A 57,671-nucleotide genomic window follows, 5' to 3' on the forward strand; every position below is an offset into this window, starting at 1 on the left:
ATGCGGAAGGTCCCTTGGGGCTCCCCCTTGAGACGAAGATTCAATAGTAAATAATAATCATTTATTAAAAGATAAAGTTACGAAGAATAATATTAAATAATAATTTTATCTTGGATAAAAAAACCTAATAACTAGTATATAAATTACTGTAATTAATAAAACCCCCCATTTATATGAATAATATCCCCAGTTATATAAGAAGCCTCATCAGAGATCAAGTACCTTACTAGGCCTGCGATTTCTTCTGGTTTTGCTAGTCTTTTTATGCCTACTTCTTCTTTTAACTGATCGATTTCTTCTGGGCTAAAGTCTCTTTTCATCATGTCTGTATCTACCATGCCTGGGGCTATGGCGTTTACTCTTATATTTGATGGGGCTAATTCTTTGGCCATGGCCTTGGTGAAGGTATTTATGGCGCCCTTGCTTGTGGAATATGATGATTCCATGCTTGCTCCGAAGTCTCCCCAGATTGAGCTGATATTTATGATTACTCCTTCTTTTTTCTCAATCATTTTTGGTATTGCTCTTTTGGAGTTTAGGAAGACCGAATTAAGGTTGGTATTTATTACATCTAGCCACTTATCAAAGGGGGTGTCTTGGATTAGGCCAAAGTAGGATATGCCTGCGTTATTTATTAGGATGTCGACACTTTTGAAATTGTCTTCAATTATTTTAAACATCTCTTCTACCTGGTCTTCATCTGATACATCTGCCCCTATGGCTATTACCATGGGATTTATTTCTCTTAACTCTTTTAAAAGGTCCATGGCTTCATCTTTGCTCTTATTATAATTTATTACGATTTGATAATCTTTTGCAAGGTTTTTGGCAATTGCAGCACCTATTCCCCTGGAAGATCCTGTTATTAATACTGTTTTCATATTTTTATTATAACATATTTACTAAATAGGGTATAAATTTATTGATGATATGATGATAAGAATTCTAAGGAGTAGATATGAAATATTTCAAATTAAATGATGGAACTAAGCTTCCTGCAATTGGTTTTGGGACTTTTAAAATTACTGAAGAAGCTGATATGGAAAGGTCTATTGGCTCTGCAATAGAAGCTGGCTATAGGTATTTTGATACTGCAAAATACTATGAAAATGAAGATTTAGTTGGTAAATACCTTAAAGGTTCTGGTCTTAAAAGGGAAGAAATACAAGTGGCTACCAAGGTTTGGCCTGTAGATTTTGATCCAGATGCTTGCAAAAGATCAATTGACAATTCTTTAAAAAAGCTTGACCTTGATTACATTGATGTTTTATTACTTCATTGGTATGGAGAAGATTTTGATAAGGCTTGGGAGGTTTTTCAGGATTATAGGGACCAAGGCCTTGTTAAATCTATAGGTGTGTGTAATTTTACAATTCCGCAGCTTACAGAACTTATAAGTCTTGGCGAAAAGCCGGTCCTTGACCAGTTAGAAAGTCATTTGTATTTGCAAGATACTGATAATAAAAATTTCCTAATGGAAAATGACATCCTCCACCAGGCTTGGGGACCACTTTCTCAAGGAAAGTCCAATCTTTTGGATGAGAACATCCTAAAAGAAATAGGGGATAAGTATGGAAAAACTCCTGCCCAAATTGCCCTTAAGTGGAATATTGAAAGGGATACCATGGTCCTTGTAAAATCTTCAAATGAGGGAAGGATTAAGGAAAATATTTCTATTTTTGACTTTGACCTTAGCGAAGAGGACATGAATGCCCTTGCCAGCCTTGATAGGAAAGAAAGATTTTCAAATGACCCAGAAAATCAGGAGTGGCTTGATAAGATAAGAAGAGGATAAATAAAAGGTGATGGAGAAAATATTTAAATTTTCCATCACCTTTTTTCTTAGTCTATAAATTTTTTAGCAAAGTCTACGAAAGCATCGCAGGCGCTTTTTACAAATGGTCTTGTCTCTTCGATGAGTTTGCCGTCCTTGTCAAATAATTCGTTTATCTTAGCTAGGTATACTTCTGGTTTGCTCATGGCTATGAGGTCTACACAGGTAAAGGATTGCTTTAGGGCAAGGTTACTTGATACACCGCCCATTGTACCGATTGTTGAGCTAAATACTGTAGCTGGTTTTCCTGCCCAAAGGTTGCCTTCTGGTCCACGAGATCCTATATCGATTGCATTTTTTAAGACTGGGGCAAGGGACCTGTTGTATTCTGGTGTGATAAAGATAAAGGCATCACATTTTTTTACATCTTCTCTAAGTTTGATGTAGGCTGGGTGAATGTCGCCCATGTCTAGGTCTTGGTTATAAAAAGGTGTATCGCTTAGGTCGATGTTATAGGTTTCAACATCTAGAAGTTCTGCTACTTCTTTGGCAAGCTTTTTATTCCATGAATTCTTTCTAAGTGATCCTACTAATAATCCTATTTTCATTTTTTCTCCTTAATCTTCAAATTTTAAATCATCTCTGATGAAGTTGCCATTTCTAAGGTCTAGAAAGGCTTCTTCTAGTTCATCTTGACTATTCATTACAATTGGCCCTGCCCAGGCTACCGGCTCATTTAAGGCCTTGGTGCTTATAAAAAGAACTTGGGCAAAATCACTCATATTTTTGATGGTGACCTTTGTACCATTTGTAAGTTTTGCAGCGGTCTTTTCTTGTATTACTTCACCTTCTATTGATATCTGGCCTAGAAGGGTAAATACCATAATTGAGGCATCATCCTCAGTTTCTACGGTGATTTCTCCATTTCTTTCTAGGTGGATATCATAATAATCAAGGGGAAGGTGGTCGCCCTTAAAGCGTTGGTAATCCTTATAAGATCCTGCTAAAAGCCTGATTTTACCAGAATCAAATTCTATTTCTTGGATATCATTTTTTCTAATAGCATGGTAATAAGGCTTTGAAAATTTATCTGCTTTTGGTAAGTTTAGCCAAAGCTGGACTCCCAAGAGCCTTTCTGATGCAGGAACTTGCTCTTCGTGCAGGATTCCGCTGCCTGCATTCATCCATTGGACCTCTCCATCTGTTATGGTATCCTCGTTTCCAAGGGTATCCTTGTGGACCATTTTCCCCCTGGCAAGGTAGGAAATTGTCTCAATTCCCCTGTGTGGATGTAGGGGAAAGCCTGCTGTGTAATCATCTGGATTTGTGCTATCAAAGGAATCAAGCATTAGGATTGGGTCAAATTCATATACGGTTTGGTTGCCAAGGACTCTTACCAAGCTTACGCCAGCCCCGTCTTTTGTCCTAAAACCGGTTAGCTTGCTTTTTACTTTTCTACTGGTCAATCTTACTTCCTAACTTCTTTAGCAAGGCAAGTAGAGATTTTCTCTCATTTTCTTCAAGCCTTGCCATGTAGGTATTTATCATCTTTTCATTTTCAGGGACTATTTTTTTAATAAGGTCATAGCCATCATTAGTGAGGGAGAGGATACAAATTCTCTTGTCATTTTGATCGGCCTCTCTTTTTATATAGCCCATCTTTTCAAGATTTGATACTACAAGAGAAATGGTGCCGACACTAGATAAAATAGCATCCCTAACCTCGCTTATAGATAATTTGCCCTTTGAAAAAAGCACCTCAAGAACCATAAATTGGCTAAAGGAAAGCCCATATGTTCCTGCGATAGCCAGGGTCCTAGAATCAAGTTCTTTTACATTCTTATGAAGACCTATAAGGATTTTTAAATTATCATTTTCCATATTCACTCCTTAGCTATATCTATATAGATATATCTAACTAGATACATTATACTATAAATTTTTATTTGTAAAATGATTCTCCCTAATAAAATAAAAAAAATATTATTTTCTATTGTAAAAAGGCATGGAGAAAATATTTCTATCCATGCCTTGTATTTTACTTGTCGTTTTTATTTCTTATATATTTATCAATATTTGCTGCAGCTTTTTTGCCTGCTCCCATGGCAAGGATTACTGTAGCTGCGCCGCTTACAGCATCACCACCTGCAAAGACCCCATCTTTTGTGGTCATGGTTGTATCATCTATTATGATTCCGCCCCAGGATTCTGTTTCTATGTCTGGGTTGGTGTGTTTGATGAGTGGGTTTGGAGATTGGCCAATTGAAATTATTACTGATTCAAATGGGACTTCTTCATATTCTCCAGTTGGAAGTGGTCTACGTCTGCCTGATGCATCTGGCTCTCCTAGGACCATTTTTTCAACCTTAACTGCTTTTACCCAACCATTTTCGCCGATGATTTCTACTGGATTGTGGAGGTTCATGAAGTTGATGCCTTCTTCTATGGCGTGGTGGCTTTCTTCAGCCCTTGCTGGCATTTCTTCAAAGCTTCTACGATATACTACTGTTACATCTGCCCCAAGTCTTTTGGCTGATCTTGCAGCATCCATTGCTACGTTTCCACCACCTACTACACATACTTTTTTGCCTACGTGGACTGGTGTGTCATATTCTGGGAACTTGTAGGCCTTCATGAGATTCATACGGGTTAGAAATTCATTTGCTGAGTAGACTCCATTGTAGTTTTCTCCAGGAATTCCTAAAAATGAAGGAAGACCTGCACCTGTCGAGATGTAGATTGCTTCATAGCCCTTTTCCTTTAGGTCATCAAGGGATAGGGTCCTGCCAACTATGACATTTGTTCTAAGCTTAACACCTAGGCCAATTACGTTTTTAAGTTCTGTATTTACAAGCTTTTTAGGAAGTCTAAATTCTGGTATACCATACATCAATACTCCTCCAGCTGTGTGGAAGGCATCAAAGAGGGTTACCTTGTAGCCAAGTTTGGCAAGATCTGCTGCTGCAGTTAGGCCTGATGGACCAGCACCTACAACAGCTACCTTTTCCTTGTTAGCATAAACTTCTACTGGTTTTTTATATTTTAAATTATTGTGATAGTCTGCGACAAATCTTTCAAGCCTACCGATTGCAACTGGTTCACCCTTTCTGCCCCTGGTACATACACCCTCGCATTGGTTTTCTTGAGGGCAGACCCTGCCGCAGATAGCTGGGAGGTTGTTGGTTTCAGAAATTTTTTGGTAGGCTGCTTCTATATCACCTTCTGTGATGAGGTGGATAAATTCTGGAATCTTTACAGAAACAGGACAACCATCCATACAAGGTTTATTCTTGCACTGAACGCAGCGCATAGCCTCTTCTTGAGCCATTTCAAGAGTGTAACCTTGGGCTACTTCTTCAAAGTTTTTGTTACGAACATTTGGGTCTTGTTCTGGCATTTTGACTTTTTCTTGACTCATATTAAATTTGGCCATTTCTTACCTCCCCAGTTAGGTTGCAGATGTGTTCTCTTTCTTCTGTAGCATAGTTTCTAGCTCTATTCATAGCTTCATCAAAATCTACAAGGAAGCCGTCAAAGTCAGGTCCATCTACGCAAGCAAATTTCATTTCTCCGCCTACAGTTAGCCTGCAACATCCGCACATACCAGTTCCATCTACCATTATAGAGTTCATTGACACAGTTGTAGGAATGTCATGTGGCCTTGTGACAGCCACTACATTTTTCATCATGATAGCAGGTCCTATTGTTAGGACGTGGTCGTATTTTTTGCCTTCATTAATTAAATCTTCGAGCACTTGGGTTACAAAACCTTGTCTGCCATAAGATCCATCGTCTGTTGTTATGTATAAATTATCAGAACAAGCCTTTAGCTCGTCTTCAAGTATGATTATGTCCTTATTTTTAAAACCCATTATTACATCGACATTTGCTCCGACCTCATGAAGGTATTTTGCTTGTGGATAGGCTATAGCAGTACCAAGGCCTCCGCCTACAACACAGACGTTTTTGCCCTTAAGTGAATCTAGGTCTGTTGGCACTCCAAGTGGACCTACAAAGTCTAAAAATCCATCACCAGCCTTAAGGCCATCCATCCTCATAGTTGTACCACCGACAATTTGTACAATGATAGTTACGTTTTCTTCGTCAGTTGATGATATAGTAAAAGGCACTCTTTCGCCCTTTTCATCAAGCCTTAGGATAATAAATTGGCCTGGGAGAGCTTTTCTTGCAATCTCTGGGGCTTTAACAACAAATTTGATAGTGTTAGCATTCAAATTTGTCTTTTCAATAATTCTTGCCATTATTCCTCCTCAAATTGAATTTAAAAGCTAGTGGATATAAGCTTTTCTTTACTGATAATATACTATTTTGACAAGGATTAAGCAATGAGCCTGTAAAAAGCAATTTGAGGTGATATATTTATAAAATATAGTATTATAAAGCTATTATTAATAATAAAAGAAGGGAGTTTTATGGAAAAGCAAAAGAGAAAATACACAACCAAATACCTTTTGAAACGCTTCATACCATATTATAAGCCATACAAAAAGGTATTAATACAAGATTTAATAGCAGCAAGTCTTACAACCCTATCAGAGCTAATCCTTCCAATTTTATTATCCTATCTTACAGATTGGGCACAAATTGGAATCCTCGATGGGCCAAGGATAATAAAGGTTGCTATAATATATGCCATAACTAAGTCAATATCAGTAATAGCCAAATACTTCATGCAATCAAGGGGCCACATTATGGGAGCCTTCATTGAAAAGGACATGAGAAGGGATATCTTTAACCACCTCCTAGAGATGGATACAGAATTTTTCAACGAATCAAAGGTCGGTCAGCTAATGACAAGACTTACCTCAGATTTGTTTGAAATAACAGAATTTTCCCACCACGTCCCAGAAGAATTCTTAGTCGGGGCAATCAAACTAATTATATCCTTTATAGTATTGATAAATATTGATATCAAACTATCTTTAATAATATATTTAATGATTCCAATCATGTATATCATGTCAAGAAGGTCTAGGGAGAAATTTAGACAGGCTACATTTGAGACCAAACGTCAAATAGGGGCGATCAATGCAGGGGTAGAGGATACTTTACTTGGCATAAGCGTAGTAAAGTCCTTTGCTAATGAAGGAGTTGAAAAGGGTAAATTTGCCAAGGAAAATTCCAAATTTGCCGATATAAAATCTGACAGGTACTATGCCATGGCTAGATTTTTCATGGTCAAGGATTCTTTTTCAGGTATTATGTATCTACTTTTGATAACTTTTGGTGGCTACTTTGTCGTAAGCGGCGAGATAAGCCCTGGAGATCTTATTGCCTTTACAATGTATCTAAATATGTTAATTGCAACAATTGAAAGGCTAATCAACTTCACCGACACCTTTGAAGCAGGAACTACAGGTATAGAAAGATTTGTAGAAGTAATGAGTCTTGATAAGGATATATTTGATAAAGACAATCCAGAAAATCTCGATGATGTCAAGGGTAAGATTGAATTTGAAAATGTCTACTTCAAATATCCAAACACACCTGATGAAGATCCATATGTATTAGAAGATATGTCATTTAAAATAAATGTTGGCGAAAATATAGCCCTAGTTGGTCCATCAGGAGCTGGAAAGACAACTATTTCTAAGCTAATCCCAAGATTTTATGATGTTGATAAGGGTACTATAAAAATCGACAATACTGACATCAAAGATCTATCAATAGAATCTTTAAGAAATAATATAGGAATAGTCCAACAAGATGTCTACCTTTTTTCAGGTACAGTTAGGGAAAATATCGCCTATGGTAAGGATGATGCAACTGAAGCTGAAATAAAGGAAGCTGCAAGACTTGCAGGGGCAGATGAATTTATAAAAGATTTGCCAGATGGTCTTGATACCTATATAGGAGAACGTGGAGTAAAATTATCCGGCGGTCAAAAACAAAGAATATCAATAGCCAGGGTATTTTTGAAAAATCCACCAATCCTAATCCTAGATGAGGCTACAAGTGCCCTAGATAATAAGAGCGAGGCAATTGTCCAAGCGTCTCTTGAAAAATTATCTAAGGGTAGGACAACCCTAACCATAGCCCACAGGCTATCAACCATAATAAATGCCGATGAAATCCTAGTTTTAACCTATGATGGCATAGTTGAAAGAGGAAATCATAAGGACCTTTTAGATAAGAAAGGTGTTTATTACAATCTATATAATTCCAATAACACAGACTTATTTGGATAAAATTGGCGGAAGGAAGCTTCCGTCTTTTTATTGGTAAAAATCCTTTAAGATGTATAATAAAGGGAGAAAGGGTGACTTATGAAGAAATTTTTTGGAAAGTTCCTTCACGGACTTGCAACAGTAATCGGGACTATTTTTACAGTCCTTATAAATTTTATGAATATTTTAGTAATGACCTTTGAGGGCATCAGATCCCTCCTTGCAGTCGTATTTATGCTGGGTTGTTCTACTTTTATATTTTTGCCAACCTTGCTCCTATTTTTACCATCAAAGGTATGGATGGCAATCTTTGTAATCATGATAATACCAGTTCTAGGACCAAGTTTTATATCATTTTTAAGATATGGAAACTACGTCCTAACCGAATGGATGTATGACAGGGCCAACTCCTTAATTACAGGTAAAAAGCAAGGCTTTGACTCCCTTGGTGATTATTCAGAAAAATATATAAATGATAGGCAAAAGGAAAGACAAAGAGCTGCCGAAGAAGAGGCTAGGGCTCGCCAAGAGAGGATGAATGATTACTTTGAAGATATATTCGGTAACTTCACCTACTATGAAACAAGAGATTTTGGCCAAGGAGATTTTTCTGGCTTTGGTAACTATCAAAACCAAGGTGGATATCAGAATTATGGAGTAAATGACCTAGGTTTTAAGGAAAAATACGAAAAATCTTGTCAAACTTTAGACCTACCTTTAAATACAGACATTTACCAGGTTAAGCTTAATTATAGAAAGCTTGCCAAAAAATACCATCCTGACCTAAATAAAGAGCCAGGTGCTAAGGAGAAATTCCAAGAGGTAAATGCAGCCTATGAGTTTTTAAACGAAGATAATATCAAAAAGTATAAGAATACTTACCTATAGGAAAAATTATGCACGATCAGATAAGAAATGAAGAATCAGCTGTCCTATTATCAGAAATAGCCAGCGATGCTGGTGCCATCATGCTTGAAAATGGTGCTGAGGTTTATAGGGTAGAAGATACAATTGAAAGAATTATAAGAAGTAAGAAAAACACCAAGGATGTGGATGTTTACTCGACTTCCAACGTCATAATCCTTAGTTTTTCCTACAAGAACGAAGTCCACACCAATGTTAGAAGGGTTAAGTCCAGATCAAATAACCTCTATTATATTGATAAGGTCAATAGCTTTTCTAGGTCCTTTTGCAGGGGAGAGATGAGCCTTGAAAATGCTTTAAGGGAGCTTAAAAATATCAAGGAATCTGAAGATAAACCCCTAATTTTTAAGATAGTGGGTGCAGGTATAGCAGCAGGCGCTTATTCACTCCTTTTAAAGGGTGGTATAAATGAGATGTTAATTTCCTTTCTTGTAGGAAGTCTATCCTACTATTTTGCTCACTTTCTTGAAGATAATGGCCTGGGATATTTTGTCGTTAATTACCTTTATGGAGTAATGGTTTCACTGGTAACTATCCTTGCCCTTAATTTTATTGGGGGGATCGAGTCATCTAAGGTTATAATTTCCTCAATGATGGCCTTTGTTCCTGGAATTATGCTTACAAATTCAATGAGAGACTTGATGAGTGGGGATTCAACCTCAGGCTTAACGGGAGCTGTTATTGCAATTTTAATTTCAACAGCCCTTGCTATGGGAGTTGGTACACCAATTACTATTATGAAGCTATGGAGTTAAGATGTTATATATAAAAGAATTTATAATTTCAACTATATCTGCCTTTGGCTTTTCATATGTATTTAATTCTCCTAAAAAGTCAGTCTTAGTTTCAGGACTTAACGCTGGCTTTGGCTGGGTGATATTTAGACTTGTGGAGCAATTTAGCGAATCTGTCTATATAGCTTCTTTTATGTCAGCCTTATTTATAGCCATAAGTTCAGAAGTTTTGGCAAGGGTTTTTCATTATCCAGCAAGCATATTTATCTTCCCTGGTATAATAAATCTTTGCCCAGGAGAAGCGATTTACAACACGATGAGATATTTTATAGCAAATGAGACACCTATGGCCATAATTTCGCTTTATAAGGCCCTTGGTATAGCAGCAGCTATAGCCTTTGGAGTCTTATTGTCATCATCATTTTCCTTATCTTTAAGGACATATAAGGAAAGAAGCCACAGGAGAACAGATTTTTTAAGCATATTATTAGGGAGAAAAAAATGATAGAAGTATATTTAGCAGGTGGATGCTTTTGGGGAGTTGAGGCCTACTTTTCAAATCTTGATGGAGTTATTAAGACAGAAGTAGGCTATGCCAATGGCAAAACTGCCACAACCACCTATGAAGAATTAAAAGTTACAGGCTTTGCAGAAACAGTGAAAGTCAGCTTTGATGAAGAAATCATAAGTTTAAATGAGATATTTGAACATTTTTACTATATAATTGACCCAACAAGCCTTAACAAACAGGGCAATGATGTGGGAAGCCAATATAGGACTGGAATATATTCTAGGTCTGAAGCAATTTTAAAAGCAGCAAGAAACTTTTTAAATATAAAGCAAGAAAATGAAAAAGAGAAAATTATGGTGGAAGTCAAGGTCCTAAATAATTATATTAGGGCTGAAGAATACCACCAAGATTATTTAAAGAAAAATCCAGCTGGCTATTGCCACATAAATCTGGATGATATATTGGAGATATAAGATGAAAATTAGAAAAATATTAGGCCTAGGCCTTGCTCTTTTTTTAGCTGGACCAAGCCTAGCCTTTGCTGACGAAATAGTTTATTATGATAATAGCAATTTGGACAAGATCCTAGTAGAAAATGGGATAAAGGTTGATACAAATAAGATTTCGGAAAGACGTCAGGCAGAAATTGCCAAAAATAACAAGGCTCAAAATCTAACCCAAGAAACTAAAGAGGCCATAAAAGAAGCCAAGGAAGAAAAGAAAGCCCCAGTTCTTTATCCAAAGACAGCTGTCTATTCAAATGTAGTAGATATTTCAGAGCACCAAAAGCCAAGTTCTATCAACTATGATAAGTTTGCCAAAGACATAGAAGGAGCCATCCTTCGTTCATCAATAACAACTTTCAAGGAAGATGAAAAAACTAAGGAAAAGACCTACTATCTTAGAAAAGATTTCACCGTAGATGCCCACTATGAAAATTTAAACAAAAGGGGAGTCCCAATTGGATTTTACCACTATTCAAGGGCTACAAACGAGGCAGAAGCTAGGAAAGAAGCAAACTTTGTCCTAGATTTTGTTAAAGGTAAAAATGTATCCCTTCCAATCTATATAGATATAGAAGATAATCTAAGACAAGCTAAGGCAGGTAGAGAAAATCTATCAAGAGCAGCAGATGCCTTCATAAAAACCATGAAATCCAAGGGCTACTTAGCAGGAATTTATTCCTACCCACATTTTGCCAAAAACCACCTTACTAAAGAAGTAAGAAATAAAAACGAATTCTGGATAGCAGATTATAAGGCTAAAAATTATTCGGGCTATACAGATACCGATTTTGATGTTTGGCAATACGCCCACACAGGAAGGGTAAATGGCTATAATGGCAATATAGACAAAAACGTCCTTTATAAGGATTATCCACTTCTTATTAAGGGCAAGTCTTATAAGCCAATGGAAAAACTTGTCCAAGAGGTATTAGATGGTTATTGGTCATATGGTAAGGAAAGAGAAAGACGCTTGACTTATGCAGGCTATGACTATAATATAATACAAAAAGAAGTAAACAAAAGATTGAGAGGTTAATTATGGCAATTAAATATGATATAGTAGAAAATATCGGTGTCCTATCAACAAATGCTAAGGGTTGGACCAAGGAGCTTAACCTAGTAAGCTGGAATGAAAGAGACCCAAAATACGATATTAGAGACTGGAATGAAGATCACACAAGAATGAGCAAGGGTATAACCCTAAGTGCTGAGGAAGCAGAAGTACTTAAAAATATCCTAGCAGACGAATTTGAAGATTAAAAGCCTCTCCCAAGCCGGGAGAGCTTTTTTATAAGGAGAAATAATGACATATTTTTACGCTCTAATATCTGCAATTTTTGCAGCCCTCACATCAATCCTAGCCAAAGTAGGCATAGGAGATATAAATTCCAACCTAGCCACAGCTATAAGGACCTGCGTAGTCCTAGTATTTTCTTGGATAATGGTTTTCGTTGTAGGTGGCCAGCATGACCTTACACATATATCCAAAAAATCCCTCATATTTTTAATCCTATCAGGCCTTGCCACAGGTATATCCTGGCTAGCCTTTTATAAGGCAATCCAACTAGGAGATGTATCAAAGGTTGTACCAATTGATAAGCTAAGCGTAGTTTTCACAATAATATTTGCCTTTATATTTTTAGGAGAAGTGGCCAGCAAGAAGGCCATAATTGGAGCAATTTTCATAACCATAGGCACCCTTGTCATGGTCTTATAAGATTTGGGTAGAAATAAAATAAAGGAGATTTTATGGAAAAAGAATTAAAAAATCAAAAAATATATTTACAAGTAAATACAAATGGGGCCTACATAGAAAAATTCACCTATGATGGGAAAGATGTATTTTATCCAAAATTTGAGAGAGAAATAAAAGGCGAAAATAAAACAAGAGGTGGCAGCCACCCATGCCTTCCATCTTTTGGTCCAAGCGAGATAAACGACCTTAAAGATCATGGCTATGGAAGAGATAACGAATGGGAAATTAAAGAGATAAGCGATAAAAAAATCGACCTCTATCTTGCAGGAAGATGTGGCTATGAAGGAGTAGATTCCTTTATAAGCTACGAGTTGGGAGAAGATTATTTATTAGCTGAGATAAAGATGGTAAATAGGTCTGATAAGGACCTACCAGTAGCACCAGGCTTTCACCCATATTTTAGAGCAGGAGAAGACTTTAAAGTAGAGGGCCTAGATTTTGCTGATTTTAACCTAGAAGACACTTACTTTTTGGATGCAAGTGAAGTAAAATTTAGGGCGGAAAATTTTAATATAAAAATCACAAGCGATAATTTCCACAAATTTGCCATCTGGACAGATTTCCTAGAAGATTATAGATGTGTAGAACCTTGCTATAATGGCAAGTCCTTCTTAGAGGGCGGTAAGCCTTACATCCTAAAATCTGGCCAAACTTTTAAGGCATCAATGAAAATAAGAATCGAAGACTAAGAAGAATATCCAGGCTCAGGCTTGGATATTTTAAAATTACAATAGTAGAATATTTTCTTTAGAAAGGAAGAAACTTATGAAAAAGAAATTTGATTTTTATGATTTTTTAGTATTTATTTTTGGACTTGTTGGCTTTGGTGGATACTATTTACTTATGACGGAAGTTTTTAAAATCGACCCTTTTAAGAGCTTTGGCCTAATTCCAACCATATATTTTGTAATTTCTGTCTTTACAATGATTAAAGTATACTATATTGTAAATGATAAAATTGGAGATATTTTTTTCCTAACTCACCGCACAGTCCACCTAGTTTCTTATATATTTGGACCAATAATTTTTATTTATGAGAAATTAAATTAGTAACAAGCCGCCTTAGGGCGGTTTTCATTTGCCTTAAAATCTTGATATCAAGCTTTATAAAAGTATATTCAAAGAATGAAGAAGATATATTTTGACTATGCTGCAACTAGCATTAAAAGAAAGAAAATTTTAGAAGATATATTAGAAAATGCTGATAAGTTTGACGGCAACCCTGATTCAAGCCATGCCTTTGGCAGAGAAGCTAAGAAGATTTTGGAAGAAGCGAGGGGGAAAATTGCAAAAAGCATAAATGCAAATCCATCTCAAATTATTTTTACATCAGGGGCAAGTGAGTCAAATAATACAGTTTTATCAGCCTTTGCTGATAAGAAAATCATTACAACAAATATAGAACATGACTCTATAGAAAATACTTATAAGCCAGAAAATACCATTCTTTTAGAGATTGAAAAAGATACAGATGTACTTGAGGCCCTTAAGGCAAAGCTTACATATGAGATCAAGCTTGTATCAATAATGATGGTTAATAACGAAACTGGTTTGATTTTACCTATTAAGGAAATTGGAGAATTTTTAAAAGATAGGGATGTGTATTTTCATGTAGACTGCGTCCAGGCCTATGGCCATCTTGATATAGATGTAGATGGCATGAACATTGACTTTTTATCCCTTTCTGGCCATAAAATTGGTGGAATAAACGGCTTTGGAGTGCTTTTTGCAAGAGAAAACCTCCCTTCCTTTATAAAGGGCGGCGAGCAAGAAAAATACCGCAGGGCAGGCACATCCTTTGTAATGGGAGCCTATTCCATGGCTGAATCTTTCCCTTATATGGTTGAAGAAAGAGAAAAGATAAGAAAATTAAAGAATTATTTGATAGAAAGCCTTGGCAAAACTTACTTGGCTTTTGAAATAAATGGAGATCCAGAAAAAGATGTAGACCATATTATAAATATTTATTTTAAGGATTATAGGGCGGATTTTCTCCTTACCTATTTGGATATGCACGGAATAGGGGTTTCTGCAGGATCTGCTTGTAGGGCTGGTGCTGTGATTCCTTCAAAGGTCGTTGAAAGAATTTATGGGCCAGAAAGGGCGAAAAACTCGCTTAGGATAAGCTTGGGTTTTGAAAATTCTAGAGAAGATATAGACAAACTGATAGAAGTGTTAGGAGCTTTGAGATGAAAGATAAAAAAGATATAAAGGTAATAGTAGGTATCTCAGGTGGGGTGGATTCTTCTGTTGCAGCCCTTCTATTAAAGGAAGAAGGCTATGATGTGACAGGAATCTTTATGAAAAACTGGGATGATACCGACGAAAATGGCTTCTGCACTGCAGAAGAAGACTTTGAAGATGCGGTAGCTGTTTGCAACCAAATCGGTATTCCCTACTATTCGATAAATTTTGAAAAAGAATACTATGACAGGGTTTTTTCTTATTTTCTTGAAGAATACAAGAAGGGTAGGACTCCAAACCCTGATATCATGTGCAATAAGGAAATTAAATTTAATGCTTTTTTAGATTTCGCTAAAAATCTGGGGGCTGATTACCTAGCTACAGGACATTATGCCAGAGTCGATAGGTCTAGTGGGGAAACAAAAATGCTTAGGGGTCTAGATTCAAACAAGGACCAAACCTATTTTCTAAGCCAACTTTCCCAAGACCAAATAAAGGATGTATTATTTCCTGTAGGAGATTTACAAAAATCTGAGGTAAGGGATATTGCCAAGAAGGCTGGCCTTGCTACAGCTAATAAGAAGGATTCGACAGGTATTTGCTTTATAGGTGAAAGAGATTTTAATGAATTTTTATCCCATTATTTGCCAGCTCAACCAGGAAATATTGTAGATACCAAGGGTAAGGTTTTGGGCAAACACGATGGCCTTATGTACCACACCATAGGCCAAAGACGAGGTTTAGGAATTGGTGGAGAAGGTGAAGCTTGGTTTGTTTATGGCAAGGATTTAGAGAAAAACGAACTTTTAGTCTGCCAAGGCAAGAAAAATCCTCTCTTATTTTCAAATAAGCTTTACGGTTCAGAATTTTCTACGATTTCTAATAAAGAATGTCCAAAAGAATTTGATTGCACAGCCAAATTTAGGTACAGACAAGCAGATATCAAGGCCCATGTAAAAGTTCTTGGAGATGGCAAGGTAGAAGTGACCTATGATGAAACCAAGGCAGTTACCCCAGGCCAAGCTGCAGTTTTCTATGATGGAGAAGTGTGTTTGGGATCTGCAATAATTGACGAAGTATATATGAATGATAAAAAGTTAAGAGTATAAAAATAAACCTTGAAGGCCATTTTGAAATGGATGCTTCAAGGTTTTTTCTTATATATTGATTTCTAAAACAATTGGAGTGTGGTCTTGCCTTTCACCTGAGTTAATCATATCAGAATCTGTGATTAAATCCTTTATCCTATCAGAAACTAGGAAATAATCAATCCTCCAGCCTGAGTTGTTGATTTTACTTGTCTTTACCCTTTGGGCCCACCAGGTGTACTTGCCTTCGACATTGCCGTGGATGTGTCTAAAGGTGTCTGTAAAGCCCTTTGCTAAAAGGTTAGTAAAGCCTTCCCTCTCCTCGTCTGTAAAACCAGCTGACATGTGGTTGTTTTCTGGATGGGCTAGGTCAATTTCCTCGTGGGCTACATTGTAGTCGCCACAGGCAATTACTGGTTTATTTTTGTCAAGACTAGATAGATAATCTGCATAAAGTTTGTCCCATTCTTGTCTTTCAGCTAGTCTTGCAAGCTCGCCGCCTGCATTAGGTGTATAAACATGGGTGAAATAATAATCTTCAAATTCTAAGGTAATAATCCTACCTTCCAAATCCATTGTAGATGGAGCACCTATTACAGGAAAGTCAACCTCAGGCTTTAGGCCTTTTTTATAAAGGGTCATGGTACCTGCATAAGATTTGCGAGCTCCTTCCTGGCTTGAAAGCCAGACATAATCATAATCAGGGAAATATTCAGCAAGTTTTTCCTTATGTTTTTTGCTAGGACCTCCGTGAGGAAGTTTGGTTTCTTGGATTGCAATGATATCAGCATCTTCCTTAGCGATAGTATCTAATACTAAACGACTCATCACAGCCCTATTAGAATCGCTTGTAAGGGCTGCATTTAGTGAATCTATATTCCATGAAATAAATTTCATTTAAATCTCCTTTGCTATTTTCTTCTTATATTAATATACAACTTAAAAAAAACTTTCAAAATTTCTACAAAATTAACACAAATTTAACACCCTATTGGGTATTATATAATTAAGAAAGATGCCAATACAAAATTTAAGGAGGGTATCATGAAAAAATCTAAATTATTACTAGCCCTAGCAATCTCAGCTATGTTAATTAACACTGCTTTCGCTAGCGAACAAATCCAAAATCAAAAAGTAAATGAAATCGAAGCAGAAGACCCAATATCAAATCCAAAAGTAGCAGAATATAAGATTAAAAAGATCTATGAAGAAGGTGTAGACCTTGTAGCAGTTAATAACGAAGCAGAAGTCTACAATGTTCCAAAATCTTATTTTAAGGGAATGGACCTTAAGGAAGGAAAAGTCTTCACCCTTTATACATCTTGGGAAATCCTAGAATCTGATCCTGCAAAATTTGTAAAAGTCTATAGGGTAATAGAAGGTAAGGAAAGCCACGTTTTTACTGATACTTATGTAATTAAAAAAATAAATGCAGAAGGGGTAGACTTATATAAAAAATCTAACCCAGATGATTTATACAATGTTCCTAAGAGTGAATTCAAAAATATTGACCTTGTAGAAGGTAAAGAAGTAGAAATAACAGCCGATGATATTCTAACAGCCTCTGACCCTGCAAAATTTATTAAAATACATCAAATAAAAGAGGTAAAAACTGAAGAAGAAAAAATTGTAAAGGATTATGTAGTTAAAGAAATCTACGAAGAAGGTGTAGACCTTTATGAACTAGGAAATGAAGCAAATGTCTACAATGTCCCTAAAAAAGAATTTAAGGACATGAAGCTTGAAAAAGGCAAAGTCTTTACAATTACAACTAACGATATAGTTATGACTTCTAATCCAGCCCAATTTAATAAAATTTATTCAATAGTTGAAAAAGAAGAAGCTAAAAAAATGACCAAAGAGTATGTCGTAGAAAAAGTAAGTGGCGATTTCGTAACAGTTTATGAAAAAGGAAACAAAGAAGACAAATACAATCTAAATAAAAAAGACTTTGGCAAGGTAAATCCAGAAGTAGGCAAAACTTACAAGATAGAAACATCTGAAGAAATCCTAACATCAGATCCAGCTCAATTTGCAGCCGTATATAAGGTTGAAGAAGCAAAAGAAGCCTCTAAAAAGCCTGAGAAAGCAGCCGATAAAAAGAAAACTCCAGAAAAAGAAAAACCAGCAGAAAAGGCTAAAGAAACCATGCTTACAGATACTTTCGTTATTGAAAAAATCGGTGAAGAAGGAGTGACAGTAGCTAGAAAATCAAACAAGGAAGATAAGTACCTAGTTCCTAAAAAAGATTTTGGAAAAAGCGAATTAAAAGTAGGTAAGGAATATAAAATAACAAGTGATGATGTAGTCCTAACTTCTTATCCAGCCCAATTTAGCAAAATTTATAAAATTGAAGAAGTAAAATCTCAAGAAAATAAAAACGAAGATAAAAAGTCTAAAAAAGAAAACAAGGCTTCTGCTAAAAACCCAAAGACAGGTCTAATCGGCTCATCAATGGCCCTAATTGGACTAATCGGAGCAGGTCTTGCCTATAAAAAAACTAAATAAGAGATAAATGTTTAACTCTATTACAATCCATTCCTCAGGGGTGGATTGTTTTTTTGCTTATTTACGATAAAATTATCTTAAAAGAAGGGGATAGACAATGAAAAAATCACTTAAAAATTTTATCATAATATTTATAAGTATCATTGGTCTAATTGCGATTTTCAACCTAGCTTTAAATAGACTTAGGGAAAATTCCCAGTTTAAGGACCTAATAGAAATAGGAGATAGGATGTCTTCCTATAAGCTAGAATATTATAGTGAGCGAGGCTTTGGCAATGATAGGGAAGATGTTTATTCTTTTAGCCTAAAAGACCCAGATGATATAAAAGATTTTAAGGAAGTTAATGATTTTTTTGAAAAGCGTTATAAAAATCTAACTGACCTTATAAAAAGAGAAAATCCTGACCACCATATCCTAGATGACCTTAAGGAATTTAGGCAAAATAATGATATTTATTATATGGACCTAGATTTAATGAGTGAGGAAAAATTATATTTTTATTCTCCAAAGGCTAATAAGGGCTACCTAATTATTTTCACTATCTAGACTTTGCTAAGCCAAATGTGATAAGATTAGTAATGAGGAGACTATATGAAGAAAATTTTTAAAATAAGTCTAATAATCTTTGGACTTTTTATAAGTTTTGGACCGAGGACCTTAGCGGATGAAAATTCCCTCAAAGAAGATATCCATGATGCAATTTATAAGACTATTGACGGCAAGCTTACTTATGACATAAGTGTAAAATCAATTGGTGGGGAAAGTGACATAGACATTAGAATGTCAAATGCCGATGAGCCTTATCTTCCATCTGCATCTACAATAAAAATTTTTATTGGTCTTAGCATGAGAGATGCCATTTATGATGGAGATTTCCCTTATTCAAGAGATATAAAAGAAGACCTTGACCTAGCCTTGAGAAATTCTGATAATGATGCGACAAACCGCCTCATAGAAAAATTAGGTTTTGATAGGATAAATCAAACAATCTATAAATACACCAGGTCAGATAAGACAAAATTAAATAGACTGATGCTTGGGCAAGGAGAAGAAAATATTACAAATTCTAAGGACCTAATTGCAGGCTTTATTGAAATTTATAAGTCAAATGACGATATTTCTAAAGATATGGTGACTTCTATGGAAGATTCATCTTCAAAAAGAGCCAAGCTTTTAAAAGATATCAACCCTAGCTTTTACTCTTTTAACAAAACTGGAGAGCTTAAAAATATTGAAAATGACTTAGCCCTTATAAGTACTGGCAAGTCTAGCTTTATTATCAGTATTTTGACAGAAGATACGGCAAATATTGGCCATGATGAGCAAATAAGCCTTATAAATGACCTAGGTTCTGAGATAACAGACGCCTACATCAATTATGATAATAAAATGACCCTACTTAAGTCCCAAAAGGAGAAGGCAGACCTTGCTAGGATTAATACAACAGAGAAAAAATTAGCCTATGCCATCTATAAAAATCAGGTAAGCTCTGAGGCGGCAAGCTTACTTCTAAAAACAAGTTCAGTTGATAATATAAGAGATGATTTAGAAAGAACAAGTAAGAAGTCTGAAAATCTTGTAATAAGAGCAAACGAAGGACTAGCCAAGCTTACAAAAAATAAAATAGAAAACAAGGATGATAGGACCCTTAACCTAATTAGACTTATTTATACTGATAAAAAAGATTTAAGCCAAATTAATACCAGCCTTGCCCTAGCCTTTTATAACAACAACAGGAGCCTAGAAGCTGCAAAGACACTTCTAGAAAAATCTCCAAGGGCAAGTCTTGATATTAGGTCAAAGCTATTGGCTAATATCAAAAACTCAGAAGAAATGGTAGAAAAGGTCAAAAAAGTCCTATAGAAAAGAAAGTAATATGATATTAATTGCAGATGATACAATAAGAGTAGATAAGTATATATCCGACGAACTTGATGAAATACCAAGGGAGAAGATAAAGGACTTTATTAAGGATAAGCTTATACTAGTAAATGAAAATCAAATAAAACCATCTTTCAAGCTAAAAGAAGGCGATGAAATCTTTATCGACGATAGCCTATTTGAAGTTCCTGAATTAATTGCAGAAGATATTGCCCTAGATGTGGTCTATGAAAATGATGACTTTGCAGTTATTAACAAGCAAAAAAACCTTATAGTCCATCCAGCAGGGTCAATTATTACAGGAACTCTTGTAAATGCCTTGCTTTTCAAATACGGCTATGACAATCTTTCCCACATAGGCGGAGAAGATAGGCCAGGCATTGTCCATAGGCTTGATAAGGATACGACCGGTCTTATGATAATTGCCAAAAATAACGACTCCTACCGTTATCTCAAAAATCTTTTTGAAACTAGAAAGGTCAGAAAGGAATATCTGGCTATAGTTTTTGGAAATTTTAGGGAAAAGTCAGCCAGGATAGAAAATTTTATGGGAAGAGACCCTCACAATAGGAGAAAGATGGCGGTTTTAAATTCTGGGAGAAAGGCCATTTCTGAATATGAGGTCCTAAGTGAAGTCGAGGGATTTTCCTTGGTCAGAATCCACATCATAACAGGCAGGACCCACCAGATAAGAGTCCATATGACAAATATCAATCATCCCCTCCTAGGAGATCCGGTCTATGGCAATTTCAAGCACAAATTTAACTTAGACCATCCACTTCTTCACTGCACCTACCTAGCCTTTGAAGATAAAAATGGAGAAAAACTAGAATTTAAGCAAAGGCCACCAGAAGAATTTATGAAGTATCTAAATATCTTAGGCCTTGATGAAGATAAGATAAAAGTTGAGTGAAAGCTCAGCTTTTTTATTTGGTCAAAAGTAATAAATTTTATGATATAATTAAATAAGACAGGGGGTTAATATGTATTCAAAAACTAATACCACTTCACTAATTGGCCTTGAAGGAAGGTTGGTGGAGGTTGAAAGCGACATAACAAGCGGCTTGCCAAAATTTAATATAGTCGGCCTGCCAGATTCATCAATAAACGAAGCCAAGGATAGGGTCAGGGTTGCCCTAATAAATTCCGGCTACAAATTTCCAGCAGGTAGGATTACCATAAATTTATCACCAGCTGACCTAAAAAAGGAAGGAACCCAGCTAGATTTGCCTATTGCAATTTCCCTTCTAAGCTCTATGGGCATCATCGAAAGGATAAATGATGACTTTATCTTTCTTGGGGAACTTTCTCTTGATGGGAGAATTATGCCAATTAGGGGAGCTCTTGCCATGGTTATTTCTATGAGGGAGAAGGGCTTCAATAAATTTATAATTCCCTACGAAAATAGGGAGGAATGTGCCATTATATCTGATATAGAAGTCTATCCTTTTATGAAGTTAGAAGAGATTGTCGGCTTTTTAAATGGAGACATTAGCAAAAGTCCCTATAAGATAAATCCAGCCCTTCTTGAAGATAAGATATCTTATGACTATGATTTTAAGGACCTTAAGGGCCAGGAAAATCTCAAACGTGCTCTACAAATTGCAGCTGCAGGCGGCCATAATCTACTCATGATAGGTGCTCCAGGATCTGGAAAGACCTTTTCAGCCAAGCATTTGCCTACCATTCTTCCAGATATGAGTTTTGAAGAAAGGGTAGAGGTTACAAAGATTTATTCTATTATGGGCCTTCTTGATAGCGGTCACCTTGTAAATGAAAGACCTTTCAGAGCACCCCACCACTCATCAAGCCAGGTAGCCCTCATAGGCGGTGGCCATTCGGTGCCAAAGCCAGGTGAGATAACCCTAGCCCACAGGGGAGTTTTGTTTTTGGATGAGTTTCCAGAATACCAGAAAAATGTTATCGAAGCTTTGAGAGAACCCCTAGAAAACAAGGAAATAAACGTGGCTCGTGCCCAGGCAAGCGTCAAATATCCCTCAGATTTCATCCTAATTGCAGCTATGAACCCATGTCCATGTGGAAATTACGGCAATCCTCTTAAGGAATGCACTTGCTCCATAAATGAGATTAGAAGATATTTAAATAAAATTTCTTCACCAATCCTAGATAGGATTGACATTCACATAGAGATAAAGCCAGTTAAATATGATGATTTGAGGGATGATACTAAGTCTAAAACATCAGCTGAACTAAAAAGTGAGGTGGTTAGGGCAAGGAAAATGCAAAGTGCACGATACAAGGACGAAAAAATAAAGACCAACGCCTTACTTTCAACCAGGCAGATGAAAAAATATATCAAACTTAGCCCAGACGTTGAAAAAATCGGTCAAGTTGCCTTTAACAAATATAATTTTTCGGTAAGAAGCTATAACAAAATCCTTAAGATGGCTAGAACTATAGCAGACCTTGAGGCAAGCCCAGAAATTACTCAAAAACACCTCTTAGAAGCCATCAGGTACAGGTCCTTGGATGATAAGTATTGGAGCGTATAATGCTTGACCAAAGAAAGATTACAAGTGATATAGATGGCTTTATCTACGACTTGTTAAGCCATGCCATAAGTGAAAATGCATCTGATATCCATATCCAACAAGAAGAAACTTATGGCAAGATTAGACTAAGGATAGATGGGATCTTATTTGATATCCTAGGACTAAATAAAACCAATGCCGAGATGCTAATATCTAAGATAAAGGTCCTAGCCAAGATGGATATTTCAGAAAAACGCCTCCCCCAGGACGGGGCCCTAAAGCTTGATAATTTTGAAAACATCGATTTTAGGATATCAACCCTTGCCACAGTAAATGGTGAAAAGCTAGTCCTAAGAATCCTTTCTTTAGAAAGATTTAAAAATAGGGCAAGGCTTCTAGGCTTTTCTGATAATTCTAAGGAAAAATTGCAAAAGGCAATCAGCAAGAAAAGCGGCATGGTCCTAATAAGTGGGCCAACAGGCTCAGGCAAGTCTACCTCCCTCTACGGCCTTTTAGAAAGCCTAAATACAGAGGAAGTCAACATAGTTTCAATCGAAGACCCTGTTGAGTACAAGATAGAAAATATAAATCAAATATCAGTAAAGGAAAAAATCGGCCTAACCTACCCCAAAATCCTAAGGGCCATCCTCCGTCAAGATCCAGACATAATAATGATTGGTGAGATAAGAGATAAGGAGACAGCAGCCATAGCCATAAGGGCTGCTATAACTGGCCATTTAGTTTTAAGTACTACCCACACAACTGATGCTCTCTCGGCTCTAGTAAGACTAAAAGACCTAGGGGTAGAAGAATTTCTCATAAGATCGGCCATAAATGCACTGGCCAGCCAAAGGTTAGTTAGAAAATTATGCACCTGCAAAAAAGCCGACACCATGACAGACTTCGAATATGAACTAGTAAGCAAATATCTAAGGGTGGATAGGGATAAAAAAATCTACAGACCTGTAGGCTGTCCAAAATGCAAAAAAGGCTACCTAGAACGTCAGGCTGTAGAAGAAGTAATCCTAATAGATGACGAATTTAAAGACATCCTCAAAAACTACGGCCTAGAATCAAAGGAATTAAAGGATAAGCTAAAAAAAGAAAAATTCAGACCAATGATAACAAATGGCCTAATCCAAATAATGGAGGGTGAGACTTCTTTTGAGGAAGTCTTAAAGGTTCTAGACTATTAAGGGTAAATTATGAAAAAATATAAAAAAATATTAACGCTTGCAATTGCTCTTATAATTGGTCTTTCTCTATCATTTATTCTAAGAGATAGGAAAGAGCATTTTGATTACGAAATTGATCCTAAATATTATTCCAAAACCCAAAGCCCCTTTGAAAATGACTTTGATTATGCTTTTGACACCCTAGAAAACTATTATGCTCTTTTTTATAGGAATGGAAGCTATGATTTTTTGAAAAGGAGAAGTGACTATAAGAAAGAAATTAAAAACCTAAGTACCGATAGGGAATTTTTTGACAGGATGAATAAGATTTTAGAAGACTTGGGTGATGGTCATACCAATCTATTAGATAGTGAAGAATCTTATGACATGAAAGCGACCTTTGTCTTATCCAATAAGGAGGCTAAAGGAGAAGTAAATGTTGATTTGATAAATTATTTGTTTGGGACAAAAATCTCACGTTTATTAGATAAGGTTTTTAAAGAATCTAGGGCCGCTACAAAAAATCTAATTACCCAAGACATAAATAAGGACATAGCCTACTTAAAAATTAGGGCAATGATTGACCCAGGTACAGCTGATTTTGAGGAAGATTTGGAGCTTTTGAAAACTTACTTAAAAAAATCAAAAAATAAAAAGGCTTTAATTATTGATCTTAGAGGCAATGGTGGGGGAAATTCTGCTTATACAGATAGGTATTTGTATCCGATGATTTTGGGGAAAAGAGAATTTAAAGATAGTCATGAATATATCCTATTTAGGTCAGATGAGGTTTTTAAGTATGATCCTCAATATCCGGAATTAAAGGAATCTATAAAGAAAATTAAGGAATCAGATTTTAAATATTTGGAAGATAATATTCCTTTTCTTAAGAAAGATCAGGAGATGATGGATAATATCAGAAAAAATTATACCCACATAATCTTTAATCCTGGTCTTGAAAATGCTGGCGAATTTGGAGATGACTATAAATTTAATGGCAATCTTTATCTTTTGATAGATGAAGATGTTTATTCATCAGGTCAAAGAGCAGCCCACTTTTTTAGCGATAATAAGCTAGGAACAATTATAGGGGAAAAGACAGGAGGGGATGGTATAGGGACAACACCAGCCATGGTAAAACTCCCAAACACCAAATACATCCTAAGATTTTCCCATGAACTTGGACTTAGGGAAACAAAGTCAATGGAAGAATCAACCTACACAATCCCAGATATAGAAATTCCCAAAAAAGATCAATCAGAAATTCCTTCTAATGATGGGTGCGTCAAAAAAGTGATTGAAATAGAAGTTCAAAAAAATTAGCCCACAAAATTAAAATAGTTTGTGGGCTGTTCTTACTCTATGGCAAATATTTCCTTATACCTATCCTCAGCACCTAGTTTACTTGTTTGAAATTTGTTTATTTCAAGATTTGACCTTGCAAGGATATTCATAAAATCTATATACTTATCTTCAGTCATATTTATTTCAAGCATACTTTTTTCAGGATTTTCCTCAAATTTAAATTTTTCATCCCTTACTAAGATGTTTTTAAAGACTGTAAGATTTTCATAGTTTTTAAATCCTAACAATACTTTTAATTTCTTAAAATCATTAATATTTTCATAAATAAGTCTTCCATCTTTTATAAAGAGGATATCATTGGTAACCTGGTCTATTTCTAGTAGAGAGTGGGATGATATTATGAGGGTCTTATTATTTTTATGGAGGTCTGTAATAATATGTCTTGTTTTTAGGATGCTTGTTGGGTCTAGGCCATTAAGGGGTTCATCCATTATAATGAGGTCAGCATCTGGCATTATAGCCAAGGCAAGGAGGAGGTGTTGTTTCATACCTAGAGAATAAGAGGAAACTTTCTTGTCCATGTAAGAGCCAATATCTAAAAAATCAATCACATAGGAAATTCTATTTTCATCAAGCTTATGGCTTTCTTTAATAAATTTCAGATGGTCAAGGCCAGTCAGATAGGGATAGAGTATCGTATTATCCTTCAGGATTGACATTTTTTGAAAAACATCAGGCTTTTTATTGGAAATGCCAAAAATATTTATCTCCCCTCTATATGGTATAAGGTTTCCTATACAATTTATTAGAGTAGACTTACCTGCGCCATTTGGACCTACTAGGCCTAGGATTGTAGGCTTTTTTAAATCAAAAGAAATGTTTTTCAAAACCTTGTTTTTGCCATAAGATTTTTCTAAATTTTTAATAGATAGGATCATAAACCCTCCTTTACAAATCCTAATACGTTAGTATAGTAATAATATATCGTATTATTATCTTTTGTCAATATTTATCTCGTAGATAGGTCTATGCCCTACATAATTAGGAGAGATTATGAATAAAATAAGAAAAATAATAATGATTGTACTAATGTTTGCATTATTACCTTTAGTAAATGTTAATGCTGAAACTGAAGTTAAAAAAGATACAGAATTTACAACAGGTTATAAAGCTGAAAAAGCTTATAGGTCAAAAATAGTTAGAGCAATGACACGTATGGCTCCTGATAAAGTCTATTATAAAAAACTTGAAGGAAACTATCTTTATGAAGGCTGGCTTTACTATGAAAGCTTTATTGGTATAGAGGAGAGCAGTGGATTAGGTTTATTTGTATATGGCGGCTATGTAAATGCTTACCCAAAGAATGATGTAATGAATTTGACCGTTGATAGATAGTTAGATTAAGGGCATAGACTTTTCTAATATAGGAAGGAAAAATTATGAAATTTGAATTAAAAAAGATTATTAAAAATAAAATTTTCCTTATTTTTATCCTCGCTAGTCTTATCTTTGTCCTTTTTATCTCTTTTATCAAAAAAGCAGATATCGATTTTTCTTTAATTGATGGTTTGGAAGATGTTAATATTCTTGATAGGGTTTTAGAAAAGGATAATAATCTTAGCTTTAAACTTTCTGATACCTACCCACCCACTATGATTTGGGAAAAAGTGACAGATGAATTTAATAAAGATTATCAAGAGATTGTTGGACAAATTGATTATGATGAAATGGTTCTTTCAAGTGATGAATACCTAGGAGAAAATTCTCCTATTATGAGAGCATCTTTTTTCGAGGATATCTTAAATTTTATTGATAAGTATAAGCTTAAGACAAGCCCTCTAAATAAGCAAAAATTAATATTCTTAAGGGATTTTTATAAAAATATTGAAAGTAGAGACTTAAGTCCAGATTATTTTGTAAAAAATATAAGAAAGTCAAGTCAAAATATTTTTTATTCTAATATCAAAATATATTTTGGCTTAGTTCCTGTCCTATTAATAAGCCTATTTGTAGGTGCAAGCCTTAGTAGGGATTATGAAAATGGTCAGGCCTTTTTAAAATTAACTTCTATCAAGAAAAGGATTTGGATTTTGCTTGATAAGCTTAGCCTAGGACTTTTTCTAGCTTTTATATATTTTCTTACAATTGTACTAACATCACTTTTAATAGGTAAAATCAATGGGGATTATGATTGGATTTTTACTTTACCAATAGGAAGTTTTGGAGAAAATCAAAACCAGGTTGTTTTTGCTGGATTTTTATGGAAAACTTTTATTATCTTTATGGCAAGAGTGTTTTTCTTTAGCAGTGCCTTTATAAGCCTGGGACTAATTTTTAAAAATACAAATATTTTTCTAGAAACAGTGGTATTTATAAGTGGAGTTTTAGGTGCTTTGACTGAATTTGCTGAAAAATCACAAACGATTTACAATCCATTTTATTTTTCCTATTATGATTTTATTCTCGGCAATAAAAAATTAATGGGGAATATAAAAGGAAGGGTCGATTTTTCTTATCAAAGCCCAAGCTTTAAATTAAGCCTTATAGGTATTTATCTACTTTTTGGGATATTATTTTTGATAATTGCTTATGGCTTTATTAAATTTACTAAGGGAAAAATTGGTAGAAACAAAATTAAAAAAGAAAGAATAAATGTCAAAAATTTATTATCTTTTGAAAGGCTTAAAATAAAATCATTTAGCAAAAATACAGGCCTAAGTTTCACTCTTATCGCACTTGTATTACTAATTTTCTCTATAAATCTAAGATCAAAAATGACAAGCAAAGATTTTTATGCTTATAAAAATACCTTTATGAAGATTGCCATGATAAGAGATGGGGCAAATTTTATTGAAAATTCAAATACAAAGGATAAAGCTCAGGATCCTAACCTAGCTTCTAAGGCTCAGGCCTATATGGATAAGCTTAATGATTTGGATAGGTTAAGGAAAGCTTCTGATTCGGAAAATTTTTATAAAATTTTGTCAAAAGCTAGTTTATTTGCCGAAAGTCTTGGTGATGAACTAAATCCAAACCTGGCTGATGAGCACTTTAAGGTTTCTGAGGGAAATTTGATAAATGGAAAGATATCTGAGTTTTCAAAACAAGCCAGCCATAGTTTCAGAAAAGAGCTAATAAGTAGAGATATCAAGCCTATGAATTTAATTTATGATAGGAGCCTTACTTATTATGATAAGTTAAAAGATGAAAGGATTTTGGATGCTGCTATAAAGGCACAGATACCTAAGGATACTTCTTCCTTTATCTTATTTTTAAAGCTTATAAATGAATATAAACTTCCTATCCTTCTTATAATGATAAGCCTATTTATCTATGGAGGGGCTTATAAGTATGAATTTATAAATGAAAATTCCTATGATTTATTAAGAACCCAGCCTCTTGATTTAAGAAAAGTCTATGATAAAAAGTTTCTAGCAAGCCTTTCTTTTTGCTTTAAATTTTTACTAGTAACAAGCCTTGCGATTGTAATTTTGGGAATTTTCAATGACCCTAGGCATACTTTAAATTTTCCTATTTTAAAATATTTAGGAAGGGTAGCTGATCCAAATCTTGCCATAGACTATTCAAAGGATTTTACCTATATTTCTCTTGGTAGATATCTATTAGATACGATAATATTAAGCCTATCTTTGCTAATGTTTTTGCTAAGCCTTGTTCAATTTCTAAGCTTAATAGCTAAAGATATGTTTAAAACTTATATAGCCCTAGCTTTTATAATTTTTGTGATGTTTTTAATCTTATACTTGTTTAGGTCCTATTCATATTTAAATCCTCTCACTTATTTCTTAGCTGAAGAAATTGTTGATGGCAGCCTAAGCATAAAATATGGTATAAATCATTTTGATAGCTATATAGGATCGATTTACCTTATTTTGTTGGGAGTTTTAATCTATCTAATAGGAAGGAAACTAGCAAGGATAATTTGATAATAAGTTGGCAGCTTTTATATAAGGCTGCCCTTATTTTTTATAGAAAATTAGCCAGTCTTTGAGTATAATGACTTAAGAAATTTAAGAGAGGACTTATGACTGAATTAAAAATACCATCCCATCTTGCTATCATTCTTGATGGCAATGGAAGATGGGCTAAGAAACAAAATAGGCCTAGGACCTTCGGCCATAAGGAAGGTGCGGAAAATGTGATTAGGATTGCAAGGTCTGCCAAGAAATTTGGCATTAAGACTTTGACTCTTTATGCCTTTTCTACAGAAAATTGGAAAAGACCCGCTAGTGAGGTCGGATTTTTGATGGATTTGCTTATTAAGTTTGTAAAATCCAAGCTTGATGAACTTATAGCAGAAGATTGTAAGCTTAATTTCTTGGGAGATATTTCAAAACTTCCAGAAAAGACTAGAGAGGCTTGCCTTTATGCCTTGGATAAAACTAAGGATAACAAGTCTCTTGTCATAAATATTGCCCTAAATTATGGGGGCAGGGACGAGCTTGTCCATGCCTTTAGAGAAATTATGGCCAAGGGATACGGTCCTGATGATATTACAGAAGAGATGATTTCTGATAATTTATATACATCAGGTCAATCTGACCCAGACCTTTTGATTAGACCTGGCGGTGAGCTTAGGTTGTCTAATTTTCTAATCTATCAGATGGCTTACACAGAGCTTTATTTTACAGATGTTTTGTGGCCAGATTTTACTGAGGATGATTTAAGGGATGCAATCCTTGAATTTACTAGAAGAGATAGAAGATATGGTGGCTTATGATTAAGTTTTTAAACAGGGCCTTTGGTGGTGCTGTAATATTAACACTTTTGATTTTAATAACTTACTTGGGCAGGATTCCTCTTGCTCTTGGGGTGGCAGCTTTTTCTTATATTGCCCTTCATGAGATGGATAAGGCCCTTAGTAAAATTAAACTTCACCTACCTATGAAGTGCCTTTATTTTACAAATGGAATAATCATGCTTGCTGCCTTTATAAATAATTCTGATATTTATATAGCTTCGATTGTGGTTTCGGTTTTGTATCTATTTATGTACATCATCCTAACTGGCCATTACAGTCTTTATGATGGCTTTGCTGCAGCCTTTGTCATGCTTTATGTATCATTTTTGATCTCTCATATCCTAAGGATAAAGAATGTGTCCTATGTGTGGATGCTATATATTACAGCTTGGGGATCTGATACATTTGCCTATCTTGTTGGCAGCCTTTTTGGAAAACACAAGATGGAATGGATGGCTCACATTAGCCCAAATAAGACTATCGAAGGGTCAATCGGTGGAATTGTTGGAGCTACGATTTTAAATATTGTCTATTGCCATGAATTTGGCCTTGACACTTATGTTAGAGAGATAGTTATTTTTACAATTATTGCTGCGATTATGTCACAAATTGGTGACTTGATTGCATCTTATATTAAAAGACAAACTGGAATTAAAGATTTTGGTAACCTAATACCAGGCCATGGCGGCATCCTTGATAGGTTTGATTCTATCATGTTTATTGCCCCTGTCCTTTATCTTTTTTCTAGGATTTAAGGAGAATTGATGAGAATATTAATAGCGGTAGTACTATTTTTGCTACTAATTGTATTTCACGAGTTTGGTCACTTCCTTGTGGCCAAGCTTTCTGGAATCAAGGTAAATGAGTTTGCAGTGGGCATGGGGCCCCTTATTTTTTCTAAAGAAAAGGGAGAGACCCTTTATTCTTTAAGGCTAATCCCAATTGGCGGCTACTGTGCCATGGAAGGTGAGGATGAAGAATCGCCAGACCCTAGATCTTTTGATAGGGCACCAGCCTCTAAGAGATTTCTTACAATCTTAGCTGGCCCTGTGGCTAACCTTATTATAGCTGTCCTAGTCTTTATGACTGTGGGCCTTATGGCAGGTATTATTACTACTTCAATAGGGGATTTTACAGAAAATTCACCAGCTAAAGAAGCTGGCATGGAAGTAGGCGATGAGATAAGAAAAGTTGGAGATAAGGATATCAAAGATTTTACTGATATTTCCGCAGGAATTGCTGATTTTTATAAGGATAAGGATTATGATAAGCCTATCACAGTTCAGTATTATAGGGAAAGTTCAGATACCATCACAGCTGTAGATTTGAAAGTAGAAGTCAAAGATGATTCTGCCTATATTGGTATAATGCCAGCAAGAAAGAGGCCAGGATTTTTTGAAGCGATAGGCCTTGGTTTTAGTGAAACTTGGAAAAATATCAAGATGATTTTCACAGTTCTTGGCAGACTATTTACAGGAAAAATAGCCCTGGGTGCCCTATCAGGCCCAATTGGAGTCTTAAAGGAAATGGGCAACCAAGCCAATAACGGCCTTGCCAATCTCTTATACTTTTTAGGTTATATTTCTGTAAACCTAGCAGTTTTTAACCTACTTCCAATACCAGCCCTTGATGGTTCAAAGCTTTTGACAAGTGGGATAGAGATATTAACAGGCAAGAAAATAAACAAAAAAATCGAAGAAAGAATCACCATAGTTGGATTTATCCTTCTAATGGGACTTATAATTTTGGTAAGTATAAAGGATATAATTAATTTATTTTAAAAGGAAGGCAAAATGAGAAGACAAACTAGGAAAATTTTTGTAGGAGATGTTGCTATTGGTGGCGACTCTCCTATTTCTATCCAATCAATGACAACAGCAAAAACATCCGATGTAGATGCGGTAGTAAAGCAAATAAGGGCCCTTGAGGCTGAAGGTTGCGATATATCTCGCTCAGCCATCAATACCATAGAAGATGCCTTGGCCATTAGAAAAATTAAGGAAGCTACAAATATTCCTTTTGTGGCAGATATACAATTTGATTATAAGCTTGCCCTTGCAGCTGTAGAAAATGGCTGTGATTGCCTAAGATATAATCCAGGCAATATTGGAGGTAAGGATAAGGTCGCTCTTTTAGTTGAAGAATGTAAGAAACGCTCAATTCCAATAAGGATTGGGGTAAACTCAGGTTCTGTTTCAAGAGAAATTGTCGATCGCTTTGGGGGAGTTAATAAGGATTGCCTTGTGGCAAGTGTCCTTGAAGAGGTTAAAATACTTGAAGACATGGATTTCCATGATATAAAAATATCTGTAAAATCATCAGATGTAAATACCATGATAGATGCCTATAGGCTCTTATCTTCAAAGGTTGACTACCCACTTCACCTAGGAGTAACAGAGGCAGGACCTCTCTATCAAGCCCTTGTCAAATCATCAATTGGTATAGGTTCTTTATTGAAGGATGGGATTGGTGATACGCTTAGGGTTTCAATCACAGGTGATATCGTAGAAGAAGTTAAGGCTGGTAAGGCAATTCTAAAGGCCCTTGGCCTAAGACGAGATGGGCTTGATATAGTATCTTGTCCAACTTGCTCAAGAACTACCGTAGACCTTCCAAATATTGTTGCAGAAGTTGAAGAAAAATCGAAGGGCCTTAAGGTAAATGCCAAGGTTGCAATCATGGGTTGTCCTGTAAATGGACCTGGAGAATCAAAGGAAGCTGACTATGGAATTTCTGCAGCAAATGGCATGGGCTTCTTGTTTAAAGATGGAAAGACCATCAAGAAAGTAAAGGAAGAAGAAATAGTCGATACCCTAATAGAAGTTTTGAAAGAAAAGCAAGATGAGAATTGACCTGGGCTCTTTAATAAAAATTGAAAAAGAAATTTTTTATATAATTGAAGCGACCTATTACAAAAAAGAAAATAGGCTCCACCTTTTGATAGAAAGCGAAGACCCACTTTTAAGCAACAAGGAGGAAGACCTAAGAGAATATTTTTCTGACATGGACCTTTCTATAAGCTATAAAAAAATAGAGATAGAAGAGACCCATGAATTAGAAAATATAAATGAAGATCTTCCTGAAAATTTAGGGGATAATTACGATTCGTTTGCGGATGATTTTGAAGAAGAAATTGAGTATATGGATATACCTCATGATGAAGATTTAAAGCCTAGTAAGGATGATGTGCCAAGTGATAATCTTCAAGATATTGACCAAGGACCTGAAAAAGTAGAAGATGAGCCTTTAAATTCAAATAAGGAAGAAACTTCTTCTCAAGAAGAAAAACTAGCAGCGGGAGAAATTCCTCAAAAGGAAGAAAATCCTAATGAACAAGACTCGGCAGAAGACTTAAAAAAGGCCAAGGAGGCCAAGCTCCAAAGGCAAATTGCCAATGCAATTTCTATTCAAAACTCAGCCAAGGAAAAAATCCAAAAGCAAAAGCCAGCAGAGGATGGTTTAAATTTTGGTAGAAAGCAAAGGTTAGATCCAATAAATATAGAAGATCTCTATGATAAGAAGGGCATGGCAAATGGCCTAATAGGAAGGATTTTTGGCCTATCTTGCTTTGAGACTAAAAATGGATATTTTATCTATACCTTTGACCTTGAAGATAAGACCGATGCCATATCTTGTAAAATTTTTGCCAATAAAAATAACAATTATAAGCTAGAAGGCCTAAAAGATGGGATGGCAGTCCAGGTTGAAGGAACTCTTAACTTTGATGACTTTGCCAAGGAAGATGTCTTTACCATTAATTCTGTAAGGGAGGCTCTAATTGGTAAGAAAGTCGACCTAGCGGCTGACAAGCGTTTTGAGCTCCAGATTCACACTAAATATACCAACCTCGATGGTTTTGTGGATGATTCCGACCTTTTAGGCACACTTACAGACTGGGGCTGGGATACGATTGGTATAACAGATACAGAAAACCTCCAAGTCCTACCAAATATCTATGACAAGTACAAGTCAAAGGGTATCAAGGTTTTGCCAGGTGCAGAGCTTTTGATGGTAGAAGATGACCTTAGGATTCTTACAAATTTATCAGAAAAGGATCCAGCAGATTTTAAAAAGCTTGAAGAAGGCTCTTTCGTAGTCTTTGATATCGAGACAACAGGCCTTTTAAGATATAGGGATGCCATTACAGAAATTGGTGCAGTTAGGGTTGAAAATGGAGAAATAACTGAGACTTACAACCAGCTAATAAACCCTGAAAGAATGCTGCCTGAAAAAATTATAGAGATAACAGGCATAACAGATGCCATGCTTGCCGATAAGCCAAAGATAGATGAGGTCTTGCCAGGATTTTTAGAATTTTGTGGAGATGCAATTATAGTTGGTCAAAATACAGACTTTGACGTTGGCTTTATAAGGGTCAATGCCCAAAGGCTCGGCCTTAAATTTGACCCGGTCTACCTAGACACCTTGCCAATGGCTAGGGCACTTTTTGATGATATGGGCAAGTTCTCCCTAGATAAAATCGCTAGAAAACTTGAAATTCCTGCCTTTAACCACCACAGGGCAAGCGATGATGCTAGGGCTACAGCCCAGATTTTCATTAAGATGTTTGAGATGATTACTAAAGAAGAAGGCATAAGCCTTCTAAATATCAATTCTCTAACGACTAATTATCCAAAGGCCAAGCACAAAACCTATTCAGTTTTAGCCTATGCCAAGGATAAGATAGGTCTTAAAAATCTCTACCAACTAATTTCAGAATCAAGGATGAACCATATAGCAAATGGCGAAGCGAGGACTCCTTTATCTACGATTCTAAAATATAGGGAGGGCCTAATTTTAGGCTCTGGTGGTTCTGAAGGAATTCTTGTCGATTATCTAATAAATCAAAGGTCTGACAGGGATATAGAAAAATATCTAAGTCTCTTTGATTTTTACCAGGTTGAGCCTTTATCTATCTATGAAGATATGATAGAAAGTGGAAAAATTGATTCCAAAGACCAGGTAAGGGCCATAAATGAAAAGATAATTGCCTATGGAAATCGCGATAAAAAGCTTGTAGCAGCAACCGGTGGGGTAAGATATCTAAATCCTAGGGACTATAAGCTTAGAAATATCCTAAAGAAGGGGTCCTTCTTCTTTTATAAGGAAAATAGTCCTCTTTATTATCTAAGAACTACAGATGAAATGCTTAAGGAATTTGCTTATTTTGGAGATAAAATTTCTTATGACCTTGTCATAGCAAATCCTAAAAAAATTGCAGATCAGATTGAAGATTTAAGGCCAATTCCACCTGGCACCTTCCCTCCGAAAATCGAGGGATCTGAAGAGATGCTTAGGGAAACTTGTTTTAGAAAGGCCCACTCAATTTATGGAGATACGCTACCAGAAATTGTCGAGGCAAGGCTTGAAAAAGAGCTTAATTCCATTATTTCAAATGGATACGCTGTTCTTTATATCATAGCCCAAAAGCTAGTTAAAAAATCTAATGATGATGGCTATCTTGTAGGTTCTAGGGGATCTGTTGGTTCATCTTTTGCGGCAACCATGGCTGATATTACAGAGGTAAATCCACTTTGCCCTCACTATGTGTGCCCAAACTGCAAGCATTCAGAATTTTTCCCAGAAGATCTCTTGGGTTCTGGTATAGATTATCCAGATAAAGCTTGTCCAGAATGCGGGACAGAGATGAAAAAAGATGGCCACAACATACCTTTTGAGGTATTTTTGGGCTTTGAAGGGGATAAGGAACCAGATATAGACTTAAACTTCGCTGGTGAATACCAACCTACAATCCACAAATATACCGAAGAGCTCTTTGGTAGGGGCCATGTATTTAGGGCAGGAACAATTGGGAAAATCCAGGACAATACAGCTTTTGGCTATATCAAAAAGTATATGGAAGAAAATAATCTAAACCTAACTAATGCTCAGATTAGAAGCTTTCAGAGGGGGCTAAAGGATGTCAAAAGATCAACTGGCCAGCATCCGGGCGGCCTTATAGTTGTGCCAAATGATATTGATGTTTTTGACATAACCCCAATCCAGTATCCAGCAGATGATCCGAGGGGAGATATAAGGACGACCCACTTCCCATATTCAGTAATGGAAGAAACCCTCCTTAAGCTTGACCTTCTAGGCCACGATGTGCCTTCAATTATAAGGGCTCTCCAGGATTTGACAGATACAGATCCACTAAATATAAAGATGGATGATGCCAATGTCATGAAGATATTTTCATCTACAGAACCCCTTAAGATTAAGCACAATTTTTCAAATAATGACATAGGAACCCTTGGCATACCTGAGTTTGGTACAAACTTTGTAAGGGGCATGTTAAAGGATACCTATCCTAAGAAATTTTCAGAGATGGCTAGGATTTCTGGTCTTTCCCACGGAACAGATGTGTGGCTTAACAATGCCCAAGACCTTGTAAAATCAAATACCGCATCCTTTGACGAAATAATTTCAACCAGGGATGATATCATGAATGCCTTAATCACTGAAGGCCTTGATAAGAAAAAATCCTTCCAAATCATGGAAAGGGTCCGTAAGGGCAAGGGCCTTGATGATGAAACTATTGAATACATGAAGGAAAATGGGGTCAAGGATTGGTATGTGGAATCTTGCCTAAAGATAAAATATCTTTTTCCAAAGGCCCACGCCGTTGCCTATTGTCTGATGTCTTATAGGATAGCCTACTACAAGGTTTATTACCCAGAAGCCTTTTATGCTTCATATTTTAATTCCAAGCTAAATGACTTCTCCTATTCGACAATCCTATCTGGCTTTGATGCTGTAAGGCTAGCTCTTGATTCCTACAAGGATAGGTTTGACCTTACTCAAAGGGACAATGCCCTAAAGACAGTCTTAGAAGTAGCTGAAGAGATGCATGCTAGAGAGATAAAAATCAGAAAGGCTGACATCTACAAGTCAGATTCTAGGAAGTTCTTGATAGAAGATGGGGCAATTCTCCCACCACTTGCGGCTGTGGATGATGTAAGTGAAGCTATGGCAAAGGACATAGTAGAAGAGCGCCAAAAAGGCAATTTTATATCTATAGAAGATCTAAGGTCTAGAACTTGCCTAAATAAAAACGCCATCAAAAGCCTAAAAGATTTGGGAATCATAGATGGTATCCAAGAAGAAAATCAAATGAGCCTATTTGATGGCTTGTTTTAAAAAAATAAAGCTGACCCAAAATTAATCTAGGGTCAGCTTTTTCGATTCATTCTATATGGTCAAAGATAAAAGATATCTCAAGGCCAGGTTTTTTATTTTCAATAAGAAAAGCTCCGTCATGCAATTCGGCGATTTGCTTTGAAATAAAAATTCCCAAACCGTGTTTGGTTATATTGGTCAAATCTTCCTCATTAATCCTTCTTATGAGGTCATATGAAATCCCACTTCCCTCATCACTTATTGTAATAATCAGCTTACCATCAGGATTTGTGAGCCTGACAAGAATTTTCCCTTCGGTATAAGATAGTGAATTTTTTAGGATATTTTCAAGCATCCTATAAAATAAATTAGCATCCATCCTAATCTTTAAATCATTTTTTTCTAGCTTATTTTCAAAAATAATTTCCCTATCAGGATTCTCATTTAGCTTATCGACAATTACTTTTCTAATAATTTTGACAGGATTTTGAGACTTAAAGTCTTTCTTATCAATATTAGAAAGGGACATGGTAAGATTTAGGCCTTCTAGGATATTTGAAATTTTTAGGACTTGGTCTTGGATATTTTGGATATCGATGTCATTCTTGTTCTCCTTGCTTACTTCCCAGGAAATCTTAGCAAGAGGAGTTCTTACATCGTGGCTAAGGCCCCTAATCCACTTAACTTGGGCAATTTTAAGATTGTTGAACTTTTCATTAGCCTTGTTTATAGAAACAGCAAGATCTTTCAATTCTCCATATTCATCTAGCCTTGCAAAATCATCTTCGTAGAGCCTATCAAGAGCCTTTTGAAAGGGGAGGGTGTTTTTTAAGATATTTTTGATATCAATCCTATAAAAAATATAGACAAGGGCTAAAAATAAAATAACGAAACCTATAAAGAGTTTTACATTAAAAATCAGGTCCTTATAATTGTAATAATTAAAGGGAAGCTTGTCTAAGGAATTTTTAGGATAAGCAAAAAGGATTAGCCCATCGTTTAGGATGTAGGTAAATACAGGATAGTCAGCTAGATAATACCTTGTAAAGCCTGCCACATCTGTGATTTCAAATTTATCCTTAACTTCCTTTGGCTTAGCAAAAGATTCTATGACCTTCCCATCCTTATTAATTCTTATAGCCCAAATATCATGATCTTTTAGGAATTCCTTATTTGTATCATTAAGGTAGGTCCTAGTTTTATTAGTTTCTACATAAGAAAAAACATCGTTAGGATTTGGGTATTTATTGTTAAGCCTGTAGTTTAGGTAAAGGAAGGTCATAAATAAAAATATTAGGAAAAATAGCAAGAACAATATTCTGATTACAATTTTCTTAAATCTTTTTAAAATATAGTCAAACATCTATTCCTCTTTAACAAGCTTATAACCAAGGCCCTTTATGGTTATCAAAATCTTTGGCTCTCTAGGATTATCTTCAAGTTTTTCCCTTAGCCTATAGATGTGGGTTATCAGAGTGTTTTCATAACCATAGGGATCTTCCCAAATATGATCTAAAATCCTATCTATAGAGACAATCATATTTATATTTTCAGATAAATAGGCTAGGATTTTGTATTGGGTGGCTGTAAGGGCTATTTCTTCGCCATTTTTGATGAGGACACCCTTGGACATATCAAAAATTACCTTGCCTAAATTTATTTTATCAAGAGATTTAACTTTTTTACTTCTTCTTAAGATAGCGTCGATTCTCCAAAGGAGCTCTTCAGGGAAGAAGGGCTTGACTAGATAGTCATCTGCCTTATTTACAAAGCCTTCTTTTCTGTCATCAAGGCCATCTAGGGCAGATAAAATTATAACAGCCATGTCTGAAGTCTTTCTAATTTCCCTTAACAAATCAAAACCACTCCCATCTGGAAGCATCAAGTCTAAAACAACCAGGTCAATTTTTAAATTTGAAATTTTAAATCTTGCTTCCTTTAAGTTTTTGGCAGTATAAACTTTTTTAAATCCCTTATCCTTCAAAAAATTATATAAATTTTCTAGTAAGGTCTTTTCATCATCAACCACTAATATTGAAAAATTACTCCTTATATCCATCTAAGCCTCCTTGTTATCCTTATTATACACCAGACTCGTGCTTTATTTGCTTTTGTGATGTAAAAGTGACCTAACTAAAACTTTATCTTTATCAGGTCTTGGTATTATGGTTTTAGGAGGAATGATTATGAAAAAAATACTTGAAGTTAAAAATTTACAAAAATCATATAACAATAAAAAGGTCTTAGATATAGACTCTTTAGAAATTGAAGAGGGTGCAATTTATGGCCTAATAGGAAAAAATGGAGCAGGAAAATCTACTTTAATGAAGAGTATCTTGGGTCTTGTTAAAAAAGATGGAGGCCTTGTTAAGGTTTTTGGTCAGGAAGTAAACCCTAAGAACCAGAAAGATTTAAACAAAAATCTAGGTGCTTTAATCGAAAATCCATCCTTTTATGACCACCTAACAGGCTATGAAAATCTTGAAATAATATGTAAGCTTAAGGGGATAAAAATAGAGGAAATCCCAAAAACCTTAGCTATGGTTGGCCTTAATAATGTAGGCAAAAAGAAGGCCAGGGAATATTCACTTGGTATGAAGCAAAGACTAGGCATTGCTATGGCCCTAATCGGAAGCCCTAAGCTTTTAATCCTTGATGAGCCAATAAATGGCCTTGATCCTCAAGGAATAGAGGAAATGAGGAACTTATTTAAAAATATTGTCAAAAACAATTCAACAAGCATATTGATATCTTCACACATCCTTGATGAAATGGAAAGAATAGCTACCCATATAGGAATCCTGATAGATGGAAATTTGACCTACAATGGAAGCCTAGAAGATTATAGAAAGCTTCATCCACCATTTATATCCTTACTAACTTCAGATAATAAGAAGGCCCTAGAGCTTTTGGGTCTTGGCCAAGACAGGATGATGGATAAAAAGATCATTTTAGGTAAGATTTCAAACCAAGACATAGGAGATATTGTAAATTTCCTCCATGGCAAGGTTGATATTTACAGGATAGAGGAAGAAAAAGAAAGTCTTGAAAAGCTATTTATAGAAGAAAGTAGGTCATAAGATGGCAAACTTAGAAAGAAAAAAATATAAAAGGCTTGGAATAAATTTCTTGATGCTAATAGTATTTTTAGGTCAGATGTTAATAGTTCTAGGGGCAAGTTTTAATAAGTCTTTTCCTCAAAGCTCTTATCCACTGGCTTATATTTTAGACACCTATTTATTTATTTCCTTGCTGATAAACCCAATACTAATATCATCATTAGTAAAAAAAGTAATAGAGATTGAAGAAAAAAACAAGATGTGGCAAATGCAGATAATCCTTGGAGAAAAAGTTAATTCCATACTTTTTGATAAATTTAAGATTTTAGCTTTAAGGCTAGTTTTCTTACAAATAATAGAAGGACTAGTATTTTTAAGCCTAGCAAAAAGATCAGCTAATTTTAATTTTAGTGGTGACATGGTCTTAAGATTTGGACTCGTAAACCTAACAGCCCTTATAATAAATTTATTTTTCGTAAGTATATTTATGATTATAGAAATGAAGAGTAAAAAAGTCTACACCCTATCATTTTTATCAATAATAGGAGGCCTTACCGGCATAATAACAATGCTTAGTTCAGAAACTTTATCTTTTGTAAATCCTTTTGCATGGATGGCAAGTCTACTTAATATTTCTTATGTAAATGAGGGAGGTAAATTTATCCAGGTATTAAATCCGATAAATTTCTATACGCTAATCATCTCCCTAATATTTCTAATAGGAAGTCTTTATTATTTAAAATCCATGAAATCTTATAGATTATACAAGGACTAGGAGGAAAAATGTTAAAATTAGAGATTAAGAAAATAAAATTCGTAAATATCTTGCTAGTAAGCTTAATAATTCCCTTACTAGCCAACGCCTTTGGCCTAATAAATTATTTGGGAAATAAAGGTAGCTTAACTAATCAGTGGCAATCTTTGTGGACACAAGTAAGTTTGTTTTACTTTTCCTTTTTCTATATCCCCTTAATTGCAATAATAATTGCAAGCCTATGGGCAACAGAACACAAGGCAGGCCTTAAATTTATTAGGCTAAGCCCAAAGAAAAATATAGACTTTGTAATAGCTAAGTTAGGTCTAGCCTTTATCCTAGTAAGCCTTTGTCAAATATATTTCCTAGGCCTATTTTACCTTTCTGGTAAATTTATAGCAGGTTTTGCAAGTATTGACTTTAGCATATATCTTTACTATATGATCCTGTCCATACTTTTATCCCTTCCTATAATTGGGATATTTGGAGCCCTTGCTATAAGGATTAAGTCCTTTGGGATAATAGTCCTCTTATCAACTATCTTTACAATCTTTGGCTTTGCCACAGCCTTTAAGTCTTTAAAAATAGTAGGTCTAAGCTTTTTGGCAATTGAAGCCAATAATTTAAGATATATAGGAATCAATGATTTGGTCTTATTAGCTCTTTTTGGCCTTGGGGAGTTAATTATTTCCCTATACCTATCTAAGAAATTTTTAAAATTTGAAAATAAATAATTTCAAAATAAAACTGCCCTCTTTAAGCTAATTTAGGGGGCAGTTTCATATTTTTCACAAATCTTTATCCATTAATAACTTTTAATTCCTTAACCATATCAATTTTTGAAATCTTAATCTTTTCCAGCAGTTGAACTATTATAAATATAAGTAGGCTTAGGGCGATTGCTTTTATAAAGTTAGATAGGGGAATATTTACTTCTACATAGGCATCTAGTTTAGTAAGGGCATAGCTTGTCATAAGTCTAATTAAAAAGTCCATGACAGGTATCATTAAGATTTCAAATAATATAAGGATTAGAAAAATAGGGCTGGTATAAATAGCCGCATTTTCTTTATCTCTTATTCCAAAAATTTTAAGATAGGATATATTTGTCTTAGACTTATCTATTATTAGGCTTGTTACAAGATAAGAAATTATTAGGTAAAAAGCTAGGGAAATAAATAGCAGACTATCAAAGACTCCGCCAAAGGAATCTAGGAAATGAGTCATAAATTTATTCATTTCTTTTTTATCAATTTCGTTAACCAAGAGATTTTTGTCGATATTTAGGATCTTATCAGACCCATAGGCATTAAAATATTCCTTTTCTTGCCCTATTATTTTATTTAAGTCCTCTCTTTTACCTATGATTTGGAATTTGGTATTGTTTTTTTCTATAGCTTTTACCTTTAATTTTACTTTTTTATTATTGAAGTTTTCTATAGCCTTGATTTCATCATCTATTTTTAGTTTATATACCTTAGCAAGACCATTTGAAATTATTATATCATTAGGACTAAGGTCTTTTATATTTAAGTCCTTATATTTAGAATCAGGATCTACTCCCAGACATTGGATTTTTTTCATATTAAAATCTGCTAACTCAAAACTCATTAAAGAGATTTTATCAGCTTTGATGTTTGGATCAGGAGCTTTTATGAGGTAAGTATGTTCGTATTTCATCGAATCCTTCACTTTTTCTGCATAATCTGTAAAGACAGGTTTAACTCCTAGAGAATAAATTAAAAGTATATTTGCAAGACCTATTCCAAAGATTAGACTAATAATATTTGCCTTATTTGCAAGTAAAACTCTAATTCTAAACTTGTTAATGAAGGAGAACTTATCAAGTTTTATCCTCGTTTTTGCTTTAGGTGATTTTATTGTATTTCTAAGAAAGTCAATAACCTTGCCTTTAAGTGCCCTTCCAATTACAAGGTGATTGATTATTAAATATATCAAAAGTGGGATAAGACTTGTAAGGAAAAACGACCTTAAGTTAAAAGAAACTACAAATTTTGGCAGGTCATAGGACTTGTAATAAAGATCTGTATAGGTCTTGTATGTATGGCTATAGGCGATTAAATTACCGATAAGGGATGAGATTAAGCTAATGAAGATTGGCATTAGCATATAGTTTTTTTCTAGCTCTCTTTTTTTATAGCCTGAAGCAAGTAGGGTACCAATTATTGGAGCTTCTTCTTCAATCATACTTTTAACCTGGATTGCACTTATAAAGGCGATGGCTAAAACCAAAACTACCATAATTGCAGTCATCATAGGCACATCGCCACCCATATCTTCTATGAAATATCTAATGCAGTGATTATCATAGTTTAATAGAGCATCTATAACCATATTTTTTTGATTAACAATTTTAATGATATCTTTCTGCTTATCTCTAGCCTTAGACTTTGGTAAATTTTCTTGGTCTTTGTAGGCATATTGGTAAGAAATTTGCTCAGATAAATCTTTTAGTCCATCTTTGCAAACAAGACCTACACCAAAATAGCCTGTATCCATTACTAGGTCGGAGTTATTTTTAAGAAGGGTTGAATAATCAGGAAGTGCTATAAGACCAACTATCTTAAAACTTTTTCCTTCAAGTTTAACCGTATCTCCTACTTGTATTTTATTTGCCCTGGCATAGTTTGCAGAAATAGCTAATTCATTTTTATCCTTAGCCAGCCTTCCATCAAGTATAGATGGAATATTTATCCTATCTCTATTTTCGAAAACTCTTATTTTTTTATTATCTGTAGATTTGGCGTTAACATAAAAATTTTCATAAAGACTGATATTTTTAGTTTCTATTTCTATTTTTGTATCTTCATCTAATTTTTCAAGGCATGTAAAGTTACCATCCTCGACCTTTCCATTTTCTATAAGTTCGTAATAGAGTTTTTTTGTTGAATCTTGTGCTATAAAAAATGAAGAAGAAAAAATTATTATAAAGCAAAGGGCAAGGAAAATCGGCAAGACTCTTGATGGGTGAAAGTAAATTTGCCTGTAGGCTCTTTTATAAATTGGATTTTTCATTACCATGTCACATCCTTTGCTAGAATTTTTTCATCATTTTTAAGGTAAGATTTAACCTTGCCATCGTGGATTTTTAGAATATAATCGCACATTTTGCTTATCTGAACATTGTGGCTAGCTATAAGAATTGTTGCTTTATATTCCTTGTTCATTTTTTCAATCAAATTCAAAACGTCTTTTGCACTTTCATAATCAAGGGCGCCTGTAGGCTCATCACAGATTAGAATCTGTGGACTTTTGATGAGGGCTCTAGCAATCGAGGTTCTTTGGGCCTGCCCACCTGATATTTCATTAGGATATTTGTATAATTGATCCTTTATTCCCAAATCTTCAACAAGCTTATCTATATCAAGGGGATTTTTTGCTAAATACTTGCCTAGTTCAACATTTTCTAATACATTTAAGTCGCTGATTAGGTTGTAAAATTGAAAAACAAAACCTAACTTTTCCCTTCTATAGGATTCCAAATCTTTTTTGGTCATCTTAGAAAGGTTTTCCCCACAGATATTAACTTGGCCTGAATCAATTGTTTCAATACCACCTATAATATTAAGTAGGGTAGACTTGCCTGAGCCTGAAGGTCCTAAAATACAAATTATTTTACCATCTTCAATTTCAAGGTCAATATTTTTTAAAACGTCTATTTTCGATTGGCCTTGCCCATAACTTTTACACAAATTTTTAATTTTTATCATAAGACCTCCTTTGAATATGATAATCTTTATCATAATTATATCACTATTGAAATATCCCTACAATATGTAAATATATATTTTTTAATTAAGAATTTTTCGACTAAAAAAGCTATTAAATTTTACCATGTATATATAAACCGGAAAGGTTTATATGATAAGGCATTTAATAGCTTATTTTTCTACTTTTGATATTTGTTTTTTGATAAATTTGCCGGCAGCAGATGATATTCCTGCTGGATCGTCTATTTTTATAAAATTGTTGCGATAAAGGACTTTAGCATTGTCGAGCTTATTGCCATTTATGATAGCTGCTATACTAAGGCCCTTTTTTCTTAGATAGGCCAAACTTTCTTTAGTATCATCAAGGGCAGGCTCTTCCTGGTAGGGTTTATTTAATTTAAAGCCATCGCTAATTAAAGGTTTTAGGTCTTGGGGATTGGCATCTGTGAGTATTAGGCTTAGGGTGTTTTTGATATCCTTATCTAAAATTGCCCTGTAGGCCCTAAAGATAAGGCCGTCTCTATTCCAACCCATGGCTTTAAAACGAAAGATTTTTTTTATCTCTGCCTTATCATCATAATCTTTGAGTATGGATAAGATTGTAAAGTCATTTACTGTCTGAAAGGCTATGACCCTGTTTAGGATATTATTATTTTCTAGAGATTTAGCTAAAATATAGGCTTCTATGGCAACCTCTGATTCCTTATCGAGGAGGGAGGCAGACCCATCTATTAGGAGATCTACCTTCATAGATGGATTAGCCTTGAGGGTATTTTTCTTAAAAATTTTGGCCCTGTCTGTAATTTCTGCCTTGTAGGCAAGCCTTGGCACAAGCCTACCTCTTTGGCTTAGGTCTTGGTCAAGTGAGCTGGTTAGATTTAGTTTTAGCTTGATTTCCTTAGATAGGACAGAGATGGCCCTATTGTAGGATGTCTTATTAGCTTTAAATTTTAAAAGGTGTCTTGATATGGTCTTTTTATTGAGGTCCTGGTCAAGGTCCTTGTCATTTTCGTCGATTCCCTTAGAAAAGAATAACTTTGACCTCTTGTGGCAACCTGTGCACAAATCCCTTTCAATGCCAAGTCTAATCTCTTCATCAAATATTGACTTGCCAAAAGTCTTTTCTATAAATTTTAGACTTGCCTTACGTTTTTTATTTCCATAAGCAAGGACTAGGCTAGCAAAGCCTTGAGATTTTTCTCCTTTGGCCTTAAAATCAGCTGGCATGTTTGATCTTTCAAGGCTAAGCATTCCTGCATTTTCAAAAAGTGATATATTTAAGGATGGAAGATTTTTAAGAATATTATTTTCCTTATATCCTAAATATTTTTGAAATAAATTTTTAACTCTAGCTTCTAGATTATCTTTATTTGTGTCTGGTTCTAGCCTTAGTGCTTGGTATAAATTTCTATCTTTCTTACTAGTTTTGGGATTATTAAGATTAAGAATTTCCCTCATTCTTATTTCTTCTAGGCGGTAGATTTGATTTTGCCTTAGGGCAAGGTTTCTCCTTTGTAAGTCATACCTATCGTCTAGAAATTTTTCTGCATAGGACTTCCTAAGAGATTTTAAAACAGGCCTTTTTGATATTTCTTTATTATAGGCGAAGTCTTCTATAATATAAATCAGGGCAAGGTCGTACTTATCCCTTTTAATATTATAGGCCCAGGAATCAAAGAGCTTTTTAATCTCCTTATAACCAAGGAATTTAATTGCAAGGCCAATTATTAAATTTAGGTAAAAGTCGGGGTTTCCATCTATATTTTCACCTATTATAAAATTGTCAAAGTCATAAGACTCTGCTCCTGCCCATTGGAGGTTGTTTATTCGGTTTTCATTTATCTCTTCGTTGTATTTATTCATTGGTCATATCTTTGTGATAAATATCATCCTTAAATCTTGCCTTTAGCAAATCTTCTATTAGACCTGCTTCATAGTCATCAAAGACCTTATTTACGAGGCTTAGTCTCATAGCTTCTTTTAATTCAAGGCCTTCTTTAACTAGGTCAAGGCCATCAAACATTCCCCTTAAATCTGGAGCACTTTCAGAAATTTCGTGTGCCTCTGCCTTATCTTTTAGGTCCCTGAAAAAGTTTGTAAGGTCTATAATGTAGGAATCTTTCAAATAAGGATAATGGGTTTTAATTAGGTATTTTAGATCATCATCAGAAATTCTTGGCATCTTTATTATGATAAATCTTGATAAAAGAGCCTCATTTAAATCACGGGTTCCTTCATAACCATAGTTCATGGTTGCTATAAAGCGAGTAGCAGGATGGACTTTTATTAATTTATAGCCAGGTACATCAATAATTCTCCTGTAATCTAGGACTGAGTGGAGGACTGCCATGGCTTCATTTTTTGCCATATTTATTTCATCAAGAACTGCAAAGCCTCCATGAGTACTTGCAAGACTTATAGGCCCTTCCCTAAAAATAACACTTCCTGATCTTAAGGTGTCATCTCCTATTAGGCTTGAGGCATCAAGGCTTAGGTGGAAGGAAACATTCCGCATAGGTCTATTAAAAAGATAGGCTAAATTTTCTGCAAGGACATTTTTGCCTGTGGATTTTTCACCAACAAGTAATATATTTTTACCAGAAAGTATGGCAGAAATTGCCTGGGTTAAGACCTTATTGCCCATATACCTAAATTTAGGACTAGGAAGCCTTGATTTAAGGTCATCTGCAAGAGGGTATTTGTTTTTAAAGTTTTCTATTTTTTTATAAATTTCATCCATTTTATCTCTCGATTGTGTTGATTTCATTTTTTATATAAAATTTTTTAAAAGATCCTAGGCCAAAGGCTGATATTTCAATTTCCTCATCGTCTTTTATAAAGGCATAGATATTAGGATTGACATAAATTTCAATATTTTCATCCTCATATTTGTGGTAGCTTTCAAGCTTGCCTATAGCTTTGGTGCTTACATCAAAATCTACAGTCCCAATTGTGCAGCAGGATTCCTTGCTATCTAGGTCAGGATTAATAAATAAAGCCTTAATGTCTTTTTTAGCTGCGAATTCTCTTCCTTTTTTATCTAATTTTATTTTCATAAGTCTCCTTCTTGAATAGAAAAAAGGTGGCCTAAGCCACCTTTAAATTTATCTTAGTCTAAAACTATTGATTCAATTCTAGATCTATTCTTCTTTCCACATCTTACTACAAACCATGCATAAGCAACGGTAATGACAGCTGCTATTGGATAAGCAATTGTGTAAGGTTGTCTAAATCCTATTGGGTCAGCATTGATTATAAATGAGAATACAATGAAGCAGTAGAACATACCTGGTATAAGTGTAATAAAGTAGTTTTTGTTATTATACATTAGGTAAATTGTTGCAACTGCTAGGGCAAAGATTGCTACGAATTGGTTAGTAAATCCGAAGTATCTCCAAAGAATATTAAATCCATTAGGATTTGATTTTGCAAAGTATAGGATAGCTGATGCTGGAACAAATAGACAAGCAGCTAGACCGGCTCTTTTTGAACCATTTCTTTGGTCTATATTTAATTCTTCTGAAATTATTAGTCTTAGAGATCTAAATGCTGTATCACCTGATGTGATAGGAAGTGCGATTACACCAACTACTGCTAGTAGACCACCGATATTACCCATAAAGAATTTAGAAATATTACCAACCATGATTGTACCAGCTGTATCTAATGGAGCTTCTCCTGTTGAGAAAAGAACCATAGCACCTGCTGCCCATATCATAGCTATAAAGCCTTCTGCTATCATTGTAGAATAGAAGGTTGTCCTTGCTTCTTTTTCACTTTTAACAGTTCTTGATACAAGGGTTACTTGTGAACCGTGGAAGCCTGATAGGATACCACAAGCTACAGTTATGAAGAATGCTGGGATGAAACGTTGTCCTTTTGGATGTTGAGCTAGGAGTCCTTGGCCTTCAAAAGATAGGTGAGCGGAACCTTTCATAAAGATACCGATTAAAACACCTATAGCTGAGATGATTAGGAAAGCACCAAAGATTGGGTAGATTCTACCGATAAGCTTATCAATAGGCATTACTGTTGATAGGATGTAATAAGCGAAGATTACAGCATATATAATCCAAATTACAGATCCTTCAGGTTCCTTACCAAGTACAAATTTAGCAATTAAGTCACCAGGTGTATAAACAAATACAACACCAGTAAGGAGTAAAAGAACAGCAATAACAATATTGTAGAATTTTCTAACTCCATCGCCTATGTATTTACCAACTAATTTTGGAACTTGGCTACCACCATTTCTCATTGAGATAAAGCCTGTCATGAAATCATGAACCGCACCTGCAACAACACAACCTACTGGAATAGCGATAAAGGCAATAGGTCCAAATAAGATACCTTGGATTGGTCCAAGAATAGGGCCTGTACCTGCTATGTTAAGTAAGTTGATAAGCCAGTTTTTAGCCTCACTCATAACAACGAAGTCGACACCGTCGGCTTTTTTTACTGCTGGAGTTTCTCTATCGTCAGGTTCTAGTTGACTTTCAACATATTTTGAATATAGAAATCCTCCTCCAAATAAAATTATAAGTCCAATAATAAATAATGTCATAATATCCTCCTTCATTTATTATCTTATATTTATTATAAAACATTTTCATAATAAAAGCAATAGCCTATTGTAAAATGAACATTACAATCATTTTCATAAAAATGGACAAAAATGAATTAAAATCCAATTTTAACCTTATAAAATGTGTATATTGAATAAATTAAATTATTGAAATTAGCTTGATTTAAAGTATAGTTATCCTAGTAAGAAGTGGGGCGCAAATTCCACTTTTTTTTAATGTTAGGGGGAGTGGTATGAATTTAACTGAAAAATTAAAAGAATTACTAAATGATGATATAGAAAATTTAGGCTATGAACTTGTTGATATAGAGTTTATAGGACCTAAGAATGAAAAGAGACTAATTTTCTATATATATAATGAAAGCGGCATAACCATAGACGACTGTGAAAAGGTAAGTACTTTTTTGGATGAGAAGTTAGATCAACTAGATTTAATTTCTACTTCATACTACTTAGAAGTTTCCTCTCAAGACTTATCAAGGCCACTAAAGACTGACAGAGACCTAATTAGAAATATGAATGAGCTACTTAAGATAAAACTTAAAGATGGCAGTGAGCTTATCGCCTTCACTAAAGAGGTCAATGCTGATAATATTTTATTTATAAGTCAAGATGACGAGGAAATTAAAATAGATAAGTCTGATATCAAAGAAATAAAAATTGAGATAGTTTTCTAAAAGGAGAAATTATGAACAAAGACTTTATGGCAGCCCTTGATGAGCTTTGTAAGGATAAAAATATCGAAAAAGATGTAATCCTTGAAGCCCTAGAAAAGGCGCTTGTAAAAAGTTATCAAAAAAATTATGACAATCAAGAAAATGTTGATGTTGTCATAGATCACGAAACAGGTGAGATAGGGGTATTTGCCCTAAGAGAAGTAGTAGATGAAGTAGAAGATAAGGTTAGCCAAATCAGTCTAAAAGATGCAAAGGAAGTAGATCCTACTCTTAGCCTAGGTGATGTGGCAAGAATAAAGCTTGTACCTAAAAACTTCGGAAGGGTTGCAGCCCAAACTGCAAGAAATATCGTAATACAAAAGATAAGAGATGCCCAAAGAGAAACCCTATTTGGGGATTATCTAGACAGAGAAAATGAGCTTATAACAGGTTCTATCCAAAGACAAGATAAATACAATGTCTATGTTAACCTTGATAAGATAGAAGGAATTGTTCCACTAAAAGAGCAAGTTCCTAACGAGGTCTATGCTCCAAATGAGAGAATGAAATTTCTTATAAAAGAAGTAAGAAACTCAGGAAAAGATCCTCAAATAGTTCTATCTAGATCAAGCGAAAACCTGGTAGTAAGACTTTTTGAGCTAGAAGTACCTGAAATAACTGATGGTATAATAGAAATTTATTCTATAGCAAGAGAAGCAGGCTCTAGGACAAAGATGTCTGTTTATTCAAATGATGAAACTATAGATGCTGTAGGAGCTTGTATAGGCTATAAGGGAGCTAGGGTAAATTCAATAGTAGAAAGTCTTCAAGGTGAGAAGATTGATATAATCAATTATTCAAAAGATGCAGAAACTTTCATATCAAATGCCCTATCACCTGCTGACATAATAAAAGTCCTAATAAATGAGAAAAATAGGCAGTCTCTTGTAGTAGTAGATGATAGCCAACTTTCACTTGCTATAGGCAAGGAAGGTCAAAACGCCAGACTTGCAGCAAGGCTAACTGGTTGGAAAATCGACATAAAATCAGAATTAGAATTTGATAGCCTAAGCCAAGAAGAAATCGATGAGATTTTAGGTTTAAATGATGAAGAAGAAATCATTGAAAATAATGATGAAGTAAGTGATGAAAGCCTAGCTGAATCTGCCGCAGATGCTGAAGAAGATATTGTAACAGAAGAAGCTAACACAGATTTAGAAGAATCTGATGAAGATGAGGCTGATGACGAAGATTTTTTAGAAAATCTTGACCAGGCTGATGAAAGCCTTGAAAACTAGGCCTTATGCTAAAAACTTTATAAATGAATAATAAATATTCAATTTGAGGTTAAAAATGAAAAAAACTCGAAAGATACCACAAAGAAAATGTATAGTATGTGGTTCTCTAAAAGATAAAAAAGACCTTCTTAGGATTGTAAATAACAAAGAAGAAGGAATCTTGATAGATGAAAGTGGAAAAGTAAATGGAAGAGGCGCTTATGTATGCAAAGATGAAGCATGCCTAAAGGGCCTTAGAAAGTCTAATAAGCTAAACCAAGCCTTTAAAATGAAAATAGATGATGATATTTATGAGGAGTTAGAAGCTTATGAAGTAAAATGAGGTGATTAAATGGCTGACAAAATAAGAGTATACGAATTGGCTAAAGAAAATGGGATGGAATCAAAGGAAATGATTAAGATTTTAAACGAAGAGTTTAATCTAAATATCAAATCCCATATGTCAATGATTAGCGGAGAAGACCGCAAATTAATAAATGAATATCTTACAGAATTAAACGAAGATTCTTCTAAAGAAGCAGAAATAATTGAACAAAAGCCTAAGGCTAAGAAACCAGTTGAAAAGAAAAGGGAAAAGAAAAAAATTGACCCTAAGACAATAGCAAATGAAGATGACGAAGAAGCAAGACCAACTGGCAAGAATAGAAAAAAGAAAAATAAGAAGAGAAAATCAAAGAAAAATAATAGGCAAGAGAAAAATATGAAAGCTAAGAATGAATCAAGAATAGAAATACCAGAAACTGTAAATGTAAAAACTTTTGCAGATAAACTTGGAGAAAGTCCAAATTCTGTAATAGGAAAACTTATAGGTCTTGGCATAATGGCAGGACTTAACGATCAAATAGACTTTGATACTGCAAATCTAGTAGCCATGGATTTTGGAAAGGAAATCTTCAAAGAAGAAGCTTATGATGCCCTTGAAGAGCAATCATACGACCTAGACTATGAAGATAAGCCTGAAGATTTAGTGGAAAGACCACCAGTTGTATCAGTAATGGGTCACGTTGACCACGGCAAGACAAGTATACTAGATGCCATAAGAAATACATCTGTAACACGTGGAGAGGCCGGAGGAATAACTCAACATATAGGTGCTTATACCGTTGATATCAATGGCAAGCAAATTTCCTTCCTAGATACACCAGGCCACGAAGCCTTTACAGAAATGAGAATGAGGGGAGCTCAGTCAACAGACGTAGCAATCCTAGTAGTAGCAGCAGATGATGGGGTTATGCCACAAACAATAGAAGCTATAAACCACGCTAAGGCTGCTGAGATTCCAATAATAGTAGCAATAAATAAAATGGATAAGGACACAGCAGATCCAAACAGGGTAATGCAAGGACTTATGGAACATGGCCTTGTACCTGAAGAATGGGGCGGAGATACCATAATGGTACCAGTATCAGCCCATACTGGAGATGGAATAAATGAACTTCTAGAAATGGTACTTTTAGTAGCTGAAGTTAGGGAGCTTAAGGCAAATCCAAATAGAGCAGCAGTAGGTATCATAATCGAAGCAGAACTTGATAAATCAAGAGGACCAGTAGCCACAGTTCTTGTTCAAAAAGGAACTCTACATGCTGGAGATTATGTAGTAACAGGATCTTCATCAGGTAGGATAAGGGCAATGTTTAACTCAAAAGGTAAGCCAATAAAAGAAGCTGGCCCATCAATACCAGCTCAAATCCTAGGCCTATCAGATGTAGCAGAAGCTGGAGATAAGATTTATGCTGTAGCTGATGAAAAAGTTGCACGTGAATACGCAGACAGGGCAGCAGAATTTAAACGTGAAGAACGCCTAATAGCCAAGGCTAATACAAATCTAGAAGATATGTATTCAGATATAGCTGAAGGCGAGCTAAAAGAGCTAAACATCATAGTTAAGACAGATGCAAAGGGTACTGTGGATGCTGTAAGTAGCTCCCTTACAAAATTATCAAATGAAGAAGTTAAGGTATCAGTAATAGCAGGAGCTGTAGGTGGTATAACCGAATCAGATATCCTCCTTGCCCAAGCATCAAATGCAATAATAATAGGATTTAATGTAAGACCAACCCAAGGGGCCCTAGAAAGAGCCAAGGATAATAACATTGAAATTAGAACCTATAGTGTAATCTATGAAGCAATCGAAGATGTAGAAAAAGCTATAAATGGTATGTTAGAGCCTGAATTTAAGGAAAATGTACTTGGTAGGGCAGAAGTAAGAGAAACCTTTAAAATACCAGGAGCAGGTACAATTGCAGGTGTAATGGTAACAAACGGCCTTGTAACAAGAAAATCTAAAATCAGACTTCTTAGAGATAATATAGTAGTGTTTGATGGTGAAATCTCATCAATGAAGAGATTTAAAGATGATGCAAGCAAACTTCAAAGCGGCTACGAAGGCGGTATAGGTCTAGAAAGATTTAACGATGTTAAGGTAGGCGATGTAATGGAAGCCTACGAAATGGTTGAAGTAGAAAGAAGTTAATAGATGAATAGTAAAAGAACCGCAAGGATATCACAAGAAGTCAAAAGGGAAGTCTCTAAAATACTTAGAGATGACCTTTCTGATCCTAGACTATCGACAGAAGCAATGGTATCAATTACAGATGTAGAAGTAACAAATGACCTATCATATGCAGATGTCTATGTATCTGCCCTTGGAGATAGCAAAAACAAGGAAGATGCCATGCAAGCTCTCAACCAAGCCAAAGGTTATATCAAAGTCCTAATAGGTGAGAGGATGAGATTAAGGTCCATGCCTGAATTTAGATTTAAATTTGATGACTCAATTGAGCGTGGTGCCTATATGAATAAGCTAATTGAAGAAACAATCGCAAAGGATAAAAAAGCAAATGAAGATAGACAGGATTAGTAAAGAAAAATTAGAAGAATTTATCAAAATGGTAGATGAAGCAGAAAATATCGCCATAGCAAGCCATGTCAACCCAGATGGAGACAATCTGGGTTCAACCCTTGCCCTAAGAAGGTCCTTAGAATTATATGGCAAGGATGTAGAAGTAATCGCCATAGACACAATAGATGATTACCTCTTCTTCCTACCAGAAATAGAAAATTATAAGGAAGCAAGCAGAGATTCTTATGATCTTTTCATAATAATGGACTGCTCAGAATTTGATAGGATAGGAAGTGCAACACCTATTGCCAGAGCTTCAAAGAAAACTATAGTAATAGACCACCACGTAGGCGGTAAAATTAACTGCGATTTAAATCTAATCTATGACACAGCACCAGCTACATGTGAGCTAGCTTATGAAATCATAGATAAGCTTGACCTACCAATGGATGAAACCATAGGAACCCTACTATTTACAGGTCTTTGCACAGACACAGGTAGGTTTATGTATGCAAATATCAACGAATACACCTTTAATGTAGCTGGTAAGCTAATCACAGCAGGTGTAGACTATGAATATATTTACAGAAACCTTTACCAATCACAACCAGTAAAGGTAATGCAATTTCATAACGAAGTTATATCGACAGCTCAGTTTTTTGACAAAAAAGCCTTTGCCATTGCGAGCAAGGATTTAGTTGAAAAATACCATGTACAAATGGGAGATGCTGAGTCAATTGTAAATAAATTAAGGGACCTAAAGGAAGTAGAAATATCCATGATTGTAAAAGAATATGATGATGGAGAATACAAGGTATCCCTAAGAAGTAAATTTGCTGATGTGTCAAAAGTCGCAAGAGATAATGGCGGCGGTGGCCACATCAAGGCAAGCGGATTTTCAATCTTTGATGAATCTTTAGAAGCAGCTAGCAAGAAGGCCTTGGGGATTTTAAAAGAAATATGAGTCTTAAGGGAATCCTTAACATAGATAAAGAAAAGGGCATATCATCTGCAAGGGTAGTAAGTCTTGTAAGGCGTGCTTTAGATATGAAAAAGGTAGGCCATACAGGAACCTTGGACCTTGAGGCAAGCGGAGTCCTTCCGATAGTAGTCGGCAAAGCAACCAGGGTATCAGACTATATGATGACCAAGGATAAGGTCTATAAGACAGATCTAATCCTTGGTATTAGGACAGATACCCTAGATGCAGCGGGAGAAGTAACAGCAAGGTCTGATAAACCAATAAATAAAGATGAATTTATAAAAGTAATGGAATCTTTTAAGGGTCAAATAGAACAAATACCACCTATGTATTCAGCCCTAAAAGTAGGTGGCAAAAAGCTTTACGACCTGGCCAGAGAAGGCATAGAAATCGAAAGAAAAATCCGTAAGGTAAAAATTTATGACATTAAGCTCTTATCCTTTGACTTTCCAAAGGCAAGTATAGAAGTAACCTGCTCAAAGGGTACCTATATAAGGACTTTGGTAGATGATATTGGCATAAGACTTGGGACTTTCGCCCATGTAGAAAACCTAGAGAGATCTAGAGTCGGCAAACTTGATATAAAAGATTCGATAAAGAGTGCAGATATTTTAGAAATTCCAAAAGAGGAACTAATCAAGAAACTAAGACCCCTAGATATAGCCCTTGACCATTTGGAAAGACTAGACATAGATAAAAAATATCTAGAAAATCTCATAAATGGGCAAAAAATCTTAACAAATAAGCAAATAGACGGGGAAATTAGGATTTATATAGAGAATGATTTTATAGGTCTTGCGAAAATTGCAAGTGAAGATGGTAGAAATTTCCTAAAAATGGAGAAGGTATTTTATGAAAGATAAGATAAGAATATATGATTTAAATAGCGACTTGCCTGATCTTGAAAAAAAAGCAGTTGCCCTAGGTTATTTTGACGGAGTCCACTTGGGTCATCAGAAATTAATGGAAAAAAATATTTACTTATCTAATAAGTACGGTCTTACTCCATCTGTTTTACTTTTTAAGGAAGATGGCAAGAGGACAGTAAAAGATGAGGATAAATACCTATCAAGCCTTGAAGATAAGATAGAAATTCTATCAGAAATGGGAATTAAAACTTTCTGCCTGGTTAATTTTGACAAGGCCTTTATGGAATTATCCCCTAGAGAATTTATAAAGACAGTCATAGCAGAAAAATTAAATGCAAAGGCTGTAATAGTAGGAAGTGATTATCGTTTTGGATATAAGGCCAAAGGCACTATTGATACACTTAAAGAGTATGAAAATATCTATTCCTATAAAGCTGAAATCATAGATTTTGAGCTTGAAGATGATAAAAATAAAATCTCTTCAAAACATATTAGGGAGCTAGTAAAAGAAGGGGAAATTTTAAAGGCTAATAAGTATCTTGGAAGGTACTACAAGATTAGAGGGGAAGTAGTCCATGGCAGACATAGGGGCAGGACTCTAAATTTTCCTACAGCCAACTTAGATTTAAGTTTTCCTTATGTAATACCAAGAGATGGGGTATACCTTACAAGAATACTTGTAAGAGATAAATATTATTATGCTCTTACAAATATTGGTTCAAATCCTACCTTTGAAACAAGTCAGGATAAGAAAATAGAATCTTATATCTATGATTTTGATAAGCATGTATATGGGGAAAATATAAGTGTAGAATTTATAGAATTTTTTAGGCCTGACTTTAAATTTAACTCTGCTGAAGAATTGATAGATCAGATGGATAAGGACAAGGCCCAAGGCCTAGAATATATAGAAAAACACCTAAAATAAGTTTACAAAAGAAAAATAGGGCGTATAATAGTATAGCTAGCTTTGCTGGGTATATGAAACCTCGACTAATACTCGGTAAGGCCAAATCAAATAAACGGAGGAAATTATGAACGCAGAACAAAGACAAGAAATAATCAAACAATACCAATTAGACGAAAAAGACACAGGCTCACCAGAAGTACAAATCGCTATCCTATCAAAAAGAATAGCTGACTTAACTGAGCACTTAAAAGCAAATAAAAAAGATCACTCTTCAAGACGTGGACTATACAAGATGATTAGACGTAGAAGAGGTATGCTTACTTATCTAAGAGACAATGATATCGAAAGATATAGATCAATTGTTGAAAGACTTGGACTAAGAGGTTAATTGCTGGCGGGGATAACCCGCCTTATTTTATAGGAGATTAAATGATCAAAAATTACAACTACACTTCAAAAAACGGATACGAATTAGAAGTAACCATAGGTAAGTTTGCAGAACAAGCCAATGGAGCCTGCTACATAAAAAGTGGGGACACATCCCTTCTTGTAACAGCAGTAGCAAGCGAAAAACCAAGAGATGGCATAGATTTCTTCCCACTTATTTGTGATTTCCAAGAAAAGCTCTACGCTGTAGGTAAGATTCCTGGAGGCTTTCTAAGAAGAGAGGGAAAGGCAAGCGATGGAGCAACTCTAATCGCTAGACAAATGGATAGGCCTCTTAGACCACTTTTCCCAGAAAATTACTACAATGATGTACAAGTTATAGCTACAGTTCTATCAATGGACCACGACCACCTTCCAGACCCACTAACAACAATAGGTGCATCAATTGCCCTAGGCATTTCAGACATACCATTTGACGGACCAGTTGGGGCTTGTATGGTAGGAAAAGTTGATGGAAAGCTAATAGTAAACCCAAAAGAAGAAGACAGAAAAAAATCTGACCTTGAGCTAACTGTAGCTGGTAAAAAAGGCGCAATCAACATGGTAGAAGCAGGAGCAAATGAGCTTGATGAAGCTGAGATGCTTGAAGCAATGCTACTTGCCTTAGAAGAAATAGGTGATATTTCCGAC

Annotated in this window: 56 protein-coding genes (1 of these 56 running past the window's edge); 40 read left to right on the forward strand and 16 right to left on the reverse strand. The window is 35.1% G+C overall.

All coding sequences use genetic code 11. The features are described 5' to 3' along the window. Positions 1–152: 152 nt before the first annotated feature. Complete coding sequence (ymfI, locus tag RRB46_RS05950) at positions 153–881, reverse strand: elongation factor P 5-aminopentanone reductase (protein ID WP_297689127.1); 729 nt, start codon at positions 879–881, stop codon at positions 153–155. 77 nt (positions 882–958) lie between these two features. On the opposite strand from ymfI, the gene RRB46_RS05955 reads away from it, so the two are divergent. Further along, positions 959–1,795 carry an aldo/keto reductase gene (locus tag RRB46_RS05955; protein ID WP_297689129.1) on the forward strand — a complete coding sequence of 279 codons (837 nt, stop codon included), beginning with the start codon at positions 959–961 and terminating at the stop codon, positions 1,793–1,795. 47 nt (positions 1,796–1,842) lie between these two features. On the opposite strand, the gene RRB46_RS05960 is transcribed toward RRB46_RS05955, so the two are convergent. From RRB46_RS05960 to RRB46_RS05980, 5 genes are all read right to left on the reverse strand, one after another. Beyond that, positions 1,843–2,382 (reverse strand): NAD(P)H-dependent oxidoreductase, encoded by a 540-nt coding sequence (locus RRB46_RS05960; RefSeq protein ID WP_311537839.1) that lies wholly within the window; start codon positions 2,380–2,382, stop codon positions 1,843–1,845. Between the two features lie 9 nt (positions 2,383–2,391). Then, positions 2,392–3,240 carry a pirin family protein gene (locus RRB46_RS05965; RefSeq protein WP_311537840.1) on the reverse strand — a complete coding sequence of 283 codons (849 nt, stop codon included), beginning with the start codon at positions 3,238–3,240 and terminating at the stop codon, positions 2,392–2,394. Then, the gene (locus RRB46_RS05970; protein WP_311537841.1) at positions 3,230–3,655 is read right to left on the reverse strand and encodes a transcriptional regulator, SarA/Rot family; all 426 of its coding nucleotides are present in this window, start codon (positions 3,653–3,655) and stop codon (positions 3,230–3,232) included. Before RRB46_RS05970 ends, RRB46_RS05965 begins: the two co-directional genes overlap by 11 nt. Positions 3,656–3,812: 157 nt before the next feature. Further along, complete coding sequence (gene gltA, locus RRB46_RS05975; RefSeq protein WP_311537842.1) at positions 3,813–5,207, reverse strand: NADPH-dependent glutamate synthase; 1,395 nt, start codon at positions 5,205–5,207, stop codon at positions 3,813–3,815. Further along, a complete protein-coding gene (locus RRB46_RS05980) occupies positions 5,194–6,036 on the reverse strand; it encodes a sulfide/dihydroorotate dehydrogenase-like FAD/NAD-binding protein (protein ID WP_311537843.1) in 843 nt (280 codons plus the stop codon). Before RRB46_RS05980 ends, gltA begins: the two co-directional genes overlap by 14 nt. A gap of 171 nt (positions 6,037–6,207) precedes the next feature. On the opposite strand from RRB46_RS05980, the gene RRB46_RS05985 reads away from it, so the two are divergent. The 12 genes from RRB46_RS05985 (at position 6,208) to mnmA (ending at position 15,686) form a co-directional block, all read left to right on the forward strand. Continuing rightward, a complete protein-coding gene (locus RRB46_RS05985; protein WP_311537844.1) occupies positions 6,208–7,983 on the forward strand; it encodes an ABC transporter ATP-binding protein in 1,776 nt (591 codons plus the stop codon). Between the two features lie 78 nt (positions 7,984–8,061). Further along, positions 8,062–8,850: a J domain-containing protein gene (locus RRB46_RS05990; RefSeq protein WP_296127178.1), complete on the forward strand. Its 789-nt coding sequence runs from the start codon at positions 8,062–8,064 to the stop codon at positions 8,848–8,850. Positions 8,851–8,858: 8 nt separating this feature from the next. Next, positions 8,859–9,641 carry a threonine/serine exporter family protein gene (locus RRB46_RS05995; protein WP_311537845.1) on the forward strand — a complete coding sequence of 261 codons (783 nt, stop codon included), beginning with the start codon at positions 8,859–8,861 and terminating at the stop codon, positions 9,639–9,641. 1 nt (position 9,642) lies between these two features. Beyond that, positions 9,643–10,125, forward strand: coding sequence for a threonine/serine exporter family protein (locus tag RRB46_RS06000; protein ID WP_296127174.1), 483 nt, complete (start codon positions 9,643–9,645; stop codon positions 10,123–10,125). Further along, complete coding sequence (gene msrA / locus RRB46_RS06005) at positions 10,122–10,604, forward strand: peptide-methionine (S)-S-oxide reductase MsrA (protein WP_311537846.1); 483 nt, start codon at positions 10,122–10,124, stop codon at positions 10,602–10,604. The genes RRB46_RS06000 and msrA overlap by 4 nt, the downstream gene beginning before the upstream one ends. Before the next feature lies 1 nt (position 10,605). Continuing rightward, positions 10,606–11,673: a GH25 family lysozyme gene (locus RRB46_RS06010; RefSeq protein ID WP_297689142.1), complete on the forward strand. Its 1,068-nt coding sequence runs from the start codon at positions 10,606–10,608 to the stop codon at positions 11,671–11,673. 2 nt (positions 11,674–11,675) lie between these two features. Continuing rightward, positions 11,676–11,897 carry a YdbC family protein gene (locus tag RRB46_RS06015; protein ID WP_106459917.1) on the forward strand — a complete coding sequence of 74 codons (222 nt, stop codon included), beginning with the start codon at positions 11,676–11,678 and terminating at the stop codon, positions 11,895–11,897. Positions 11,898–11,940: 43 nt separating this feature from the next. Beyond that, positions 11,941–12,354 carry an EamA family transporter gene (locus RRB46_RS06020; protein WP_297689145.1) on the forward strand — a complete coding sequence of 138 codons (414 nt, stop codon included), beginning with the start codon at positions 11,941–11,943 and terminating at the stop codon, positions 12,352–12,354. A gap of 32 nt (positions 12,355–12,386) precedes the next feature. Then, positions 12,387–13,082, forward strand: a complete 696-nt coding sequence (locus tag RRB46_RS06025; protein WP_311537847.1) for an aldose epimerase — start codon at positions 12,387–12,389, stop codon at positions 13,080–13,082. Between the two features lie 76 nt (positions 13,083–13,158). Beyond that, on the forward strand, positions 13,159–13,443 hold the full coding sequence (locus tag RRB46_RS06030) for a hypothetical protein (RefSeq protein WP_297689149.1): 285 nt from the start codon (positions 13,159–13,161) through the stop codon (positions 13,441–13,443). A 75-nt stretch (positions 13,444–13,518) separates the two neighbouring features. Next, positions 13,519–14,586, forward strand: coding sequence for a cysteine desulfurase family protein (locus RRB46_RS06035; protein WP_297689151.1), 1,068 nt, complete (start codon positions 13,519–13,521; stop codon positions 14,584–14,586). Beyond that, positions 14,583–15,686, forward strand: a complete 1,104-nt coding sequence (mnmA, locus tag RRB46_RS06040) for a tRNA 2-thiouridine(34) synthase MnmA (RefSeq protein ID WP_311537848.1) — start codon at positions 14,583–14,585, stop codon at positions 15,684–15,686. Before RRB46_RS06035 ends, mnmA begins: the two co-directional genes overlap by 4 nt. Before the next feature lie 48 nt (positions 15,687–15,734). On the opposite strand, the gene RRB46_RS06045 is transcribed toward mnmA, so the two are convergent. Further along, positions 15,735–16,562, reverse strand: coding sequence for an exodeoxyribonuclease III (locus RRB46_RS06045; protein ID WP_296127155.1), 828 nt, complete (start codon positions 16,560–16,562; stop codon positions 15,735–15,737). A 147-nt stretch (positions 16,563–16,709) separates the two neighbouring features. On the opposite strand from RRB46_RS06045, the gene RRB46_RS06050 reads away from it, so the two are divergent. The 7 genes from RRB46_RS06050 to RRB46_RS06080 all read left to right on the forward strand — a co-directional run bounded on the left by RRB46_RS06050 (position 16,710) and on the right by RRB46_RS06080 (position 25,045). Continuing rightward, positions 16,710–18,173 carry a hypothetical protein gene (locus RRB46_RS06050; protein ID WP_311537849.1) on the forward strand — a complete coding sequence of 488 codons (1,464 nt, stop codon included), beginning with the start codon at positions 16,710–16,712 and terminating at the stop codon, positions 18,171–18,173. A 97-nt stretch (positions 18,174–18,270) separates the two neighbouring features. Further along, on the forward strand, positions 18,271–18,720 hold the full coding sequence (locus RRB46_RS06055) for a hypothetical protein (protein WP_311537850.1): 450 nt from the start codon (positions 18,271–18,273) through the stop codon (positions 18,718–18,720). A gap of 45 nt (positions 18,721–18,765) precedes the next feature. Then, positions 18,766–20,037 (forward strand): serine hydrolase, encoded by a 1,272-nt coding sequence (locus RRB46_RS06060; RefSeq protein ID WP_311537851.1) that lies wholly within the window; start codon positions 18,766–18,768, stop codon positions 20,035–20,037. A gap of 13 nt (positions 20,038–20,050) precedes the next feature. Continuing rightward, positions 20,051–20,968, forward strand: coding sequence for an RluA family pseudouridine synthase (locus RRB46_RS06065; RefSeq protein WP_311537852.1), 918 nt, complete (start codon positions 20,051–20,053; stop codon positions 20,966–20,968). 70 nt (positions 20,969–21,038) lie between these two features. Beyond that, positions 21,039–22,568 carry a YifB family Mg chelatase-like AAA ATPase gene (locus RRB46_RS06070; protein WP_311537853.1) on the forward strand — a complete coding sequence of 510 codons (1,530 nt, stop codon included), beginning with the start codon at positions 21,039–21,041 and terminating at the stop codon, positions 22,566–22,568. Then, a complete protein-coding gene (locus RRB46_RS06075; protein ID WP_311537854.1) occupies positions 22,568–23,743 on the forward strand; it encodes a GspE/PulE family protein in 1,176 nt (391 codons plus the stop codon). The genes RRB46_RS06070 and RRB46_RS06075 overlap by 1 nt, the downstream gene beginning before the upstream one ends. A 9-nt stretch (positions 23,744–23,752) precedes the next feature. Beyond that, positions 23,753–25,045: a S41 family peptidase gene (locus RRB46_RS06080; RefSeq protein ID WP_311537855.1), complete on the forward strand. Its 1,293-nt coding sequence runs from the start codon at positions 23,753–23,755 to the stop codon at positions 25,043–25,045. A gap of 32 nt (positions 25,046–25,077) precedes the next feature. Here the strand turns inward: RRB46_RS06080 and RRB46_RS06085 are convergent, their stop codons facing one another. Next, positions 25,078–25,965: an ABC transporter ATP-binding protein gene (locus tag RRB46_RS06085; protein WP_311537856.1), complete on the reverse strand. Its 888-nt coding sequence runs from the start codon at positions 25,963–25,965 to the stop codon at positions 25,078–25,080. Between the two features lie 115 nt (positions 25,966–26,080). Between RRB46_RS06085 and RRB46_RS06090 the strand changes: the two genes are divergently transcribed. The 7 genes from RRB46_RS06090 (at position 26,081) to RRB46_RS06120 (ending at position 36,929) form a co-directional block, all read left to right on the forward strand. Then, positions 26,081–26,422 carry a hypothetical protein gene (locus RRB46_RS06090; protein ID WP_106459931.1) on the forward strand — a complete coding sequence of 114 codons (342 nt, stop codon included), beginning with the start codon at positions 26,081–26,083 and terminating at the stop codon, positions 26,420–26,422. Between the two features lie 44 nt (positions 26,423–26,466). Further along, complete coding sequence (locus tag RRB46_RS06095; RefSeq protein WP_311537857.1) at positions 26,467–28,974, forward strand: hypothetical protein; 2,508 nt, start codon at positions 26,467–26,469, stop codon at positions 28,972–28,974. A gap of 98 nt (positions 28,975–29,072) precedes the next feature. Further along, a complete protein-coding gene (locus RRB46_RS06100) occupies positions 29,073–29,768 on the forward strand; it encodes an isoprenyl transferase (RefSeq protein WP_311537858.1) in 696 nt (231 codons plus the stop codon). Then, entirely contained in the window at positions 29,765–30,544 is a 780-nt protein-coding gene (locus RRB46_RS06105) for a phosphatidate cytidylyltransferase (protein ID WP_311537859.1), read from the forward strand. Before RRB46_RS06100 ends, RRB46_RS06105 begins: the two co-directional genes overlap by 4 nt. Positions 30,545–30,550: 6 nt before the next feature. After that, entirely contained in the window at positions 30,551–31,570 is a 1,020-nt protein-coding gene (gene rseP, locus RRB46_RS06110; protein WP_297689177.1) for an RIP metalloprotease RseP, read from the forward strand. 12 nt (positions 31,571–31,582) lie between these two features. Then, on the forward strand, positions 31,583–32,641 hold the full coding sequence (ispG, locus tag RRB46_RS06115) for a flavodoxin-dependent (E)-4-hydroxy-3-methylbut-2-enyl-diphosphate synthase (protein ID WP_311537861.1): 1,059 nt from the start codon (positions 31,583–31,585) through the stop codon (positions 32,639–32,641). Next, positions 32,631–36,929, forward strand: coding sequence for a PolC-type DNA polymerase III (locus RRB46_RS06120; protein WP_311537862.1), 4,299 nt, complete (start codon positions 32,631–32,633; stop codon positions 36,927–36,929). The genes ispG and RRB46_RS06120 overlap by 11 nt, the downstream gene beginning before the upstream one ends. A gap of 46 nt (positions 36,930–36,975) precedes the next feature. On the opposite strand, the gene RRB46_RS06125 is transcribed toward RRB46_RS06120, so the two are convergent. Next, complete coding sequence (locus RRB46_RS06125; protein ID WP_311537863.1) at positions 36,976–38,271, reverse strand: HAMP domain-containing sensor histidine kinase; 1,296 nt, start codon at positions 38,269–38,271, stop codon at positions 36,976–36,978. Then, positions 38,272–38,967: a response regulator transcription factor gene (locus tag RRB46_RS06130; RefSeq protein ID WP_311537864.1), complete on the reverse strand. Its 696-nt coding sequence runs from the start codon at positions 38,965–38,967 to the stop codon at positions 38,272–38,274. It abuts the gene before it with no gap. 127 nt (positions 38,968–39,094) lie between these two features. Here RRB46_RS06130 and RRB46_RS06135 point away from each other — a divergent pair, with 127 nt between their 5' ends. From RRB46_RS06135 to RRB46_RS06145, 3 genes are read left to right on the forward strand one after another with little or no spacing between them, the layout of a single operon-like run. After that, positions 39,095–39,988, forward strand: a complete 894-nt coding sequence (locus tag RRB46_RS06135; RefSeq protein ID WP_296127120.1) for an ABC transporter ATP-binding protein — start codon at positions 39,095–39,097, stop codon at positions 39,986–39,988. Between the two features lies 1 nt (position 39,989). Beyond that, the gene (locus tag RRB46_RS06140) at positions 39,990–40,742 is read left to right on the forward strand and encodes a hypothetical protein (protein WP_311537865.1); all 753 of its coding nucleotides are present in this window, start codon (positions 39,990–39,992) and stop codon (positions 40,740–40,742) included. An 8-nt stretch (positions 40,743–40,750) separates the two neighbouring features. Next, positions 40,751–41,455 (forward strand): ABC transporter permease, encoded by a 705-nt coding sequence (locus RRB46_RS06145; protein WP_311537866.1) that lies wholly within the window; start codon positions 40,751–40,753, stop codon positions 41,453–41,455. A 64-nt stretch (positions 41,456–41,519) separates the two neighbouring features. Here the strand turns inward: RRB46_RS06145 and RRB46_RS06150 are convergent, their stop codons facing one another. From RRB46_RS06150 to RRB46_RS06175, 6 genes are all read right to left on the reverse strand, one after another. Next, a complete protein-coding gene (locus tag RRB46_RS06150; protein ID WP_311537867.1) occupies positions 41,520–43,763 on the reverse strand; it encodes an FtsX-like permease family protein in 2,244 nt (747 codons plus the stop codon). Further along, positions 43,757–44,452, reverse strand: coding sequence for an ABC transporter ATP-binding protein (locus RRB46_RS06155; protein ID WP_311537868.1), 696 nt, complete (start codon positions 44,450–44,452; stop codon positions 43,757–43,759). Before RRB46_RS06155 ends, RRB46_RS06150 begins: the two co-directional genes overlap by 7 nt. A 171-nt stretch (positions 44,453–44,623) precedes the next feature. Next, a complete protein-coding gene (locus RRB46_RS06160; RefSeq protein ID WP_311537869.1) occupies positions 44,624–46,315 on the reverse strand; it encodes a VWA domain-containing protein in 1,692 nt (563 codons plus the stop codon). Continuing rightward, the gene (locus tag RRB46_RS06165) at positions 46,308–47,192 is read right to left on the reverse strand and encodes an AAA family ATPase (protein ID WP_296127109.1); all 885 of its coding nucleotides are present in this window, start codon (positions 47,190–47,192) and stop codon (positions 46,308–46,310) included. The genes RRB46_RS06160 and RRB46_RS06165 overlap by 8 nt, the downstream gene beginning before the upstream one ends. A gap of 1 nt (position 47,193) precedes the next feature. Further along, positions 47,194–47,508 (reverse strand): hypothetical protein, encoded by a 315-nt coding sequence (locus RRB46_RS06170; RefSeq protein WP_296127107.1) that lies wholly within the window; start codon positions 47,506–47,508, stop codon positions 47,194–47,196. 53 nt (positions 47,509–47,561) lie between these two features. Continuing rightward, a complete protein-coding gene (locus tag RRB46_RS06175) occupies positions 47,562–49,016 on the reverse strand; it encodes a carbon starvation CstA family protein (protein ID WP_311537870.1) in 1,455 nt (484 codons plus the stop codon). Positions 49,017–49,270: 254 nt separating this feature from the next. Here RRB46_RS06175 and rimP point away from each other — a divergent pair, with 254 nt between their 5' ends. The 10 genes from rimP to RRB46_RS06225 all read left to right on the forward strand — a co-directional run. Further along, positions 49,271–49,714, forward strand: a complete 444-nt coding sequence (gene rimP / locus RRB46_RS06180) for a ribosome maturation factor RimP (protein WP_311537871.1) — start codon at positions 49,271–49,273, stop codon at positions 49,712–49,714. A gap of 11 nt (positions 49,715–49,725) precedes the next feature. Continuing rightward, positions 49,726–50,991, forward strand: coding sequence for a transcription termination factor NusA (gene nusA, locus RRB46_RS06185; RefSeq protein WP_311537872.1), 1,266 nt, complete (start codon positions 49,726–49,728; stop codon positions 50,989–50,991). Positions 50,992–51,046: 55 nt separating this feature from the next. Continuing rightward, the gene (gene rnpM, locus RRB46_RS06190; RefSeq protein WP_106459951.1) at positions 51,047–51,313 is read left to right on the forward strand and encodes an RNase P modulator RnpM; all 267 of its coding nucleotides are present in this window, start codon (positions 51,047–51,049) and stop codon (positions 51,311–51,313) included. A gap of 9 nt (positions 51,314–51,322) precedes the next feature. Beyond that, positions 51,323–53,464, forward strand: coding sequence for a translation initiation factor IF-2 (gene infB / locus RRB46_RS06195; protein ID WP_311537873.1), 2,142 nt, complete (start codon positions 51,323–51,325; stop codon positions 53,462–53,464). Between the two features lie 3 nt (positions 53,465–53,467). Further along, positions 53,468–53,851 carry a 30S ribosome-binding factor RbfA gene (gene rbfA, locus RRB46_RS06200; RefSeq protein WP_311537874.1) on the forward strand — a complete coding sequence of 128 codons (384 nt, stop codon included), beginning with the start codon at positions 53,468–53,470 and terminating at the stop codon, positions 53,849–53,851. Continuing rightward, a complete protein-coding gene (locus tag RRB46_RS06205) occupies positions 53,832–54,797 on the forward strand; it encodes a bifunctional oligoribonuclease/PAP phosphatase NrnA (RefSeq protein ID WP_311537875.1) in 966 nt (321 codons plus the stop codon). Before rbfA ends, RRB46_RS06205 begins: the two co-directional genes overlap by 20 nt. Then, on the forward strand, positions 54,794–55,678 hold the full coding sequence (gene truB / locus RRB46_RS06210; protein ID WP_311537876.1) for a tRNA pseudouridine(55) synthase TruB: 885 nt from the start codon (positions 54,794–54,796) through the stop codon (positions 55,676–55,678). Before RRB46_RS06205 ends, truB begins: the two co-directional genes overlap by 4 nt. Next, positions 55,668–56,612 carry a bifunctional riboflavin kinase/FAD synthetase gene (locus RRB46_RS06215; protein WP_297689208.1) on the forward strand — a complete coding sequence of 315 codons (945 nt, stop codon included), beginning with the start codon at positions 55,668–55,670 and terminating at the stop codon, positions 56,610–56,612. Before truB ends, RRB46_RS06215 begins: the two co-directional genes overlap by 11 nt. Positions 56,613–56,718: 106 nt before the next feature. Continuing rightward, positions 56,719–56,982 carry a 30S ribosomal protein S15 gene (gene rpsO, locus RRB46_RS06220; RefSeq protein ID WP_399530014.1) on the forward strand — a complete coding sequence of 88 codons (264 nt, stop codon included), beginning with the start codon at positions 56,719–56,721 and terminating at the stop codon, positions 56,980–56,982. Positions 56,983–57,023: 41 nt separating this feature from the next. Beyond that, positions 57,024–57,671, forward strand: partial view of a polyribonucleotide nucleotidyltransferase gene (locus tag RRB46_RS06225; protein ID WP_296127087.1) — the start only. It continues 1,500 nt past the right edge of the window; 648 of the gene's 2,148 nt are visible here — the first part of the coding sequence; its start codon is at positions 57,024–57,026; its stop codon lies beyond the right edge, outside the window.

Origin of the sequence: uncultured Anaerococcus sp. (assembly GCF_963512375.1) — a bacterium.
Taxonomy (GTDB): Bacteria; Bacillota; Clostridia; order Tissierellales; family Peptoniphilaceae; genus Anaerococcus.

Bases quoted from the DNA above. Each gene is read 5' to 3' on its own strand.
- ymfI (WP_297689127.1), bottom strand. From the start codon at position 881: ATGAAAACAGTATTAATAACAGGATCTTCCAGGGGAATAGGTGCTGCA.
- RRB46_RS05955 (WP_297689129.1), top strand. From the start codon at position 959: ATGAAATATTTCAAATTAAATGATGGAACTAAGCTTCCTGCAATTGGT.
- RRB46_RS05960 (WP_311537839.1), bottom strand. From the start codon at position 2,382: ATGAAAATAGGATTATTAGTAGGATCACTTAGAAAGAATTCATGGAAT.
- RRB46_RS05970 (WP_311537841.1), bottom strand. From the start codon at position 3,655: ATGGAAAATGATAATTTAAAAATCCTTATAGGTCTTCATAAGAATGTA.
- gltA (WP_311537842.1), bottom strand. From the start codon at position 5,207: ATGGCCAAATTTAATATGAGTCAAGAAAAAGTCAAAATGCCAGAACAA.
- RRB46_RS05980 (WP_311537843.1), bottom strand. From the start codon at position 6,036: ATGGCAAGAATTATTGAAAAGACAAATTTGAATGCTAACACTATCAAA.
- RRB46_RS05985 (WP_311537844.1), top strand. From the start codon at position 6,208: ATGGAAAAGCAAAAGAGAAAATACACAACCAAATACCTTTTGAAACGC.
- RRB46_RS05990 (WP_296127178.1), top strand. From the start codon at position 8,062: ATGAAGAAATTTTTTGGAAAGTTCCTTCACGGACTTGCAACAGTAATC.
- RRB46_RS05995 (WP_311537845.1), top strand. From the start codon at position 8,859: ATGCACGATCAGATAAGAAATGAAGAATCAGCTGTCCTATTATCAGAA.
- RRB46_RS06000 (WP_296127174.1), top strand. From the start codon at position 9,643: ATGTTATATATAAAAGAATTTATAATTTCAACTATATCTGCCTTTGGC.
- msrA (WP_311537846.1), top strand. From the start codon at position 10,122: ATGATAGAAGTATATTTAGCAGGTGGATGCTTTTGGGGAGTTGAGGCC.
- RRB46_RS06010 (WP_297689142.1), top strand. From the start codon at position 10,606: ATGAAAATTAGAAAAATATTAGGCCTAGGCCTTGCTCTTTTTTTAGCT.
- RRB46_RS06015 (WP_106459917.1), top strand. From the start codon at position 11,676: ATGGCAATTAAATATGATATAGTAGAAAATATCGGTGTCCTATCAACA.
- RRB46_RS06020 (WP_297689145.1), top strand. From the start codon at position 11,941: ATGACATATTTTTACGCTCTAATATCTGCAATTTTTGCAGCCCTCACA.
- RRB46_RS06025 (WP_311537847.1), top strand. From the start codon at position 12,387: ATGGAAAAAGAATTAAAAAATCAAAAAATATATTTACAAGTAAATACA.
- RRB46_RS06030 (WP_297689149.1), top strand. From the start codon at position 13,159: ATGAAAAAGAAATTTGATTTTTATGATTTTTTAGTATTTATTTTTGGA.
- RRB46_RS06035 (WP_297689151.1), top strand. From the start codon at position 13,519: ATGAAGAAGATATATTTTGACTATGCTGCAACTAGCATTAAAAGAAAG.
- mnmA (WP_311537848.1), top strand. From the start codon at position 14,583: ATGAAAGATAAAAAAGATATAAAGGTAATAGTAGGTATCTCAGGTGGG.
- RRB46_RS06045 (WP_296127155.1), bottom strand. From the start codon at position 16,562: ATGAAATTTATTTCATGGAATATAGATTCACTAAATGCAGCCCTTACA.
- RRB46_RS06050 (WP_311537849.1), top strand. From the start codon at position 16,710: ATGAAAAAATCTAAATTATTACTAGCCCTAGCAATCTCAGCTATGTTA.
- RRB46_RS06055 (WP_311537850.1), top strand. From the start codon at position 18,271: ATGAAAAAATCACTTAAAAATTTTATCATAATATTTATAAGTATCATT.
- RRB46_RS06060 (WP_311537851.1), top strand. From the start codon at position 18,766: ATGAAGAAAATTTTTAAAATAAGTCTAATAATCTTTGGACTTTTTATA.
- RRB46_RS06065 (WP_311537852.1), top strand. From the start codon at position 20,051: ATGATATTAATTGCAGATGATACAATAAGAGTAGATAAGTATATATCC.
- RRB46_RS06070 (WP_311537853.1), top strand. From the start codon at position 21,039: ATGTATTCAAAAACTAATACCACTTCACTAATTGGCCTTGAAGGAAGG.
- RRB46_RS06075 (WP_311537854.1), top strand. From the start codon at position 22,568: ATGCTTGACCAAAGAAAGATTACAAGTGATATAGATGGCTTTATCTAC.
- RRB46_RS06080 (WP_311537855.1), top strand. From the start codon at position 23,753: ATGAAAAAATATAAAAAAATATTAACGCTTGCAATTGCTCTTATAATT.
- RRB46_RS06085 (WP_311537856.1), bottom strand. From the start codon at position 25,965: ATGATCCTATCTATTAAAAATTTAGAAAAATCTTATGGCAAAAACAAG.
- RRB46_RS06090 (WP_106459931.1), top strand. From the start codon at position 26,081: ATGAATAAAATAAGAAAAATAATAATGATTGTACTAATGTTTGCATTA.
- RRB46_RS06095 (WP_311537857.1), top strand. From the start codon at position 26,467: ATGAAATTTGAATTAAAAAAGATTATTAAAAATAAAATTTTCCTTATT.
- RRB46_RS06100 (WP_311537858.1), top strand. From the start codon at position 29,073: ATGACTGAATTAAAAATACCATCCCATCTTGCTATCATTCTTGATGGC.
- RRB46_RS06105 (WP_311537859.1), top strand. From the start codon at position 29,765: ATGATTAAGTTTTTAAACAGGGCCTTTGGTGGTGCTGTAATATTAACA.
- ispG (WP_311537861.1), top strand. From the start codon at position 31,583: ATGAGAAGACAAACTAGGAAAATTTTTGTAGGAGATGTTGCTATTGGT.
- RRB46_RS06120 (WP_311537862.1), top strand. From the start codon at position 32,631: ATGAGAATTGACCTGGGCTCTTTAATAAAAATTGAAAAAGAAATTTTT.
- RRB46_RS06125 (WP_311537863.1), bottom strand. From the start codon at position 38,271: ATGTTTGACTATATTTTAAAAAGATTTAAGAAAATTGTAATCAGAATA.
- RRB46_RS06130 (WP_311537864.1), bottom strand. From the start codon at position 38,967: ATGGATATAAGGAGTAATTTTTCAATATTAGTGGTTGATGATGAAAAG.
- RRB46_RS06135 (WP_296127120.1), top strand. From the start codon at position 39,095: ATGAAAAAAATACTTGAAGTTAAAAATTTACAAAAATCATATAACAAT.
- RRB46_RS06140 (WP_311537865.1), top strand. From the start codon at position 39,990: ATGGCAAACTTAGAAAGAAAAAAATATAAAAGGCTTGGAATAAATTTC.
- RRB46_RS06145 (WP_311537866.1), top strand. From the start codon at position 40,751: ATGTTAAAATTAGAGATTAAGAAAATAAAATTCGTAAATATCTTGCTA.
- RRB46_RS06150 (WP_311537867.1), bottom strand. From the start codon at position 43,763: ATGGTAATGAAAAATCCAATTTATAAAAGAGCCTACAGGCAAATTTAC.
- RRB46_RS06155 (WP_311537868.1), bottom strand. From the start codon at position 44,452: ATGATAAAAATTAAAAATTTGTGTAAAAGTTATGGGCAAGGCCAATCG.
- RRB46_RS06160 (WP_311537869.1), bottom strand. From the start codon at position 46,315: ATGAATAAATACAACGAAGAGATAAATGAAAACCGAATAAACAACCTC.
- RRB46_RS06165 (WP_296127109.1), bottom strand. From the start codon at position 47,192: ATGGATGAAATTTATAAAAAAATAGAAAACTTTAAAAACAAATACCCT.
- RRB46_RS06170 (WP_296127107.1), bottom strand. From the start codon at position 47,508: ATGAAAATAAAATTAGATAAAAAAGGAAGAGAATTCGCAGCTAAAAAA.
- RRB46_RS06175 (WP_311537870.1), bottom strand. From the start codon at position 49,016: ATGACATTATTTATTATTGGACTTATAATTTTATTTGGAGGAGGATTT.
- rimP (WP_311537871.1), top strand. From the start codon at position 49,271: ATGAATTTAACTGAAAAATTAAAAGAATTACTAAATGATGATATAGAA.
- nusA (WP_311537872.1), top strand. From the start codon at position 49,726: ATGAACAAAGACTTTATGGCAGCCCTTGATGAGCTTTGTAAGGATAAA.
- rnpM (WP_106459951.1), top strand. From the start codon at position 51,047: ATGAAAAAAACTCGAAAGATACCACAAAGAAAATGTATAGTATGTGGT.
- infB (WP_311537873.1), top strand. From the start codon at position 51,323: ATGGCTGACAAAATAAGAGTATACGAATTGGCTAAAGAAAATGGGATG.
- rbfA (WP_311537874.1), top strand. From the start codon at position 53,468: ATGAATAGTAAAAGAACCGCAAGGATATCACAAGAAGTCAAAAGGGAA.
- RRB46_RS06205 (WP_311537875.1), top strand. From the start codon at position 53,832: ATGAAGATAGACAGGATTAGTAAAGAAAAATTAGAAGAATTTATCAAA.
- truB (WP_311537876.1), top strand. From the start codon at position 54,794: ATGAGTCTTAAGGGAATCCTTAACATAGATAAAGAAAAGGGCATATCA.
- RRB46_RS06215 (WP_297689208.1), top strand. From the start codon at position 55,668: ATGAAAGATAAGATAAGAATATATGATTTAAATAGCGACTTGCCTGAT.
- rpsO (WP_399530014.1), top strand. From the start codon at position 56,719: ATGAACGCAGAACAAAGACAAGAAATAATCAAACAATACCAATTAGAC.